At 71.0% G+C, this 56,138-nt stretch carries 56 protein-coding genes (2 of these 56 cut by a window edge); 26 read left to right on the top strand and 30 right to left on the bottom strand.

The genetic code is table 11. The annotated features are described in order from the left end of the window. Both A3CE_RS0127565 and A3CE_RS0127560 read left to right on the top strand, forming a co-directional pair. On the top strand, positions 1-22 hold the 3' end of the coding sequence (locus A3CE_RS0127565; RefSeq protein WP_020643325.1) for a GNAT family N-acetyltransferase. The gene continues 485 nt to the left of window position 1, outside the view; the window shows 22 of its 507 coding nt (coding positions 486-507); its start codon lies off the left edge, out of view; it ends in the stop codon at positions 20-22. 43 nt (positions 23-65) lie between these two features. Then, a complete protein-coding gene (locus A3CE_RS0127560) occupies positions 66-824 on the top strand; it encodes a hypothetical protein (RefSeq protein WP_051183937.1) in 759 nt (252 codons plus the stop codon). Here the strand turns inward: A3CE_RS0127560 and A3CE_RS0127555 are convergent. From A3CE_RS0127555 to A3CE_RS0127515, 9 genes are all read right to left on the bottom strand, one after another. Further along, positions 821-1,597: a hypothetical protein gene (locus tag A3CE_RS0127555; RefSeq protein ID WP_020643323.1), complete on the bottom strand. Its 777-nt coding sequence runs from the start codon at positions 1,595-1,597 to the stop codon at positions 821-823. The genes A3CE_RS0127560 and A3CE_RS0127555 overlap by 4 nt on opposite strands. Positions 1,598-1,623: 26 nt before the next feature. After that, positions 1,624-3,192: a bifunctional phosphoribosylaminoimidazolecarboxamide formyltransferase/IMP cyclohydrolase gene (purH, locus tag A3CE_RS0127550; protein WP_020643322.1), complete on the bottom strand. Its 1,569-nt coding sequence runs from the start codon at positions 3,190-3,192 to the stop codon at positions 1,624-1,626. Next, positions 3,182-3,799, bottom strand: coding sequence for a phosphoribosylglycinamide formyltransferase (gene purN / locus A3CE_RS0127545; protein WP_020643321.1), 618 nt, complete (start codon positions 3,797-3,799; stop codon positions 3,182-3,184). Before purN ends, purH begins: the two co-directional genes overlap by 11 nt. Positions 3,800-3,876: 77 nt before the next feature. Beyond that, the gene (locus A3CE_RS0127540) at positions 3,877-5,343 is read right to left on the bottom strand and encodes a cell division protein PerM (protein WP_020643320.1); all 1,467 of its coding nucleotides are present in this window, start codon (positions 5,341-5,343) and stop codon (positions 3,877-3,879) included. A gap of 146 nt (positions 5,344-5,489) precedes the next feature. Next, positions 5,490-6,266, bottom strand: coding sequence for a DUF5336 domain-containing protein (locus A3CE_RS0127535; protein WP_020643319.1), 777 nt, complete (start codon positions 6,264-6,266; stop codon positions 5,490-5,492). A 203-nt stretch (positions 6,267-6,469) separates the two neighbouring features. Next, entirely contained in the window at positions 6,470-7,360 is an 891-nt protein-coding gene (gene sucD / locus A3CE_RS0127530; protein ID WP_026468917.1) for a succinate--CoA ligase subunit alpha, read from the bottom strand. Between the two features lie 2 nt (positions 7,361-7,362). Continuing rightward, positions 7,363-8,532, bottom strand: a complete 1,170-nt coding sequence (sucC, locus tag A3CE_RS0127525) for an ADP-forming succinate--CoA ligase subunit beta (RefSeq protein ID WP_020643317.1) — start codon at positions 8,530-8,532, stop codon at positions 7,363-7,365. Positions 8,533-8,650: 118 nt separating this feature from the next. Further along, entirely contained in the window at positions 8,651-8,932 is a 282-nt protein-coding gene (locus A3CE_RS0127520) for a hypothetical protein (RefSeq protein WP_245589600.1), read from the bottom strand. Positions 8,933-8,937: 5 nt separating this feature from the next. Next, positions 8,938-10,578 (bottom strand): hypothetical protein, encoded by a 1,641-nt coding sequence (locus A3CE_RS0127515; protein ID WP_245589599.1) that lies wholly within the window; start codon positions 10,576-10,578, stop codon positions 8,938-8,940. A 1,003-nt stretch (positions 10,579-11,581) separates the two neighbouring features. On the opposite strand from A3CE_RS0127515, the gene A3CE_RS0127510 reads away from it, so the two are divergent. Continuing rightward, positions 11,582-12,262 (top strand): M23 family metallopeptidase, encoded by a 681-nt coding sequence (locus A3CE_RS0127510; protein WP_026468916.1) that lies wholly within the window; start codon positions 11,582-11,584, stop codon positions 12,260-12,262. A gap of 1,006 nt (positions 12,263-13,268) precedes the next feature. Here A3CE_RS0127510 and pcrA read toward each other — a convergent pair. Continuing rightward, positions 13,269-15,683, bottom strand: a complete 2,415-nt coding sequence (gene pcrA / locus A3CE_RS0127505) for a DNA helicase PcrA (RefSeq protein WP_020643313.1) — start codon at positions 15,681-15,683, stop codon at positions 13,269-13,271. A gap of 222 nt (positions 15,684-15,905) precedes the next feature. Here pcrA and A3CE_RS0127500 point away from each other — a divergent pair, with 222 nt between their 5' ends. The 7 genes from A3CE_RS0127500 (at position 15,906) to A3CE_RS0127470 (ending at position 22,870) form a co-directional block, all read left to right on the top strand. Further along, positions 15,906-16,331 (top strand): DUF1707 SHOCT-like domain-containing protein, encoded by a 426-nt coding sequence (locus tag A3CE_RS0127500; RefSeq protein ID WP_020643312.1) that lies wholly within the window; start codon positions 15,906-15,908, stop codon positions 16,329-16,331. Positions 16,332-16,491: 160 nt separating this feature from the next. Further along, positions 16,492-16,788 (top strand): chorismate mutase, encoded by a 297-nt coding sequence (locus tag A3CE_RS0127495; RefSeq protein ID WP_020643311.1) that lies wholly within the window; start codon positions 16,492-16,494, stop codon positions 16,786-16,788. Positions 16,789-16,852: 64 nt separating this feature from the next. Then, entirely contained in the window at positions 16,853-17,167 is a 315-nt protein-coding gene (locus tag A3CE_RS0127490) for a hypothetical protein (protein WP_020643310.1), read from the top strand. Positions 17,168-17,504: 337 nt separating this feature from the next. Continuing rightward, on the top strand, positions 17,505-18,734 hold the full coding sequence (locus A3CE_RS0127485; RefSeq protein ID WP_020643309.1) for a hypothetical protein: 1,230 nt from the start codon (positions 17,505-17,507) through the stop codon (positions 18,732-18,734). A 260-nt stretch (positions 18,735-18,994) separates the two neighbouring features. After that, on the top strand, positions 18,995-19,852 hold the full coding sequence (locus tag A3CE_RS0127480; protein WP_020643308.1) for a hypothetical protein: 858 nt from the start codon (positions 18,995-18,997) through the stop codon (positions 19,850-19,852). 215 nt (positions 19,853-20,067) lie between these two features. Further along, positions 20,068-21,687, top strand: coding sequence for a serine/threonine-protein kinase (locus A3CE_RS0127475; RefSeq protein ID WP_020643307.1), 1,620 nt, complete (start codon positions 20,068-20,070; stop codon positions 21,685-21,687). 13 nt (positions 21,688-21,700) lie between these two features. Continuing rightward, complete coding sequence (locus A3CE_RS0127470) at positions 21,701-22,870, top strand: serine/threonine-protein kinase (RefSeq protein WP_020643306.1); 1,170 nt, start codon at positions 21,701-21,703, stop codon at positions 22,868-22,870. Positions 22,871-22,880: 10 nt separating this feature from the next. Here the strand turns inward: A3CE_RS0127470 and A3CE_RS0127465 are convergent, their stop codons facing one another. Further along, positions 22,881-23,783, bottom strand: coding sequence for a LysR family transcriptional regulator (locus A3CE_RS0127465; RefSeq protein WP_020643305.1), 903 nt, complete (start codon positions 23,781-23,783; stop codon positions 22,881-22,883). A gap of 102 nt (positions 23,784-23,885) precedes the next feature. Here A3CE_RS0127465 and A3CE_RS0127460 point away from each other — a divergent pair, with 102 nt between their 5' ends. Beyond that, a complete protein-coding gene (locus A3CE_RS0127460; RefSeq protein WP_020643304.1) occupies positions 23,886-24,797 on the top strand; it encodes a DMT family transporter in 912 nt (303 codons plus the stop codon). Here the strand turns inward: A3CE_RS0127460 and A3CE_RS0127455 are convergent. Together A3CE_RS0127455 and A3CE_RS0127450 are read right to left on the bottom strand one after the other, a co-directional pair. Further along, positions 24,794-25,462 (bottom strand): response regulator, encoded by a 669-nt coding sequence (locus A3CE_RS0127455; protein ID WP_020643303.1) that lies wholly within the window; start codon positions 25,460-25,462, stop codon positions 24,794-24,796. The two genes, A3CE_RS0127460 and A3CE_RS0127455, sit on opposite strands and share 4 nt — an antisense overlap. A gap of 40 nt (positions 25,463-25,502) precedes the next feature. Further along, positions 25,503-26,810: an ATP-binding protein gene (locus A3CE_RS0127450; protein ID WP_020643302.1), complete on the bottom strand. Its 1,308-nt coding sequence runs from the start codon at positions 26,808-26,810 to the stop codon at positions 25,503-25,505. 129 nt (positions 26,811-26,939) lie between these two features. Here A3CE_RS0127450 and A3CE_RS0127445 point away from each other — a divergent pair, with 129 nt between their 5' ends. Together A3CE_RS0127445 and A3CE_RS0127440 are read left to right on the top strand one after the other, a co-directional pair. Further along, positions 26,940-28,235 (top strand): PspC domain-containing protein, encoded by a 1,296-nt coding sequence (locus tag A3CE_RS0127445; RefSeq protein ID WP_026468915.1) that lies wholly within the window; start codon positions 26,940-26,942, stop codon positions 28,233-28,235. After that, positions 28,228-28,464 (top strand): hypothetical protein, encoded by a 237-nt coding sequence (locus tag A3CE_RS0127440; RefSeq protein ID WP_020643300.1) that lies wholly within the window; start codon positions 28,228-28,230, stop codon positions 28,462-28,464. The genes A3CE_RS0127445 and A3CE_RS0127440 overlap by 8 nt, the downstream gene beginning before the upstream one ends. Before the next feature lie 57 nt (positions 28,465-28,521). On the opposite strand, the gene guaA is transcribed toward A3CE_RS0127440, so the two are convergent. Beyond that, the gene (gene guaA / locus A3CE_RS0127435) at positions 28,522-30,078 is read right to left on the bottom strand and encodes a glutamine-hydrolyzing GMP synthase (RefSeq protein WP_020643299.1); all 1,557 of its coding nucleotides are present in this window, start codon (positions 30,076-30,078) and stop codon (positions 28,522-28,524) included. 109 nt (positions 30,079-30,187) lie between these two features. On the opposite strand from guaA, the gene A3CE_RS0127430 reads away from it, so the two are divergent. Continuing rightward, positions 30,188-30,733 carry a DinB family protein gene (locus A3CE_RS0127430; RefSeq protein WP_020643298.1) on the top strand — a complete coding sequence of 182 codons (546 nt, stop codon included), beginning with the start codon at positions 30,188-30,190 and terminating at the stop codon, positions 30,731-30,733. Here A3CE_RS0127430 and A3CE_RS0127425 read toward each other — a convergent pair. Further along, on the bottom strand, positions 30,701-31,306 hold the full coding sequence (locus A3CE_RS0127425) for a rhomboid family intramembrane serine protease (protein WP_026468914.1): 606 nt from the start codon (positions 31,304-31,306) through the stop codon (positions 30,701-30,703). The two genes, A3CE_RS0127430 and A3CE_RS0127425, sit on opposite strands and share 33 nt — an antisense overlap. Before the next feature lie 72 nt (positions 31,307-31,378). On the opposite strand from A3CE_RS0127425, the gene A3CE_RS0127420 reads away from it, so the two are divergent. Further along, on the top strand, positions 31,379-32,413 hold the full coding sequence (locus A3CE_RS0127420) for a zinc-dependent alcohol dehydrogenase family protein (protein WP_020643296.1): 1,035 nt from the start codon (positions 31,379-31,381) through the stop codon (positions 32,411-32,413). Positions 32,414-32,468: 55 nt separating this feature from the next. Beyond that, complete coding sequence (locus A3CE_RS0127415) at positions 32,469-33,914, top strand: aldehyde dehydrogenase family protein (protein ID WP_020643295.1); 1,446 nt, start codon at positions 32,469-32,471, stop codon at positions 33,912-33,914. Between the two features lie 10 nt (positions 33,915-33,924). On the opposite strand, the gene A3CE_RS0127410 is transcribed toward A3CE_RS0127415, so the two are convergent. Together A3CE_RS0127410 and A3CE_RS0127405 are read right to left on the bottom strand one after the other, a co-directional pair. Then, entirely contained in the window at positions 33,925-35,403 is a 1,479-nt protein-coding gene (locus A3CE_RS0127410; RefSeq protein WP_020643294.1) for an FAD-binding oxidoreductase, read from the bottom strand. Between the two features lie 273 nt (positions 35,404-35,676). Further along, on the bottom strand, positions 35,677-37,386 hold the full coding sequence (locus tag A3CE_RS0127405) for a GMC family oxidoreductase (protein WP_020643293.1): 1,710 nt from the start codon (positions 37,384-37,386) through the stop codon (positions 35,677-35,679). A gap of 165 nt (positions 37,387-37,551) precedes the next feature. Between A3CE_RS0127405 and A3CE_RS0127400 the strand changes: the two genes are divergently transcribed. Next, positions 37,552-37,746, top strand: a complete 195-nt coding sequence (locus A3CE_RS0127400; protein ID WP_020643292.1) for a DUF397 domain-containing protein — start codon at positions 37,552-37,554, stop codon at positions 37,744-37,746. Here the strand turns inward: A3CE_RS0127400 and A3CE_RS0127395 are convergent. The 5 genes from A3CE_RS0127395 to guaB form a co-directional block, all read right to left on the bottom strand. Continuing rightward, on the bottom strand, positions 37,730-38,863 hold the full coding sequence (locus A3CE_RS0127395) for a GuaB3 family IMP dehydrogenase-related protein (protein ID WP_020643291.1): 1,134 nt from the start codon (positions 38,861-38,863) through the stop codon (positions 37,730-37,732). The two genes, A3CE_RS0127400 and A3CE_RS0127395, sit on opposite strands and share 17 nt — an antisense overlap. A gap of 76 nt (positions 38,864-38,939) precedes the next feature. Continuing rightward, on the bottom strand, positions 38,940-39,425 hold the full coding sequence (locus A3CE_RS0127390) for a hypothetical protein (protein WP_020643290.1): 486 nt from the start codon (positions 39,423-39,425) through the stop codon (positions 38,940-38,942). Positions 39,426-39,427: 2 nt separating this feature from the next. Further along, on the bottom strand, positions 39,428-39,955 hold the full coding sequence (locus A3CE_RS0127385) for a hypothetical protein (protein WP_020643289.1): 528 nt from the start codon (positions 39,953-39,955) through the stop codon (positions 39,428-39,430). 74 nt (positions 39,956-40,029) lie between these two features. Continuing rightward, positions 40,030-40,482, bottom strand: a complete 453-nt coding sequence (locus A3CE_RS0127380; RefSeq protein WP_026468913.1) for a DUF3574 domain-containing protein — start codon at positions 40,480-40,482, stop codon at positions 40,030-40,032. Between the two features lie 76 nt (positions 40,483-40,558). Beyond that, positions 40,559-42,070, bottom strand: coding sequence for an IMP dehydrogenase (gene guaB / locus A3CE_RS0127375; protein ID WP_020643287.1), 1,512 nt, complete (start codon positions 42,068-42,070; stop codon positions 40,559-40,561). 147 nt (positions 42,071-42,217) lie between these two features. Here guaB and A3CE_RS0127370 point away from each other — a divergent pair, with 147 nt between their 5' ends. After that, the gene (locus A3CE_RS0127370; protein ID WP_003073549.1) at positions 42,218-42,613 is read left to right on the top strand and encodes a DUF5319 domain-containing protein; all 396 of its coding nucleotides are present in this window, start codon (positions 42,218-42,220) and stop codon (positions 42,611-42,613) included. A 103-nt stretch (positions 42,614-42,716) separates the two neighbouring features. Here A3CE_RS0127370 and A3CE_RS0127365 read toward each other — a convergent pair whose 3' ends face one another. The 5 genes from A3CE_RS0127365 to A3CE_RS0127345 form a co-directional block, all read right to left on the bottom strand. Beyond that, positions 42,717-43,658 (bottom strand): anti-sigma-D factor RsdA, encoded by a 942-nt coding sequence (locus A3CE_RS0127365; protein ID WP_020643285.1) that lies wholly within the window; start codon positions 43,656-43,658, stop codon positions 42,717-42,719. Next, the gene (locus A3CE_RS0127360; protein WP_026468912.1) at positions 43,659-44,231 is read right to left on the bottom strand and encodes a sigma-70 family RNA polymerase sigma factor; all 573 of its coding nucleotides are present in this window, start codon (positions 44,229-44,231) and stop codon (positions 43,659-43,661) included. It abuts the gene before it with no gap. Positions 44,232-44,627: 396 nt separating this feature from the next. Next, entirely contained in the window at positions 44,628-45,224 is a 597-nt protein-coding gene (locus A3CE_RS0127355) for a response regulator transcription factor (protein ID WP_003073605.1), read from the bottom strand. Positions 45,225-45,355: 131 nt separating this feature from the next. Continuing rightward, positions 45,356-46,210 (bottom strand): hypothetical protein, encoded by an 855-nt coding sequence (locus A3CE_RS51725; RefSeq protein ID WP_043791092.1) that lies wholly within the window; start codon positions 46,208-46,210, stop codon positions 45,356-45,358. Positions 46,211-46,378: 168 nt separating this feature from the next. Further along, positions 46,379-47,323: a MerR family transcriptional regulator gene (locus A3CE_RS0127345; protein ID WP_026468910.1), complete on the bottom strand. Its 945-nt coding sequence runs from the start codon at positions 47,321-47,323 to the stop codon at positions 46,379-46,381. A gap of 209 nt (positions 47,324-47,532) precedes the next feature. Here A3CE_RS0127345 and A3CE_RS0127340 point away from each other — a divergent pair, with 209 nt between their 5' ends. Then, a complete protein-coding gene (locus A3CE_RS0127340; RefSeq protein ID WP_043792619.1) occupies positions 47,533-47,835 on the top strand; it encodes a WhiB family transcriptional regulator in 303 nt (100 codons plus the stop codon). A 197-nt stretch (positions 47,836-48,032) separates the two neighbouring features. Here A3CE_RS0127340 and groL read toward each other — a convergent pair whose 3' ends face one another. Further along, complete coding sequence (groL, locus tag A3CE_RS0127335; RefSeq protein WP_020643281.1) at positions 48,033-49,646, bottom strand: chaperonin GroEL; 1,614 nt, start codon at positions 49,644-49,646, stop codon at positions 48,033-48,035. Between the two features lie 97 nt (positions 49,647-49,743). After that, a complete protein-coding gene (gene groES / locus A3CE_RS0127330; protein ID WP_007031106.1) occupies positions 49,744-50,037 on the bottom strand; it encodes a co-chaperone GroES in 294 nt (97 codons plus the stop codon). A 1,477-nt stretch (positions 50,038-51,514) separates the two neighbouring features. Here groES and A3CE_RS56745 point away from each other — a divergent pair. Beyond that, positions 51,515-52,045 (top strand): hypothetical protein, encoded by a 531-nt coding sequence (locus A3CE_RS56745; protein ID WP_125591374.1) that lies wholly within the window; start codon positions 51,515-51,517, stop codon positions 52,043-52,045. Between the two features lie 198 nt (positions 52,046-52,243). Then, positions 52,244-52,627: an SCO5389 family protein gene (locus tag A3CE_RS0127325; protein WP_020643280.1), complete on the top strand. Its 384-nt coding sequence runs from the start codon at positions 52,244-52,246 to the stop codon at positions 52,625-52,627. Between the two features lie 61 nt (positions 52,628-52,688). Here the strand turns inward: A3CE_RS0127325 and A3CE_RS0127320 are convergent, their stop codons facing one another. Next, positions 52,689-53,438, bottom strand: a complete 750-nt coding sequence (locus tag A3CE_RS0127320) for a GntR family transcriptional regulator (protein ID WP_020643279.1) — start codon at positions 53,436-53,438, stop codon at positions 52,689-52,691. 134 nt (positions 53,439-53,572) lie between these two features. Between A3CE_RS0127320 and A3CE_RS0127315 the strand changes: the two genes are divergently transcribed. From A3CE_RS0127315 to A3CE_RS0127295, 5 genes are all read left to right on the top strand, one after another. Beyond that, entirely contained in the window at positions 53,573-54,034 is a 462-nt protein-coding gene (locus A3CE_RS0127315) for a hypothetical protein (RefSeq protein ID WP_020643278.1), read from the top strand. 288 nt (positions 54,035-54,322) lie between these two features. Further along, the gene (locus A3CE_RS0127310; protein ID WP_026468908.1) at positions 54,323-54,610 is read left to right on the top strand and encodes a hypothetical protein; all 288 of its coding nucleotides are present in this window, start codon (positions 54,323-54,325) and stop codon (positions 54,608-54,610) included. After that, positions 54,582-55,166, top strand: a complete 585-nt coding sequence (locus tag A3CE_RS59625) for a helix-turn-helix domain-containing protein (RefSeq protein WP_020643276.1) — start codon at positions 54,582-54,584, stop codon at positions 55,164-55,166. Before A3CE_RS0127310 ends, A3CE_RS59625 begins: the two co-directional genes overlap by 29 nt. After that, on the top strand, positions 55,159-55,470 hold the full coding sequence (locus tag A3CE_RS0127300; protein ID WP_084641808.1) for a helix-turn-helix domain-containing protein: 312 nt from the start codon (positions 55,159-55,161) through the stop codon (positions 55,468-55,470). The genes A3CE_RS59625 and A3CE_RS0127300 overlap by 8 nt, the downstream gene beginning before the upstream one ends. 340 nt (positions 55,471-55,810) lie before the next feature. Next, positions 55,811-56,138: the beginning of an FtsK/SpoIIIE domain-containing protein gene (locus A3CE_RS0127295; protein ID WP_026468907.1), read on the top strand. 1,217 nt of this gene lie beyond the right edge of the window; only the first 328 of its 1,545 coding nucleotides appear in the window; its start codon is at positions 55,811-55,813; the stop codon falls past the right edge of the window.

Here is a 56,138-nt window from a genome sequence, read left to right as displayed (position 1 = left end):
GAAATCCGGGCCGCCCGGCTGACGCTGCGGCGTCGGCTAGATTGCCGGTGGACTTGGGGGTGGCGATGACCGAACAGCGGAGCCGGCCGATCCTGTGGATCGCCGGCGCCCTCGTCGCGGCGGGAGCGGTGCTCGCCGTCGTGCTGACCGCCGGCGGTGGCGTGCCCGGCGCCACGGCCGCCGCCCCGGCGCCGACGACCATCGGCGCGGAGTGGCGCTCGTTCCGCGCCGACGTCACCGGGATCCGCCCGGGCCCGGACCTGAACAGCCTGTTCGTGGAGGTCGCCCTGCCCGGCAAGGACCCCGGCTGCGTCCGGGAGCCACGGATCGAGCAGCTCGTCGAGGCGAAGACCGACATCCGCGCCGACGTCGTCTACTCGACCCGGCCCGCCGCGGGCGGCTGCCAGGACAAGGTGCCCGCGGAGCTGCGGCTGAGCACGTCGGACCCGGTCGCGGACCGGACCGTGATCCTCAACGCCGACGCCGCGAACGCCTGGCACAAGCTCGGCGCCGGCTGGGGCCACTGCGACCGCCAGGGCACCTGCGCCCCGCCCGCCGACCACTGCGACCCGGCGTGGATCGGCGCGGCGGTGTCCGCCGTGGGTGCCGAAAGCACGGGCACCACCCGCGTCTGCGACCCCGGCTGGCTGGTCCTCGACCTGCTGATGCGCCAGACCGAACCGCCGTCCCGCTCGGTTTTCCGCTGGAGCGACGGCGGCTGGACGGCGTTCGCGCAGGTCAAGTCGGCCGGGTGCGCCGAGATCCAGGCGGCCGAAAAGAAGTTCCCGGTCGCGCTCTGCAAGGCGCTGCCCGCGCCGGCCTAGCGCGGCAGCTTCTTGACGACCTCGGCGGCGACCGCCTTCACGGCGTCGTCCGACTCCTGCTGCGGGATCGGCGAGTTCGAGAAGAACCCCTTGTCCCAGCCGTTCACTTCGACCGTGACGACGTTCGTCCCCTTGAGCACGTGCAGCTCGGCGCCGCTGAACGCGCTCTTCGTGACCAGGTGCACCAGCGCCGCCTTGTCGCCGAGGCCGCGCACCTCGGTCGGCGCCACCTCGGGCCTCGTCGGCATGAAGTTGTCCTTCGCCTGTTGCAGCGCGTCTTCTCCGGAGTACTCGACGATCCGGACGCTCATGGTGGCGTCGCGGACGTTCTCGTCGGGTCCCGGCTTGAACCCGCAGCCGATCTGCTTCAGCCCGGGCAGCGGCGACGACGTGCCGACGGGGCTGGTGCCGGCGTAGCTCGGGAAGCCGGCCTTCTCCAGCACCTGCGCCGGGACCTGGCACTCGGCGGGCACCGGCGACGACGACGGCTGCGCGCCGGTGCTCGCGAAGTAGTCGCCCGCGATGATCGCCAGCGGGATACCCGCGCCCACCAGCACGACGACAGCACCGACGATGCCGAGGATCAGCCCGGTGCGCTTCTTCTTCGGCGGCCCCACCGGCCCGCCGTAGCCGGGCGGAGGGTAGCCCTGCTGGGGATAGCCCGGCGGCGGGTACCCCGGCTGCCGCGGGTAGCCCTGAGGCGGGTACCCGGGCTGCTGGGGATGGCCCGGGTACCCCTGCCGACCTTGGCCGTACTGCGGCGGTTGCTGCATCGAGCCCTCCCTCTCGAAGCGCGGGGTCAGTGCGCGAAGTGGCGTGTCCCCGTCAGGTACATGGTGATCCCCGCCTTCTCCGCGGCCGCGATGACCTCGGCGTCGCGGACCGATCCGCCCGGCTGCACGATCGCGCGGACACCCGCCTCGACCAGCACCTCCAGGCCGTCCGGGAACGGGAAGAACGCGTCCGACGCACCGACCGAGCCCTTGGCCCGGTCGCCGGCCCGCGCCACCGCGAGCCGCGACGAGTCGACCCGGTTGACCTGGCCCATGCCGACGCCGACGGTCGCGCCGTCGGCGGCCAGCAGGATGGCGTTCGACTTGACCGCGCGCAGCGAGCGCCACGCGAACTCGAGGTCGCGCAGGGTCTGCTCGTCGGCCGCCGCGCCGGTGGCCAGCGTCCACGAAGCCGGGTCGTCCCCGGCGGCGTCGATCGCGTCGGCCGTCTGCAGCAGGACACCGCCGGAGATCGGGCGGAATTCGACCGGGAATGCCGGGGCCGCCGGCAGCTTCAGCAGCCGGATGTTTTTCTTGCGCTGCAGGATCTCCAGGGCTTCGGCGTCGAAGTCCGGCGCCAGCACGACCTCGGTGAAGACCTCGGCGATCTGCTCGGCCGCCTCGCGGCTGACCGGCCGGTTCGTCGCGATGACGCCGCCGTAGGCCGAAACCGGGTCGCACGCGTGCGCCTTGCGGTGCGCCTCGGCGATGTCCGCGCCGATCGCGATGCCGCACGGGTTGGCGTGCTTGATGATCGCGACGGCGGGCTCGGCGAAGTCGTACGCGGCGCGGCGCGCTGCGTCGGTGTCGACGTAGTTGTTGTACGACATGGCCTTGCCGTGCAACTGCTCGGCGTGCGCCAGGCCGGGCCGGTCGCTCTTGTACAGCGCGGCCTTCTGGTGCGGGTTCTCGCCGTAACGCAGGACGTCGGCGCGTTCCCAGGTGGCGCCGAGGAAGTCCGGGAAGCCGGCGTCGACAGTGTTCTCGTCGGGGGCGTACGCACTGGCGAACCACGAAGCGACGGCCGTGTCGTACGCCGCCGTGTGCGCGTACGCCTGGGCAGCGAGGCGCTTGCGGTCTTCGAACTCGAAGCCGCCGTCGGCGACGCGCTCGAGCACCCAGCCGTAGCGGGCCGGGTCGACGACGACCGCCACGCTGCCGTGGTTCTTCGCCGCCGCGCGGACCATGGCCGGGCCGCCGATGTCGATGTTCTCGACGCAGTCCTCGGGGCTCGCGCCGGAGGCGACGGTCTGCGCGAACGGGTACAGGTTGACCACCAGCAGGTCGAACGCCGCGATGTCCAGGTTGCGCAGCTGCTCGACGTGGTCGGGGTTGCCCTGGTCGGCCAGCAGGCCGGCGTGCACGTGCGGGTGGAGCGTCTTCACGCGGCCGTCCAGCGACTCCGGGAACCCGGTGACCTGCTCGACCGGCGTGACCGGGACACCCGCGTCGGCGATGACCTTCGCCGTGCCGCCGGTGGAGACGATCTCGACGCCGGCCGCGTGCAGGCCGGTCGCGAGGTCCAGGAGGCCCGCCTTGTCCGAGACGCCGATCAGCGCCCGGCGGACCGGGCGCCGTCCCAGGTCAGTGCTCACGAAATGTCACCTTTCGTCCGTCCACGGCGCAGCCACCGCGGCCGAGTCGCTCGATCGTTTCCACCAGCAGCCTGCGTTCGACGGCCTTGATCCGTTCGTGCAGGACGTTTTCGTCGTCGTCGCTCTCCACGACGACCGCCTCCTGGGCGATGATCGGCCCGGTGTCGACCCCGGCGTCCGCGAAGTGCACGGTCGAGCCGGTGACCTTGACCCCGGCCTCCAGCGCGTCGCGGACCGCGTGCATCCCGGGGAAGGACGGGAGCAGCGCCGGGTGCGTGTTGATCACCGTGAAGCGGCCGAGGAACTCACCCCCGAGGATCTTCATGAACCCGGCGGAGACGACCAGGTCGGGGCGGTACGCCGCGACGGCCTCGGTCAGCGCCTTGTCCCACGCGGCGCGGTCGGGGTGATCGGCGACGCGGACGGTGAACGACGGGATGCTCAGGCGCTCGGCGCGGGTGAGGGCCTCGATGCCGGTGCGGTCGGCGCCGACGGCGACGACCTTGGCCGGGAAGCCGGACCGCCCGGTGGCGTCCAGCAGCGCCTGCAGGAGGGTGCCGGAGCCCGACGCGAGCACGACGAGCTTCACCGGAGTGGGCAGGTCCAACCGTTGAGACAGAGCGGGCTCCTTGCCGCGGGCGGTGCGCAGCCGGGCGCACGGCGCTTCACCAGGTCGCGTCAACCCTAACGGTCGGCCTCGTCCGGCTCGACGTCGCCGCAGGTCTCGGTGCCTCCGGTCACAGCCTCGTCGACGGCGGGGGCGTCTTCGGCCGGTTCTTCGAGGCCGAGTTCGGCGTCGGCCTCGGCTTCGAACTCGGCGTCCTCGTCGGTCTCTTCTTCGGTGACTTCGGCTTCTTCGTCCTCTTCGGACGCTTCGAGTTCCTCGACTGCTTCGGCCGCTTCATCGGCGTCGACGTCTTCGGCATCCTCGAAGGCCTGGTTGTCTTCGAGCGCTTCCGGCGGCGGCGCGGGCGGCTCGTGCTCGCCGGCGAAGAAGGCGGTAAAGGAGCCCGGGATGACGATCCAGCAGAAGGCGACGACCGAAGCGACGCCGACCGGGACGCTCACCGGGTCGAACGGGCCGTCGCCGAGCCGTCCGCCGGACAGCGTGCCCAGCACGACGCAGCCGAGCGCGACGACCGCGCCGGCCACCGCCACCGCGCGGATGCGCTGGGCCGGATCGGCGTCGGCCTTGCGCAGCGACCAGCCGACCAGCACCCCGGCCGCCGTGGGCAGCACCAGCAGCGCGGGCCACCACGCGGCGTGGTGGTCGGGCAGGCCGCCGAGCACCGGGACGCCGGGCACGGCGGCGCCGCGGTAGCCGAACATGCCGACGTTCAGCGAGCCGATCGAGAACCCCGGCCCGGTGACGAAGGACAGCGCAGCCGTCACGGCGTTCGGCAGGTACAGGACGGAAAGCACGAAGAGCCCGAAGCTGGTGCCGAAGGCGGGCTCGTAGATGTCGGACACCGTCGCCCACGAAACGGCGGTCGCGACGGTGAACACGGCCGCGCCGCAGGCCAGCAGCACCGCGAGCCCCAGCGCACCGGCCCGCAGCCCGCGCACGGCCAGCGGGTCGAGGCGTTCGGCGACGACGTCCGGCAGCCCGCATGACCAGGTGATGCCCGCGAAGGAGGCCACTGCGGCGAGCAGCCCGGGCACGGCGAACGCGGCCGGCGGGTTCGCCGTCACCGCCGAGCCCTGCGCCGCCAGGGCGACGACCAGCCCGAACACCGCGTGCGCGCCGGCGACCGCGACGAGGACGGGCAGCGCTTCGCGGAACGACCGGCAGCCGAGGCGCTGGACGGCGCCGGACGCCGTCCGCGCGGCCAAGGCGAACGCGCCGAGCGTCGGCAGCAGCGGCAGCACACCGAGCGGATGGCCGCCTAGGCCGACACGCACCTGAAGGGCGGCGAGCCAGCCGGGCCCGGCGGCCAGCAGCACCCCGGTGGCGGAGAAGGCAGTGCGTTCGGCGGTCAGGGTGACCAGGGCCAGCACCGTCGCGACGGCGGCGTAGCCGGTGACCAGCGGGCCCAGCGCGGCGGCGAACAGCACCCGCAGCCGGGCCGCCCGGGAGAGCCCGGTGCCGGGGCTGCCCACGACGTCACCCGGTGGGCGGGGGTCGTCGGTGAGCAGTTCCATGATCCGCACCCTGACATCCGGGCTGGTCCATCCGGGTGAGGCTCGCCGCCGCGCGGAGACGTGGGGAAGCTAACCCACCCGGTCGGGTAACCCGCGAACGCAAAACACCCGCCGTGCCACGGAGGGTCACAGCGGGTGTTTCGGGAGCGGCTGAGTCAGCTCTTGCCGAAGCCACCGGGCGGGGTGCCCGGGTTGTCCGACGGCGGCTGCTGGAAGAACTGGCCCTGCTGCGGGGCGTACGTCGTGGCCTGCTGCCCCGGCGGCGGAGTGGTCGACGGCGGGTTCGGCGAACCGTACTGGCCCGGCTGCGAGAACGGCGCCGCCTGCTGCTCACCGGCCGGGCCGTGGCCCTGCTGGCCGAACTGCTGACCGGGCTGGCCGTACTGCTGCTGTTGCTGCTGACCGGGCTGTCCGTACTGGCCGCCGTAGGACGGCGCGGCGGGCTTCGGCGCCGGCGGCTTGATGACGTCGTGCTCGATCAGCAGCGCGCCGACCGCGGCGATCATCTGCAGGATCCCCAGGATCAGGATGACGGTGACGATGCCGGGCGAAGTCTGCATCCCGACCAGCGAGTCCAGGACCTCGAGCGCGCCGAGGACGCTGAACAGGGCCGCGAACGGCAGCGTCTTCGGGCCCTTCGGCAGGGCGTGCATCGCGGCGAGCAGGCCACCGCCCAGCAGGAACGTCCCGCCGAGGCCGACGTCGCCGTTGTCGGAGAAGCCGAGGAAGTACTGCACGACGGCGAAGACGGCGACGACCAGGGCGAGCAGCAGCGGCAGGTTCTGCGGCAGGCCCGCGGGACCGCCACCGGACGGCGCCTGGTGCGAGTGCGGCTGCTGCTGCTGCGCCGGGAAGCCACTGGACGGCGGTCCGGGGGGCTGCTGGCCGCCACCCTGCTGGGGGTAGCCAGGCCCGCCGCTGGGGAAGGTCATCGATGCACTCCTGTCGGTTCGACCGGCACTTCGGACGCGCGGCGCCCAAGGAAGACGAGGCGGCTTGTGTGCGCAGAACGCTAGCGCACTCGCAAGCCGCCAGCCCACCAGACGCGTGAATACCTCGGCAGGTTTCGTGCCGAAACGCGGCAGAGCCGGGCACCGTGAAGGTGCCCGGCTCTACCTGCAATTACTGTTCGTGCTCAGCCGAGGCTGTTGTACAGCTCACGCGCGAGGACGGCGGTCTCGCTCGGGGTCTTGCCGACCTTGACGCCGGCGGCCTCGAGGGCCTCCTTCTTCGCGGCGGCCGTGCCGGAGGAGCCCGACACGATGGCGCCCGCGTGGCCCATGGTCTTGCCCTCGGGCGCGGTGAAGCCCGCGACGTAACCGACGACCGGCTTCGTCACGTTCTCCTTGATGTAGGCCGCGGCGCGCTCTTCGGCGTCGCCACCGATCTCGCCGATCATCACGATGACCTTGGTCTCGGGGTCCGCCTCGAACGCCTCGAGGGCGTCGATGTGCGTGGTGCCGATGATCGGGTCACCGCCGATGCCGACCGCGGTGGAGAAGCCGATGTCCCGCAGCTCGTACATCATCTGGTAGGTCAGCGTGCCGGACTTCGACACGAGGCCGATCTGGCCCGGGCCGGAGATGTCGGCCGGGATGATGCCGGCGTTCGACTTGCCCGGGCTGATCACGCCGGGGCAGTTCGGCCCGATGATCCGGGTCGTGTTGCCCTTGGCGACGGCGTGGGCCCAGAAGTAGGCCGAGTCGTGCACCGGGATGCCCTCGGTGATCACCACGGCGAGCGGGATCTCGGCGTCGATCGCCTCGAGGACCGCGTCCTTGGCGAACTTCGGCGGCACGAAGATGACCGACACGTCGGCGCCGGTCTCCTTGATCGCCTCTTCGACGGTGCCGAAGACCTTGAGGTCCTTGCCATCGATGGTGACGGTCTGGCCGGCCTTGCGGGCGTTGACGCCACCCACGATGTTCGTGCCGGACTTCAGCATCTTGGTCGCGTGCTTCATGCCCTCGGAGCCGGTGAGCCCCTGCACGATGACCTTGCTGTTCTCGTTCAGGAAGATCGACATCTTCACGCACCTGCCGCGGCGAGCTCGGCAGCCTTGTCGGCCGCGTTGTCCATTGTGTCCACCACGGTGACCAGCGGGTGGTTCGCGTCGGCCAGGATCTGGCGACCCTCGACGACGTTGTTGCCGTCCAGGCGGACGACCAGCGGCTTGGCGGCCTCGTCGCCCAGGATCTTCAGGGCCTCGACGATGCCGTTCGCCACCGCGTCGCAGGCGGTGATGCCGCCGAAGACGTTGACGAAGACGCTCTTCACGTCGGTGTCGTTGAGGATGACGTCCAGCCCGGCCGCCATGACCTCGGCCGACGCGCCGCCGCCGATGTCGAGGAAGTTGGCGGGCTTGACGCCGCCGTGCTTCTCGCCCGCGTACGCCACGACGTCCAAAGTGGACATCACGAGACCCGCGCCGTTGCCGATGATGCCGACCTGGCCGTCGAGCTTGACGTAGTTGAGGTTCTTGGCCTTGGCCTTCGCCTCGAGCGGGTTCTCCGCGTCCTTGTCCACCAGGGCTTCGTGGCCCGGCTGGCGGAAGTCCGCGTTCTCGTCGAGGGTGACCTTGCCGTCGAGGGCGATGATCTTGTCCTGCGGGTCGCGGACCAGCGGGTTGACCTCGACCAGCGTGGCGTCCTCGGAGACGAAGGTCTCCCAGAGCTTCACGACGACGTCGGCGGCCTCGTCGATGATGTCGGCCGGGAAGTTGCCGGCCTTCAGGATCTCGAGCGCCTTCGCCTTGTCCACACCGGCGATCGCGTCGACGGGGATCTTCGCGAGCGCGTCGGGCCGCTCGACCGCGAGCTGCTCGATCTCCATGCCGCCCTCGGAGGACGCCATCGCCAGGAACGTGCGGTTCGCGCGGTCCAGCAGGAAGGAGAAGTAGTACTCGGACGCGATGTCCGAGGCTTCGGCCACGAGCACGCGACGCGTGATGTGGCCCTTGATGTCGAGACCGAGGATGGCTTCCGCCTTCTCCTTCGCCTCGTCCGGCGTCTGGGCCAGCTTGACGCCGCCCGCCTTGCCGCGGCCGCCGACCTTCACCTGCGCCTTGACGACGACCTGGGTGCCGATCTGCTCCGCGGCGGTCTTGGCTTCTTCGGGGGTGCTAGCCACCGAGCCCGGCAGAACCGGTACTCCGTGGGCGGCGAAGAGATCCCTCGCCTGGTACTCGTAGAGGTCCACTACTCCAGTCTCCTGACGACACGCCACTGCAGGTGGTCCGCGACCGGACCGCGCTGTCGGACCAGTCGAGGTTAGCGACCTGCGCAGACGCAGGGGACTCCGCACCTGGTGAAGTCGGTCACCGTACGCGGTCAGACGGTGCGTCACCGGTGTGAGACCGCCCACCGGAAGCCCACTCCGCGGCTTCTTCCGGGTCGGTGAAGACACGGAGACCGGGCAGGTCCGGCGGCTCGTCACCGAGGACTACGACCGCGTCCGGGTCCTCTTGTTCGGCGGTGCGAAGGATCTGTTCAACGGTGCCGAGGGGTCCGGCGTGGATGACTTCGAGGCCTTCGTCACGCAGGAAGCGCCCGAGCGCGACGGCGGCCGGGTCGAGGCGGGTGAACTCGACGACGAGCACGCGGATCACGGTGCTTCGCGCCCGCCCGCGGCGGACATGCCCGCCGCGACGAGCAGCGCCGCCACGGCCGCGAGGGCGACCCAGAAGCCCGTCGACGGGCTCGCGTCGCCGAGCGCGCCGCCGACGAGCGGCAGCTCCGCGGCGTGCAGCGCGACGAGCAGGGCAGCACCGGACAGCAGCGCCGCCGCCGGCTTCGGCCGGGAACGCAGCGCCAGCAGCGCGGCGCCGAGGACGACCGCGGCGGCGGTCAGCAGTCCCCACGAAGGGGTGTCGAAGTTCGACCAGAGCCCGGGCGCGACGTAGCCGGGAACGCCGAAGACGGGCAGCCCGAACGCGGCGACCGCCAGCACCCCGCCGGCCACGACGGGGGTGAGCACGTTCTTGCCCGGCCCGGCCTCTTCCCCGGTGTCCTCCCGTTCGACGACGCCGGTCCCGGCGGCGGCGAGCGCGGTGAGAGCGGCGAGCACGAGCGCGGCGAACGTCCAGGCCGCGCCGGCGCCGAGGTCGTAGGTGAAGGCCGGGGTGGCGCCGGTTCCCCCGAACCCGGCGAGGTTGCCGGCCTGGGTGGCGGTCAGCGCCGTGGTGAGGACGGCCGTGCCGGCCAGGACGATCCCGGCCCAGGCGAGCCCGAGCAGCGGCCGCGCCGCCGGCGCGGTTTTCGGGACCAGCGTGCCGACGGCGAGCACGGCGAGCACGAGCGCGGCGGTGAGCAGGAACCACCGGGCTGGGCTCGCGGCGGCGGCACTGACCGGCGTGGTGGCGCCCGGGTTCAGTGCGGTGACGGCGACCTGCGACGTGACGCTGCCGATGACGGCGGCGATCGCGGTGGCCAGGCCCAGCAGCCCGGTGGTGAGCCGCCACCAGAAGAGGCCGGGCAGCTTCGCGGCGCCGGCGAGGTCCGCTTCGGGCTTCTCGGTCTTCTCGGCGAGCGGCGTGAAGGCGAGGCCGCCGATGACGGCGGTCGCCCCGAGCACCAGGACGGGTCCCCAGGTGACGTGCAGGTCGGAGCGGTAGAGACCGGCCAGCACGGGCGGCACGGCGACCCCGAAGGCCCCGGCGGTCAGCCCGGCGAGTGCCCCGCGGGCGGTGCTTTCGGACGGAGCGGCGAGAGCGAGCGCGGCGGCCAGCGGCAACGCGGCGGCGAGCAGGAGGTACCCGCCGAGGGCGGGCCAGGGCCCTTCGAAGGCGGCGCGGGCCAGGAGGAAGCCGTTGTCGGAGTCGACGGGAGCGGTCAGCAGCCCGACCCCGGCGACGACGGCGAGCAGCGGCGCGAGCAGCCGCCAGCGACGGCGTTCGGGTTCTTCGTGGCTCCGGTGCGCCCGCCAGGCGAGCACCCCGGCGGCGCAGGTGAGGACGTGCCCGGCGACGAGCAGCCAGAACCCGGCGCCGACGGCCGAGCCGCCGAGGAACCGGTCGGGCAGGTACAGCTCGGGCCGGATGGTGAGCGGGCCGTTGACGGCGAACTGGAGGTCGAGCACGAGCCGCCCGGGCGCCAGGGCGGCGAGGCCGAGGACGATCCCCCCGCCGAGCCGCGGGTGTTTCGTGACGGCGGCCCAGCCGGCGGCCACGGCCGGAGCGAGCGCGAGAACGGCCAGCCACGGCCAGCCGGCGAACCCGGGCGCGGCGGCGGGCGAGACGGGAACCATCCCGGCGACGGCGAGAGCGACGGCGCCGAGGGCGACGAGTCCGAGGGCCGCGCTCAGGAGAGGCGAGAGGCTTGCGTCGTCGGTGTCCTCGGCGGCCCAGGCCGAGTTCGGCGCCGGTTGACGGGTTGCGGGGGAAACGGCGGATCGCGGCGTGGGACCGGCAGGTTTGCCGGACCTCCGGGCGGTGCCGGTGGACTCGCCTTTCGCGGTTCCGCTGCTGCCCGGCCGCGGCGACCCGACCGAATCCCGCGCGCCCTCCACTGCCTCGCCAGGCCTCCGGCCGGCGCCGGTGGAGTCGGTGGGCGGCGCAACCGAATCCCTCGTGTCCCCGGTGGCGTCGACGGGCGCGGATCCCGCCGGCTCGGTCGCGTCCGGGTCCGACCGCTTGCCGGTGGGGCCTTCGGCCGCGGAATCGTGCGGGGTGCTGCCGGTGGGGGGTTCTGAACGTGGGGGCATATTGCCCGCGACGCTAGCAAGTCCGGGCGAGCAAGAGCCGTCGCCGGGGGCGCGAGTCGTCGAACGGGCCTCAACACCCGTCCGCAAACCGTTATTCCGGGCCGTGATGCCCCTCGGAGGCCCTTCAGACGCCTTCAACCACCTCTCTCGCCTGTAAGGCAAGTCACATCGAACGCCGTAAACCCCCTCTAACTTTGGGTGATTTCCACAGGTGAGAGATTCGTGAACTCCACCCGAACGGCCGTCGCGGGAGGCACGTCTTGCCGACAGCGGTACCCCTTCGTTACTGTCCCGGGGTCCCCATTACAGTCAGGTCACGAAGTAGGACACCGAGCGAACCACCCCCGAGGTTCGTTCACCGGGTTCCCCCGCCCGTAGTCCTCGATCTGATTCCCCGACGATGGAAGGCCCTGTCTTGGCTTCACACCGCTCCCCCGGCGGCCAAGCTCCTTCCCCGGCATTGAAGGACGCACTGGAAGGTGCGGTCGTTCGTGTCCGGGGTGCGCACCGCATCGCCCCGCCCTCTTCGGCCCTTCGAGGCCGTGTCGTGGTTGCCGCCGTCGCGGCTGGTGCGTTCGCCGCTGCTGCTGCGGGCTCGACTCTCAAGACAGTCACCGATTCCGACACCGCCGTGACTCCCCTGGCCAACAGCCAGGACGCCAGCGCTTCGCTGACCGCGGGAGGTGCGGGCTCCGGGGGTGCCCCGGAACTCCTGCCGACCGGCCACACCGTCGACGCCTCCGCCGAAGCCGCGAAGCTGGCCGACAGCGCCTCCATCACGCAAGCCCGTGAGCAGCGCGAAGCCGACGCAGCCAAGAGGGCCGCCGAAGAAGCCAATCGCCCCAAGACCTGCCTGCCCGCGCACGGCACCTTCACCTCGGGCTTCGGTGCCCGGTGGGGCACGAGCCACCTCGGCATCGACATCGCCAACTCGATCGGCACCCCGATCTACGCCGCCTCCGACGGCACCGTGATCGAGGCCGGCCCGGCCAGCGGTTTCGGCCTCTGGGTCCGGATCCAGCTCGACGACGGCACGATCCAGGTCTACGGCCACATGAACAGCTTCTCCGTCAAGGAGGGCCAGAAGGTCAAGTGCGGCCAGCAGATCGCCGAGATCGGCAACCGCGGCGCGAGCACCGGCCCGCACCTGCACTTCGAGGTGTGGCAGGGCGGCACCAAGAAGATCGACCCCCGGCCCTGGCTGGCCGCGCGCGGCATCGTCGTCTGATCCGCTCGCTCCCCGCGCGGGAGCAAGCCCCACCCGCGGAAACCCGGCCGTAGAGCGACCATCCGCTCCGGCCGGGACAGCGCGGGCAACGGCAGCCGCCGGCGAAGAGCGCTGAAGGCACGCGCTCCGCTGAGCCGCTCGTGCGTGGGAACCGGTCACGAGATCAAGGTTCGCCACGGCGAGCCCACCGCAAACCCCCGGATCGGGTACGTCTCCGCTCTCCGGCGAAGGCGACTGAGCTGACTGAGACGACCGAGGCGACCGGACGACATCGAGCGGTCCGGGCAAGATCGCTTCCCCGCGAGCGCCGGCCGCGCGGAAGCTCTTCGGGTCCCACCCGAGCCCGAGACCGAACGCGTCCGTCACCAGAAGCGCCCCAGGCCGGGCCGAAACCCGCCGGACGACCGGGAACCACTTCCGAGCCGGGAAAACCGCCCACAGGCGCCTCAGCGCCCGGAACCGCCTACCGCTGCCCGCCCGGCAGGCGCCGGATGAAGTACGCCACCGCGACCTGCCACACCGGGCACAGCCCCGCGGGCCTGCGCACCGGCAGCCAACCCCAGGGCACAGGTCCCCCTGCGCCCCCCGCGGAGCGGACACGCGCGGCATTCCGAGCCCTGGTCGTCCAGCGGCGTCCCCGGCCGCAGGAATCACAGCGCCTACAGGAACAGCGCCAACAGGTGACGCATTGCCCGTCCGTACCGAGCTCGTGCTGCCTGAGCAGCGCGCGCCAGGCGGCGGCCAGCCGGCACGCCTCCGCTCCCGCACGCGAAGGAATTCCTGAAGCCCCCGAAGGCTCCCGACCCCGATCCGGAACCGTCGACTCCAGGACTCCTCGCAGGTATTTCTGTACCCCTTCGGCCAGGAGCCCAAACAGCACCGCGTCCACACCGCACTACCCCCTCGTCGAACTCGTGTTCGATTACGGGATCAGTTGTAGCGGGTGGGTACGACGATTCCGGCGGCGATCGCGAGGATCGCCGCCGGATTCACCCGTCCGAGTGGGCTAGAGCTTCACCATCGGGACGCTGCCGATGAGCATCAGGCGGACCTTGCCGGCCGCGCCGAAGTCGATCGTCGCCGTGGCGCGCGGGCCGACGCCGTCGCAGGAGATCACCGTGCCCAGGCCGTACTTGTCGTGGCTGACCCGGTCGCCGACGTCCAGCTTCAGCGCCACCGTGTCCTTCCAGCCCTTGCCGAACGACGGCGTGCCGGAAGAAGCCGGTGCAGAAGACCGGCGGCCGCCCCAGGTGGTCGCCGCCCGCGGTGTCCCCCGCGAGCCGGCACCGAACGAGCCGAAACCGCCGCTGGAGGGCTCCAGCCGCCGCCAGTCGACGAGGTCCGGCGGCAGTTCGTCGAGGAACCGGGAAGCCGGGTTCATCGACGGCTGGCCCCACGCCGAGCGCGTGATCGCCCGCGAGACGTACAGGCGCTTCCGGGCCCGCGTGATCGCGACGTACGCCAGCCGCCGTTCCTCGGCCAGCTCCGTCGGGTCGCCGAGTGCCCGCATGTGCGGGAAGACGCCGTCCTCCCAGCCGGTGCAGAACACCACCGGGTACTCCAGGCCCTTCGCGGTGTGCACGGTCATCAGCGTGACCACACCCGCGCCGCCGTCGCCTTCGTCGCCGCCGTCGGGCGAAGGCACCGAGTCGGCGTCCGCCACCAGCGACACACGCTCGAGGAAAGCCGGCAGCGAGCCCGGCGCCGGGACGCCGTCCTCCACGACCAGCTCGGCGTTCTCGTCCGCGACGACCGCGGCGGTGATCTCGGTGAACTCCCGCGCCACCGTGACGAGCTCGTCCAGGTTCTCCACGCGCGTGTGGTCCTGCGGGTCTTCGGACTCCTCGAGCTCGGCGCGGTAGCCGGTCTTGTCCAGCACCGCTTCGAGGACGTCGTGCACCTCGGCGCCCTCGGACACCAGGGCACCCAGCTCGTCGAGCAGCGCCACGAACCCGCCGATCGCCTTGACCGAGCGCGGGTTCAGCAGCGGCACCTTGCCCTCGACGGCGTCCCGCAGCGCCTGCGCGAACGAAATCCGCTCGCGCTCGGCGTGTGTCGCCACGACGGCTTCCGCGCGGTCGCCGATGCCGCGCTTCGGCACGTTCAGCACGCGCCGCAGGCTGACCGTGTCCTCCGGGTTCGCCAGCACGCGCAGGTACGCGATCATGTCGCGGACTTCGCGGCGCTCGTAGAACCGCACGCCGCCGACGACCTTGTACGGCAGGCCGAGCCGGATGAAGATCTCTTCGAAGACCCTGGACTGGTTGTTGGTGCGGTAGAAGACGGCGACGTCGGAGTAGTCGGCTTCGCCCTTCTCGGCCAGCGCGTCGATCTCGCCGGCGACGAACGCGGCTTCGTCGTGGTCGTTGTCCGCGACGTAGCCGACGATCTTCTCGCCCTCGCCCGAGTCGGTCCACAGCCGCTTCGCGCGGCGGTTCGGGTTCCGCTCGATGACGGCGTTGGCCGCGGACAGGATCGTCTGCGTGGAGCGGTAGTTCTGCTCCAGCAGGATGGTGTGCGCGTTCGGGAAGTCCCGCTCGAACTCCTCGATGTTGCGGATCGTCGCGCCGCGGAAGGCGTAGATCGACTGGTCCGCGTCACCCACGACGACCAGCTCGGCCGGCTCGACGCCCGCTTCGTTCGGCACGGTCCCGGCCAGCTCGCGGACCAGCGTGTACTGCGCGTGGTTCGTGTCCTGGTACTCGTCGACCAGCACGTGGCGGAACCGCCGCCGGTAGTACTCGGCGACGTCCGGGAACGCCTGCAGCAGCGAGACCGTGCGCATGATCAGGTCGTCGAAGTCGAAGGCGTTGGCCTGGTTGAGCCGCCGCTGGTACTCCACGTAAACCTCGGCGACGCGGCGCTCGAGGTCGTTGCCCGCGTTCGCCGCCGCCGTCTCCGGGTCGGTGAGCTCGTTCTTCAGGTTCGAGATGTGCACGGCGAGCGTGCGGGCGGCGTAGCGCTTCGGGTCGATGTCGAGATCCCGCGCCACCAACGTGATCAGCCGCTTGGTGTCGTCGGAGTCGTAGATGGAGAAGCTCGACGACATGTCCAGCGTCTTGGCCTCGCGGCGCAGGATCCGCACGCACATCGAGTGGAACGTCGACACCCACATCGCGTTGGCGCGGCGCCCGACGAGCGCGGCGACGCGCTCGCGCATCTCGGCGGCGGCCTTGTTGGTGAACGTGATCGCCATGATTTCGCCGGGGTGCACCCGGCGGTGGCCGAGCAGGTAGGCGATCCGGCGGGTCAGCACCCGGGTCTTGCCCGATCCCGCGCCCGCCACCACCAGCAGCGGGCCACCGGCGTGGGTGACGGCTTCGCGCTGGGCGGGGTTCAGGTCGTCGAGCAGCTCGGCCTGCCCGCCGGCGGCGGGCTTGCGCACAGGGGTCGCGGCGGGGAGATCGAAGAGGGTGTCCATCGTGCGTCCACGCTACCCCGGGCGGGCCGGGGCCCGGCACAGTCGTCGGTGTGGGGATGCCGGGTGTCGCCGCGACGTCGTGAACGACTCGTTCCTGACGTCGGACGTCATGAACGAGTCGTTCACGGCGTCGGACGCGGTGGGCTACCGCAGCGGGCGTAGCGGAAGGTGTCGCCTGGCAACCGACGCGCGGCGGGGCGGGCGCGCGGAGCATCGGCGGACATGGAAACCACCCACACCGCCCGTGTCCGGGCCGCCGACGCCGACCGCGAGCGCGTCGCCACCGTTGTCCAGACCGCCGGTTCCGAAGGCCGGCTCACCCTCGACGAGGTCGAAGAGCGCCTCACCCGCGTCTACGCCGCCCGGTTCACCGACGACCTGACGGAGCTCACCGCCGACCTGCCGCGGCCCGCGCCGCCGCGGCCCGGTTTCCCGCTCACCCGGGATGCCCTGCGGCGGCACCCCGCGCTGCGCGTCCACCTCGCCGTGGTGGTCGCGGTCGCGGTGCTGGTGATCGTCCGCTGGGCGGTGCTGGGCGCGGGATTCTTCTGGCCGGCGTTCCCGTTGTTCTGGCTCGCGGTGAGCGTCCTGGTGCACGCCAGGGCCCGCTCGTTCCGGGAGCGCGCCGGCGCCGCTGTGCCATACTGATCGTGTGCGGCACCACGCGGGACGATTTTTCACGGGATCCGGACTCCGGCTCCCGTGATCGCGTAGTGCCCGAACAGCCATCACGTCAGCCCCGGAGTCCACGGACCCGGGGCTTTCGCCGTCCCTGGGGCCGGGTCCGCGATTCGAGGAAGAGGTCTCGATGAACGCGAAAACGACCAACGCCGACGGCCAGCCCGCCGAGGAAACCCCCGCCGGTGACGACATCGCGTCGCTCCGGCAGGAGATCGACTGGCTGGACAAGGAGATCCTCCGGCTCGTGAAACGCAGGGTCGCGGTGTCCAAGACGATCGGCGCCGCGCGGATGGCCGCCGGCGGCACGCGCATCGTCTACAACCGCGAGATGGACGTGCTCGCGCGCTACCGCGAACTCGGCCCGGAAGGCCGTCAGCTGGCCATGGCGCTGCTGAACCTCGGACGCGGGCGGCTCGGCCGGTAACAGTCGCGGGAATTCGGGGACTTCCCCGAGGCACCGGCGGCCCGGCTGCGGGCAGACTGGGGACATGGACTGGCTCGTGAACCTCATCGCCGTCATCGTCGCGCTCGCGAGCGTGCTGGCCGCGCTGGGCCATGTGGGGTATCTGGCGCTGCTGAACAACGCCGCGGGTAAGCGTGCCGGGGGTGCTCCGGTCGCGCAGTACGTCCGCAGCCGGTGGGCCGTTGCCGGCGGTACCACCGCGGCTTCGCTGTTCGCGTGGTTGCTCACGTCCGGGGGTACGGGCCTCGACATCGTGGCGATCATCGTCGCGGCCGGTAGCGGCGCGGTGGCGACGAAGGCGCTGCAGTCCACGCGCGACCGTTACCGTTCGGGCGGCTGAAGGCGCTGAACTGCGCCGACTTCGCTGCGTGAAACTTCGCAGCGTAACCTTCGCCCGTTCGGTCGCGCCCGACCGAGTGAAACCGCTGCAACTTGCAGGTTTGGGGGCGACTTTCGCCGCCGGATGCTTTTACTGTTGACGCCGTGAGGACCCTTGCGTCTGGGTCGGGTGATGCCCGGCGGAGGACGCGCGGGGGCACCGGCCCCGCGCGCCCACTGTCGCGTGCGCGTGCATTTGCGCAGGATTCCGAACAGGATTCCGCGCGTGAGGGTGCTCCGATCGGGTCGTTCCCGGGCCGAACGGCGTCAGGACCCCGGGGCCGGATGGTCGAGCCCGCATGAGCAATGGCACGGAGTTCCCCGGACGCGCCGCGGCGCCCGCGCATCCCGGCCGGCACCGGCGCGGCGGCGCGGAGAGCTGGACGCCCCCGCTGCCGCAGCACCGCCCCGTGCGGCACCACGCGGCCGGCTCGCCGCCGGCCGACCCGCCGATGTCGGGCTCGCTCCCGCTCCCCCAGCCGTCGCTGCCGCAGCCCCGTGACCGGCGGCCCGCGCCGCCGCTGTTCCCGGCCGTGCACGGCAGCCTCCCGCTCGACGGCTTCGAGGCCGGCGGCTGCAAAGACCGCTTCAAAAACAGCTTCGAAGACGACGGCGCCGAGGCGCCGCTCACCGAGTCCCGCGCCGACCAGGCCGCCCGCCGCACCCGCGTCTCGCTGGCCACCCCGGCCCCGCGCCGCACGGACCTCGATGACGACGACGTCCGCATCTACCCGGCCCCGCCGATCGACGGGCTGGGCGGCTTCACCATCGGCTCGGTGCCCGCGTCGGTGACCCCGCCGAAGACCTGGCGGAAGGCGGCCTGGTTCGCCACCGGCGCGTCCGGGGCCGTGGTCGTCGGACTGCTGTGCGCCGGGTCGTTCCTGGTCGGCAAGCCGCCGATGGATCAGGCCGTGCAGGGCGCGTGGCCCGGCTACCAGGGCGCGCCGGCGCTCGTCGACCCGACCGGCGAGCACCGTCCCCCCTCGGAGGGCGGGTCCGCGGCGGGGCCGGAAACCGCGTCCCGGCCGGCGAACGCCGCCGGGAAGACCAGCGGCGGCGGTGGGGCCGGCCCGGTCGACGGCGTGGTGCCCCCGCCCGCCGGCAGCGACGACGGCACCACCGGGCCGGTGGCGCCGACCGACGCGGTTGCGCCCAGCGCCGCCCCGGCGAAGCCACCGGTCACGCCCGCCCAGCGCGAAACCCCGGTCAAACCGCCGTGGTGGTACTCCTTCCCGCCGGACGCCCAGACCATGGGGGACAACTCGGAGAGGTTCTTCAACACCGTCACGACCGACCCCGGCGCGGCTTCGTCGGTGACCACCGGCGAGCTCCACGACCAAGGACCGCGGGCGCTCGCCCAGCGGTACGCCGGCATCGCGTACTTCGAGGTCAAGAAGGTCAGCATCGACCAGCAGCGCGGCGTCACGGTGAACACCGTCGAGGTGACCCACACCGACGGGACCAAGACGACCGAGGTCCGCACGCTGACCTTCGGAGACGGCGACAAGATCACCGCTGACGGCCGGTAGTCAAACCCGCACGTGCGGTTTGCCCGTTCTGATGCACGTGCGATGCGCCGAGCGGTTATGCCTGGTCCGGGTGGGTGACATAAGCTGCCGCTCGTCGTGTCGCGACGGCATTCCGGCGACAGAGCCTGGTGGTCGCCGTCCGCACAGGGTTACCTGACGACAGCGGATCCGGAACCGGCCACGAACCGGCCAACCGGACCAACGGGCATCCGGCCGAACGGCCGAGTGGCCGTCCCCGGCACCCCAGAGCGAGGACTTTCGTGCTTGATCGGCAGCGCACACGGCGGGAATCACCCCACGCCGTCCGCGTCGAGGACGTCATCCCGGCCGAGATTCTCGACGGCGTCGACGACGCCGACCGCGACTATCTCGAGCAGGTCTTCCGCGACCCGCAGAAGTTCCTGCCGCCGCGGCCCGAGCCGGTCCGCGAGCCGGCGCAGGCCGAGGACGGCGGTGAGCCGGAGAGCCGGGTCGCCCGCCGCGCCAAGCTGGCCGGGCTCGTCACCGCCGGTGCGCTCGTCGCAGGCGCGGTGATCGCCGCGCCGATGCTGACCAGCTCGCACCGCGCCGCGTCCGGCGGCCAGTCGACGCCCGCCGGCTTCACCGGAGCCGCCGAGCTCGGCGGCCTCGCCGTGCCGCAGCACCAGGCCGGTGGCGGCTCGCCGGAGCAGAACGAGCCCGCGACGCCGGGAGCGCACGCCCAAAGCACCACGCCGGCCACCGCGCCCGCCCAGGGCCGTTCACCGGCCCACCGGACGCCGGGCCAGGCCGAGCCGGTGCCGGACAAGGCGGCCGACGCGCGCAGCGCGAGCCAGAAGATCCAGGCGGTCAAGAACTTCTACGCCACCGTCGCCCGGGATTCGGCGGGCGCACTGGCGCTGCTGAGCCCGGCGCTGGCCGACGGCGCGGCCGGCGAGCTGGTCCGCACCTGGAGCGCGATGGACGCCATCGACGTCCAAGAGGCCGACACGCAGATCAACCCGGACGGCTCGATCCTCGCGGTCGCCACTCTGCACCGGCCGGACGGCGCGATGGTGCGCGTCACCCAGCTGTTCCGGGTCGCCGACACCGGCAACCTGATCACCGAAGCCGAGCTCGTCTCGGCCCAGTACATGTAGCCCTCGGCGATCACCCCTTCACCCGTGGTTCAAGTGCCTGTACCGGATTCGTGTGCGCAGAGTGAGCGCCTAGCCTTGTCACGGGCCGGTCTCGGAAAAGCCGGCCCGCAGCCCACGACACGTGCATACGCTCCATCGAAGCGGCGTGCGCGTGGCCGCGTCACCAGGCACCGATCCTCACGCCCTGGTGAAGTCGGAGCCCAAAGGGAGGTCGCGTGAGCGACGAGGGTCGTCTGGTCGCCGGTCGATATCGCATCGTCGGCCGGATCGGCACGGGCGCGATGGGGGCCGTCTGGCAGGCGCAGGACGAGGTCCTGGGCCGCACCGTGGCCATCAAGCAGCTCCTGCTCCAGCCGCACCTGGACGAGCACGACAAAGAGGACGCCCGGCAGCGGACGATGCGCGAAGGCCGGATCGCGGCCCGGCTGCACCACCCGAACGCGATCTCGGTCTTCGACGTCGTCACCGACGACAACGGCCAGCCCTGCCTGATCATGGAGTACCTCAACTCCACCAGCCTGGCCACCGTGCTGCAGGAACGCCGCACGCTGCCGCCGACCGAGGTGGCGCGCATCGGCGCCCAGGTCGCCGCGGCGCTGCGCGAGGCGCACGCGGTCGGCATCGTGCACCGCGACATCAAGCCGGGCAACATCCTCCTCGGCGGCAACGGCGTCGTGAAGATCACCGACTTCGGCATCTCCCGTGCCAAGGACGACGTCACGGTCACCAAGACCGGGATGATCGCCGGCACGCCCGCCTACCTGGCCCCCGAGGTCGCGATCGGCGGCGAGCCCGGGCCGGAGTCCGACATCTTCTCCCTCGGCTCGACGCTGTACGCGGCCTGCGAGGGCCAGCCGCCGTTCGGGTTGTCCGAGAACACGCTCAGCCTGCTGCACGCGGTCGCGGCCGGGCAGATCAACCCGCCGCGCCAGTCCGGACCGCTGGCCAGCGTGCTGGCCGTGCTGCTGCACCCGGACGTCGAGCACCGGCCGACCGCCGAGGAGTGCGAAGAGCTGCTCGCCGCCGTCGCGCGCGGTGAGACGCCGCTCGGCGGCCCGGCGGAGGAGACCATGCTGGCGCCGTCCGCCGGTGTCCTCGGCGCGGCCGCCGTCGCCGACCCGAACGCGACCCAGATGTTCGACGAGGTCCCCGCCGGTCACTCGGGCACGCTGCTCGGCGACGCGGCGCCGACCCAGGCCGTGCCGTACTACGACGAGGACGACTACCCGGAAGCCACCGGCTACCCGGAGGACGACTACGACAGGTACGACCGCTACCCGGCGGACAACCAGCACGGGGGCGTGCCGCCCGGGCTGGCCGCGACCCGCGCCGTCCCGGTGCCGCCGCACGAGCAGGGCCCGTACGCGGACGACCAGTACGACGACTACGACGATTACGACGACGAGCCGGCCCCGCCGCCCCCGCCCCGGCAGCGCCCGCAGACCAGCCCCGCCGACGATGACGACGAGAAGCCCGGCGCGTGGAAGCGCCCGGCGATCCTCGGCGGCATCGTGGTCGTGGGCCTGGTCGCGCTCGTCGTCTGGCTGCTGAGCCCGAACAACCCGGCGGCACCGGCGGCGACGGTGCCGAGCACCAAGCCGTCACCGGCGGCGACGTCGGAAACGCTCCCGTCGACGACGGATCTGCCCACCTCCACGGTGGATCTGCCGTCGACGAAGCCGACCACGTCGAAGCGCACGACCACGCCGCGGAGCACCGAAGACACACCGACGCCGACCAAGCCCAGCACGAAGGCCACGACGTCGACTTCCGAAACGCCGCCGTCGCCCACCACCACTCCGCCTACCGCAACACCGACAACCACCACGCCGTGACCCGAGGTACGTCTTGAGTTCTGAAGGCACCATCGTCGGCGGCCGGTTCCGGCTGGACCAGCCGATCGGCCGCGGCCGCGCGGGCATCGTGTGGCTGGCGTTCGACACGCGGCTGTTCCGCACCGTCGCGATGAAGCGGATGTACCTGCCGGTCGGGGCCGGGGAGCGCGCCGAGCAGGCGCGCGCGGCCGCCATGCAGGAGGGCAAGGACGCGGCGCGGATCGAGCACCCGAGCGCGATCAAGGTGTTCGACGTGCTGCCGGACGGCCAGGACGTCTGGCTGGTGATGGAGTACATCCCGTCGCGCAGCATGGCGACCTTCCTCGCCGAGCACGGCAGGCTCACCCCTGACCAGGCGGCGCTGCTGGGCATCCAGCTCGGGAACGCCCTCGCCGCGATCCACGCGGCCGGGTTCGTCCACCGCACCCTCGAGCCGGGCACGGTGCTCCTGGCCGACGACGGCGGCGTGAAGCTCACCGACATCGGCATCAGCGGCGGCGGCCCGAGCCCGGCGTACGTGGCGCCAGAGGTCGCGCGCGGGCTGCCGGGCACGCCGGCCGCCGACGTCTTCTCCCTCGGCGCGACGCTCTACACCTCGGTGGAGGGCGTGCCGCCGTTCGGGGACGACGGCCAGTCGTCCGAACGGCCGCCGCAGAACGCGGGCGTCCTCACCGAAGCGCTGCGCAAGATGCTGCGCTCGGATCCGACGACCCGGCCGACGATGGCGGACACCGTCCGCTCGCTGAAGGCGATCACCGAGGGCCGTGAAACGGCGTTCATTCCGCCGACCGCGCCCGGGATGCCGCCGCCCCCACCCCCGCCGGCGCCGCCGTTCAACCCGGGGCTGGCGGCCGCGGGGCCGCCGGTGCCGCAGCCGCTTCCGCCGATGCCGCCGTCGGCTCCGCAGTTCCAGCAGCAGATCCCGGTCGCCCCGCCCGCACCCGGTTACTCCTCGGCCGAGGAGACCCAGCGGATGCAGCCGGTTCCGCCGCCGCAGGCAATTCCGCCGCACCAAGCAACTCCGCCGCACCAGGCAACGCAGTACGCGCCGGCGCCGGCCGCCCCGGCCCGGCCGGCCGAGGCGTGGAACCTGCCGGTGTCGAAGAAGGCGCTGATCACCGTGGCCGCGATCCTCGCGGCGGTGCTGGTCGGCATCCTTGTTTCGGAACTGTTCTTCGTCTAGGCCACTTCGTCTAGGCCACTTTGACGCTCGCCGCGCGCATCGCCGCCAGCAGCGTGCGGACGGCCGGGTGGCTCGCGGACCGCGAGGCGACCGCGGCGTGGATCGCGCGGACCGGCTCCGGGTTGCGGATCCGCCGGACGACCACTCCGGGGTGCTGGGCGCCGAGCCCGAGCTCCGGGATGAGGCCGACGCCGATGCCGGCGGCGACGAACCCCTGTGCCGTCTGGTAGTCCTCGGACTCCACGACGATGTTCGGCGTGAACCCGGCGGACGCGCAGGCGCTGTCCAGGATGTCGCGGCAGATCCCGGGCATGCCGTCCACGCCGACCCACGGCTCTTCGGCGAACTCCGTCAGGTCCAGCACGCGCTTGCGGGCCAGCGGGTGGGTCTTCGGCAGCACGGCCCGGTACGGGTCGTCGAGCAGGTGCACCAGCTCGACGCCCTTGGCGGGCGGGGTCCGGCGGGGGTAGACGGTGATCGCGACGTCGGCGTGGCCCGCCTCGACGGCCGCCATCGGGTCGTCGGGTTCGACGAGCTTGAGGTCGAGGTGCACACCGGGGTGCTCGCGGCGGACGGCGGCGATGGCGGGCGGGACCAGGGACGCGCCCGCGGTCGCGAAGTAGCGGATGGAGACGCGGCCGATGCGGCCCTCCTTGAGCTCGGTCAGCGCCGCCTCGGCCCGGGCGAGCTCGGTGCTCAGCGTCTCGGCGTGCTCGGACAGCAGCGAGCCCGCCGGGGTCGCCCGGACGCCGCGCCCGACGCGTTCGAGCAGTTCGGTGCCGGCCTCGCGTTCCAGCGCCGACAGCTGCTGGCTGATCGCGGAGGGCGTGTAGCCCAGGTTGCGGGCCGCGGCGGTGATCGACCCGCTGGTGATCACGGCGCGGAGGACCTGCATGCGGCGGACGTCGAGCATGCTCCGATCGTACAGCTGCGCTTAAGTATTCCTGCAGCTAATTTCGCTTGTCCTTACGTCACGCCCGGGTGAAGCTGGCGCTGATCGGCGAAGGAGGACTGGGTGGGCGAGACGAAGACCCTGCTGAGGATCGGTGCGCTGGCGCTGATGTGGGGCTCGAGCTTCTTCTGGATCAAGCTGGGACTGGGGATGTTCTCGCCGGTGCAGCTGGTGCTGGCGCGGCTCGTGCTCGGCGCGGCCATGTTGCTCGTGCTGTGCCGCCTGCACCGGGCACGGCTGCCGCGCGGACGGCGGATGTGGGGACACCTGGCCGTCGCGGCGTTCTTCCACAACGCGCTGCCGTTCCTGTTGTTCGCCATCGGCGAGACGACCGTCGACTCGGGGATCACCGGCGTGCTCAACTCGACGACGCCGCTGTGGGTGCTCCTGGCCGCGCCGCTGATGGGGACGTCGCCGCGGATGACCGGGACGCGGTTGGCCGGGCTGCTGGCCGGGCTCGGCGGCATCCTGCTGATCTTCGCGCCGTGGCAGGCGTCGGGCCTGCTCAGCTGGGGCGCGCTGGCCTGCCTGGCCGCGGCGGCGAGCTACGGCTTCGCGTTCGTCTACGAGGGCAAGTACCTGTCGGACCCTTCGTTGTCGCCATACGCGACTTCGGCCGGGCAGATGCTGCTGGCCAGCGGGTTTCTCGTGCTGGCGCTGCCCGCGGGCGGGTTCACTCCGGTGCACGTTTCCGCCGGGCCGGTGCTCGCGGTGCTGGTGCTCGGCATCGGGTCGACGGGGATCGCGTTCGCGCTGAACTACCAGCTGCTGGCGAGCGAAGGCGCGGTCGCCGCGTCCGTCGTCGGCTACCTGCTGCCGGTGGTGTCGGTGCTGCTGGGCACGGTGTTCCTGGGCGAGCAGCTCACCCTGCGGGTGATCGCGGGCATGGTGGTCGTCCTGGGCGGCGTCGCGCTGACCCGGCTCCAGAAGCCGGTCGCAGCGCCGGTGCCGCTCCTGGCGGAGGAGCGCGTCTAGACCAAGCGGCGGTCGGAGGCCCAGCGGGAGAGCTCGTAGCGGTTCGACAGCTGGGTCTTCCGCAGGACGCTCGAGACGTGCGTCTCGACCGTCTTCACCGAGATGAACAGCTCCGACGCGATCTCCTTGTACGCGTAGCCGCGGGCCAGCAGCCGCAGGACGTCGCGCTCGCGCGGGGTCAGCAGGTCCAGCTCGGGGTCGTTGATCGGCGCCGAGCCCGGGCGGTCGGCGAACGCGTCCAGCACGAACCCGGCCAGCCGCGGCGAGAACACCGCGTCGCCGTCCGCGACCCGGACCACCGCGCGGACCAGCTCCTTCGACGAGATCGTCTTCGTGACGTACCCGCGGGCGCCGGCGCGGATGACCGCGATGACGTCCTCGGCCGCGTCGGAGACCGACAGGGCCAGGAAGACGGTGTCCGGCAGCTCCGGGCGGACCCGGCGCAGCACCTCGGCGCCGCCGCCGTCGGGCATGTGCACGTCGAGCAGCACGACCTGCGGCTTCGTCCGGGCGATCCCGGCGACGGCCTCGGCGACCGAACCGGCCTCGCCGACCACGCGGACCTCGTCGGTGATCGAATCGAGCTCGGTGCGCACCCCCGCGCGGAACAGCGCGTGGTCGTCGACGAGGAACACCTTGACCGGTTCCCGCTGGCTGTCAGTCACGACTCTCCCTCGCTAGCCCTGAGCTTCGAGCATAGCCGCCTCACGCGGCGCCCTTGCCCGCTTTCACCGGCATGGCGAGCTGTACTTCGGTGCCTTCCCCCGGCGCGGTCCGCACCTTGCACGTGCCGCCGTGCCGGGTCATCCGGCCGCGGACCGAGTCGGCGAGCCCGTGGCGGTCGTCCGGGACGACGTCGGGGTCGAAGCCCTTGCCGCGGTCGCGCACGAACACCGTGACCGACGTCGGCTCGACCTCGGCGTAAACGCTGACTTCGTCGACACCGGCGTGCTTCGCGGCGTTGACGATCGCCTCCCGGGCGGCCTGGACGAGCGCCACCAGCGACTCGTCCAGCTCGGCGTCGCCGACGACGACCTGGCCGACGGAGATCGCGAAGGTGTCCTCGACCTCGCCGCACGCCGTGGCGAGTGCCTCGGACAGCTGCCCGGTCGCTTCCTCGACCTTCTCGGCCGGCTTGCCGTAGCCGTTCGGGCCGTAGAGCCAGCCGCGCAGCTCGCGTTCCTGGCTGCGGGCCAGCCGCGCGACCTCACGCGGCTGCTCGCTCTGCTTCTGGATGAGCGCGAGGGTCTGCAGCACGGAGTCGTGCAGGTGGGCGGCGATCTCGGCGCGTTCGTCGGTGCGGATGCGGGCCTTGCGCTCGTCGGAGAGGTCGCGGACCAGCCGCAGCCAGAACGGCACGGTCAGCACGGCGACGCCGATGAGCGTGGCGATGACGGCGATGAGCGCGAACTGGACCTGGTCGAGGCTGCCGCTGCGGAGCACGACGACCCCGATGCCGGTGATCACCAGCGCGACGCCGGCGACGATCCGGATCGCGGCCGACCAGCCGCCCCCGCCGAGGAAGGCACCGGCGAAGCCGTCCTTCGCGCCGGACCGCCAGCGGCGGCGCTGCGACTCGTCGGCCTCCCGCCAGACGACCGCGAGACCGATCATGGCGACGGCGAGCGGCACCGCGACCCAGCCGCTGATGAACCCGGTGAGCGTCCCGCTGGCGACGGCGAGGCCGACACCGAGCGCGACCAGGCCGAAGGCCTGCTGCCGTTCCTTCGGTGTCGGGGCGTCGGCGGCCTCTTCGGACTGCTGCTGGACGAAGACCCAGAGGAGGCCGTAGGCGAGCAGGCCGGCGCCGTTGAGCGCGGCCAGCAGCGCAAAGGCCGTCCGCACCCAGACGACCGGTATGCCGAGGTGATCGGCGAGGCCACCGGCAACACCGGCGATCGCCCGCCCGGACCGCCGCCGGAACATCTTCGGCGGCGACTCGGCCGTCGTGGCCGGGATCGCCTGCTCGGCGGTGACGTGGTCGAGGGACTCCTGCACGCCGTCCATGGTCACACGCGCGGGCACGCGGTTCCATCGGGGAAACCCCTGAACCAGTCGCTGCTCCGGCCCAGGCCCCTGTCCGGGAAACCTCAGGGACCATCCCGGATGTCGCGCCGCGGCTGGTGCCGCATGCTTTTCCTCATGAGTGGTGCGAGCGAGACACGGGCTCCGAAGCAGAGTCCGTTGAACGGCTTCGAGGAGACCGTCAAGGACTTCTGGGCCAGCCGGCCGCGGCGGCCGCACGCCGGGCGGAAGCTGGCCGGCGTCGCCGCGGCGATCGGGTACCGGTACGGGATCGATCCCGTCGTCGTGCGGATCGCGCTGGTGGTGACCACGATCTTCGGCGGCTTCGGGGTGCCGTTCTACTTACTGGGGTGGCTGTTCCTGCCGGGTGAGAGCGACGAAGTGTCCGGCTTCGAAGGCCTGATCGGGCGCGGCCGGTCGTCGGTGTCGCCCGCGTTCGCCGTCGTGCTGCTGGTGCTCACCGTCATCAGCGTCGGGGGCTCGTTCACCGGCTCCTGGTTCGACGGCGGCGGTCTCATCAGCTTCGCGCTCATCGCCGCCGCGCTCTACCTGCTGCACCGCAGCCGCGGCCACGAGAACCGCCCCGCGCCGGTCACCGCGCGGACGTCGTACCAGGACTTCACCGGAAACTTCACCGGAAACGGAGCCTTCACCATGACCGACACCGCCGAGGCGCCGTCGACGGCACGGGGCTGGGATCCCCTCGCCGCCGACCCGGCCGGCTGGGACCTGCCCGACGCGCCGCCCGTCCAGGAGCCGCGGCCCACGCCGCCGCCTCCCCCGTCGTACCGGGCGCCGCGACGGCGGTCGAAGGTGGGCTCGGCGATGTTCGCGATCGCCGTGGTGACCGCCGGCGCCGGCGTGCTGGCGAACCTCAACGGCGCCGGCTGGTTCTCCGCGCAGCACATCATCGGCCTGGTCCTCGGCGTGGTCGGGATCGGCCTGGTCACCGGCGCGTTCGCCGGCGGCGGGCGCGGCCTGATCGGGCTCGCGGTGCCGCTGTCGATCGCCGGGATGGTGCTGACCACGGCGCCGTTCCAGGACCTCGACTTCCGCGGCGGCGTCGGCGATCTCCGGCCGACCCTGCACACGGTGGCCGACGTGAAGCCGCTCTACCAGCACGCGGCGGGCGACATCGACCTCGACCTGAGCAAGCTGCCCCCCGGGGCGCCCTACTCGACGACCGTGAGCAACGGCGCGGGCAACACCACGATCACCGTGCCGGAGACGGCGGACGTCACCTTCGACTGCCGCACCGGCGCCGGCGACACGTCGTGCTTCACCCAGTCCGCGAACGGCGTCAGCCAGGAAGCGCTGACCGGGACGGACACCGGCACCGACGGCGTCGGCGGCCAGAAGATCACCCTGCACGTGTCGAACAGGGTGGGCAACGTGGAGGTGCAGCGTGGCTGACCAGAACCCTTACGCCTACGACAACCCGGCGGAAACCCAGCCCGCCAAGCACGGCGTGGACGTCTTCACCCTGATCGTCGGGGTGGCGACGCTGCTGGTGTCGGCCTACGTCCTCTCGGACGGCGCGAGCTGGCTGCCGCAGTTCGACTTCCGCTGGGTCGTCGCCGGCGGCGCGGTGTTCGTGGGGCTGCTGCTCCTCGGCGCGTCGTTCGGCAAGCGCCGCCGCTGAAAAGCCCTCGAGGCCCCGGATCCCACGCCGGGGCCTCGAGCCCTGTTCACGGGAGGATCACTCCCACTCGATGGTGCCCGGCGGCTTGGACGTGACGTCCAGGACCACCCGGTTGACCTCCGGCACCTCGTTGGTGATGCGGGTCGAGATCCGCTCCAGGACGTCGTAGGGCAGGCGCGTCCAGTCCGCGGTCATCGCGTCCTCCGACGACACCGGCCGTAGCACCACCGGGTGCCCGTAGGTCCGGCCGTCGCCCTGGACGCCGACGCTGCGGACGTCGGCCAGCAGCACCACCGGGCACTGCCAGATGCTGCGGTCCAGCCCGGCCGCCGTCAGCTCCTCGCGGGCGATCAGGTCGGCCGCGCGCAAGGTGTCGAGGCGCTCCTGGTCGACCGCGCCGATGATGCGGATGCCGAGGCCGGGGCCGGGGAACGGCTGGCGCTGCACGATCGTCTCGGGCAGGCCCAGCTCGAGGCCGACGCGCCGGACCTCGTCCTTGAACAGCAGCCGCAGCGGCTCGACCAGCTCGAACTGCAGGTCGTCCGGCAGGCCGCCGACGTTGTGGTGGCTCTTGATGTTGGCCGTGCCCTCGCCGCCGCCGGACTCGACAACGTCCGGGTACAGCGTGCCCTGGACGAGGAACTTGTAGTCACCCTGGGCTTTCAGGTCCCGCTCGGCCTGCTCGAAGACGCGGATGAACTCGCGGCCGATGATCTTGCGCTTCTGCTCCGGGTCGGTGACGCCGGCCAGCGCGTCGAGGAAGCGTTCCCGCGCGTCGATGGTGATGAGGTTGACCCCGGTCGCGGAGACGAAGTCCTGCTCGACCTGGGTGCGCTCGCCCGCGCGCAGCAGGCCGTGGTCGACGAACACGCAGGTCAGCCGGTCGCCGATGGCGCGCTGGACCAGCGCCGCCGCCACGGCGGAGTCGACGCCGCCGGACAGGCCGCAGATAGCGCGGCCGTCGCCGATCTGGTCGCTGATCCGCTTGATCTGCTCCTCGACGATCGACGACGTCGTCCACTGCGGCTCGATACCGGCGATGTCGCGCAGGAACCGGCGCAGCACCTCCTGGCCGTGCGGCGAGTGCGCGACCTCCGGGTGGTACTGGACGCCGGCGAAACGGCGCTCGACGTCTTCGAAGCCGGCGACCACGGCGCCATCCGACGACGCGGTGACGACCGAGCCTTCCGGCGCCTTGGTGACGCTGTCGTTGTGGCTCATCCAGGCGGGCTGGTGCGCGGGCAGGCCGGCGTGCAGGACACCGCCGTCACCGGTGACGCGGACCTCGGTGCGGCCGAACTCGCGGACGCCGGTGGGTTCGACGACGCCGCCGAGCGCGCTGGCCAGCAGCTGGTGGCCGTAGCAGATGCCGAACATCGGCACGCCGGCTTCGGTGAGCTTCGGGTCCATACCCGGCGCGCCTTCGGCGTACACGCTCGAAGGGCCGCCGGAGAGGATGATCGCCGCGGGGTTCTTCGCGAGGATCTCTTCGGTGGACGCGCTGTGCGGAACGACCTCCGAGTAGATCTGTGCCTCGCGGACGCGCCGGGCGATCAGCTGCGCGTACTGCGCCCCGAAGTCCACGACGAGAACCGGACCGGTGGGACTGGGCACCTGGCGACCTCCTGGCAACAGTGGGTTTCGGCACCCATCGTCCCAGGTGGGCCGGGTCACCCGGGATTCAGGGCCGGTGCTGTCCTCGATCCGCCCTACGGTGCGCGGTATGGCTGTGAACTGGACGAAGGAACTGACCGACCAGCTCGACTTCCACTGGAAGGTGCACACGCGCCCGAAGCTCGAGGGGCTGACCGACGACGAGTACCTGTGGGAGCCGGTCGCGGGCTGCTGGACCGTGCGTCCGCGGAAGTCGGACGACGAACCCGGGACGGGCCCGTTCACCATCGACTTCGCCTTCCCGGAGCCGGCACCGCCACCGGTGACGACGATCGCCTGGCGGCTCGGCCACATCCTGGTCGGGGTGCTGGGCGCGCGGATCGGGTCCCACTTCGGCGGCGAGCCGATCGGCTACGACACCTACCCTTACCCCGGGACGGCCGCCGAAGCGCTGTCGGAACTCGACAAGCTGTACGCGCAGTGGGTCGCGGGCGTCCAAGGCCTCGACGAGGAAGCCCTGGCGCGGCCGTGCGGACCGGCGGAGGGGCCGTACGCGGAGTACCCGATGGCCACGCTGGTGCTGCACATCCACCGCGAGATGATCCACCACTGCGCCGAGGTCCTACTGCTGCGCGACCTTTACCGGAGCCGGTAGCAGCAGGAAGCCCAGCGCCAGGCCGAGCAGCGCGGGCAGGCCGTGGTTGTCGTGCACCACAGTGTCGATCACGGCCAGCACCGGCACCGCGAACGCCATGATCCGGAACTGCACCGGCGGCACGACTCCGTAGCGGCGCGAGGCCACCATGACCACGGCGGCCAGCGCGCCGATCAGGCCCACGACGCACATCGAGTTGCCCGCGCCGACCGGGTTCAGCCAGACGTAGCTCATGAACTGGCCGAACAGTCCGCAGCCGAAGTAGAGCAGCAGCCACTTCGCGCGGCCGAAGACGCGCTCGGCGAGCGTGCCGAACACCGCCAGCCAGAGCAGGTTGGATACCAGGCCGAACACCCACCCGTCCTGGAAGAACATGCCCGTGACCAGGCGGTACCACTCGCCCGCGTCGATGCGGGCCGCGTCGCGGACGACCGCGTCGTACAGTGGCCGGTGCGCCAGCTGCGCGATCCCGCACGCCAGCGTCACGGCGAACACCGCGGCCGTCAGCACGGGGCGGCGTGGTCCCGTGGCGAGTGCCCCGAACGGGTTGCGGGCTGCGATCGGCCTGGTCATGACGGAGAATCTAGGCGCGACACCGCCGCCGTACCCCGACGTTTGTCACGAACCTCCACGGGAAGGCATTGCATGCGAGCGACAGTCATCTACGGCGCCGGCGACGTCCGGGTGGAAACCGTCCCCGATCCGAAGCTGGTCGAGCCGACCGACGTCGTCCTGCGAGTGGTGCGGTCCTGCATCTGCGGGAGCGACCTCTGGCCGTACGCCGACATGAAGCCGAGCGAACGCGGGCGCCGCATCGGACACGAGTTCCTCGGCGTCGTCGAGGAAACCGGCGCCGAGGTCACCAGCGTCAAGAAGGGCGACCTCGCGGTCGCGCCGTTCGTCTGGTCCGACAACACCTGCGAGTTCTGCCGCGAAGGGCTCCAGACGTCTTGCCTGCACGGCGGTGGCTGGGGTGCGAAGGGCGTCGACGGTGGCCAGGGCGAGGCCGTGCGGGTGCCGCAGGCCGACGGCACGCTCGTCAAGCTGCCGCACACCGAAGACGATGACCTGCTCGCGTCGATGCTGACGCTTTCGGACGTGTTCTCCACCGGCCACCACGCCGCGGTGAAGGCGCGGGTGAGCCAGGGCCAGAACGTCACCGTGATCGGCGACGGCGCGGTCGGCCTCTCCGCCGTCCTCGCCGCGAAGCGCCTCGGCGCCGACCGGATCGTCCTGATGGGACGCCACCGGGCGCGCACCGACCTCGGCCGTGAGTTCGGGGCGACCGACGTCGTCGCCGAGCGCGGCGACGAAGGCATCGAGAGGGTGCGCGAGCTGACGAACGGCCGCGGCACGCACGCCGTTCTGGAGTGCGTCGGCACGAAGGGCGCGTTCGAGATGGGGATCGGGGTCGTGCGCGCGGGTGGGGCCGTCAGCCGGGTCGGCCTGCCGCAGTACGAGGACGGGCCGATCGGCGTGGGCGTGTTCCGGCGCAACATCACCGTCACCGGCGGCGTCGCCCCGGCCCGGCACTACATCCCGGAGCTGCTGCCGGACGTCCTCGACGGCAAGTACCAGCCCGGCAAGGTCTTCGACCGGACCATCGACGTCGAAGGCGTGCCCGACGGCTACCGCGCGATGGCGGACCGCGAAGCGCTGAAAGTGCTCATCAAGCCGTGACCCGTCCGGGTGGGGGTCCGCCGGCCGCACCCCCACCCGGATTACGTTGGTGCACATGGACATGATCACCCCCGAGCCGCGGCCCGCCTGGATCGCCGGCCGCCCCGAGCCGGGCGCCACCACCCTCGTCGTGCACCACCCGTACGACGGCAGCGAGGTCGCCACGGTCGCCGTGCCCGGGCCGGAGCAGGTCGAACGCGCGGTCGCCGCCGCGGCGGCCGTCGCCAGGGAGTTCCGGCGCACTCCCGCGCACGTCCGCGCGGGGGCGCTCGACCACGTCTCCCGCGGGCTCGCCGCGCGCGCCGAGGAGATCGCCGAGGTGATCACCGCCGAGAACGGCAAACCGCTCAAATGGGCCGAAGCCGAGGTGAAGCGCGCGGTGTCGGTGTTCCGCATCGCCGCCGAAGAAGCCCGCCGCTTCACCGGCGACGTCCAGCGCCTCGACACCGACCCCGCGGGTGAGGCGCGGCTGGCGCTGACCCGCCGCGTCCCGCGCGGGCCGGTGCTCGGCATCGCGCCGTTCAACTTCCCGCTCAACCTGGTCGCGCACAAGGTCGCGCCGTCGCTGGCGATCGGCGCGCCGATCATCGTCAAGCCCGCGCCGCGGACGCCGTTGTCGGCCTTGGTCCTCGGCGAGCTCCTGGCCGAGACGGACCTGCCGGAAGGCGCGTTCTCCGTGCTGCCGCTGGGAAACGAAGAGACGCGGGCGCTCGTCGCCGACCCGCGGCTGCCCGTCGTGTCGTTCACCGGCTCCGGCCCGGTCGGCTGGTCGCTCAAGGACGCCGCGCCGCGCAAGCACGTCGTGCTCGAGCTCGGTGGCAACGCGGCGGCCGTCGTGCTGCGCGACTGGCCCGACCCCGAAGGCGCCGCGCACCGGATCGCCACCTTCGGCAACTACCAGGCCGGCCAGTCGTGCATCGCGGTGCAGCGGGTGATCGTGGACGCCGCCGTGGCCGAGGAGTTCGTGCCCGCGCTGCTGGAAGCCGTCGAGGCGCAGCGGACCGGCGACCCGTACGACCGCAACACCGACGTCGGCCCGGTGGTCGACGAAGCCGCCGCCGAACGGATCGTCGCGTGGGTCGACGAGGCTGTCGTCGCGGGCGCGAAGGTGCTCACCGGCGGCACGCGCGAGGGCGCGACCGTCGCCCCGACCCTGCTGACCGACGTCCCGGCGGACACCAAGGCCTGGAACGAGGAGATCTTCGGCCCGGTCCTCGCGGTGTCCGTTGTGGACGGTGTCGACGAAGCGTTCCGCTCGGTCAACGAATCCGCGTACGGGCTGCAGGCCGGCGTCTTCACCACCGACGTCCAGCTGGCCTTCCACGCGTCGGCGGAACTCGAGGTGGGCGGCGTGATCATCGGCGACGTGCCGTCCTACCGCGCCGACCAGATGCCCTACGGCGGCGTCAAGGGCTCCGGCGTCGGCCGCGAAGGCGTCCTGGCCGCGATGCACGACCTGACGGAGGAACGCGTCACGGTCTTCACCGGCATCGACCTCTGACCGATGACCGCTAACTGATGACGCCCTGCCCGAACCGGAAGACGTTGAAGGGGTCGTACTTCTTGGCGACGTCCTGCAGCCGCTTCGAGTTGTCGCCGTAGTAGGCGGCCTTCCAGTCGGGCAGGGCCGGGTCGATGTAGTTGACGTACCCGCCGCCCGCGCCGGCCGCGGCGAGGCCCGCGACGACCTCGGCGACCGACCCGACCGCCTTGTCGCGGTCCTTCGCCGTCGCGTCGGCGTAGACCTGCACGCTCGCCAGCGCGTCGCGGTGCCAGAACGCCGTCGCGTCCTTCGCCGGTTCGGCGACCTTGCCGCCGAGACTGTCGATCAGCAGGTCGGTGCCGGTGCGGCCGTCGGCGAGCGCGACGACCTTCTCGGCGTCGACCGGGGTCGTGATGATCCGCGACGACCCCACGAACGCCTGCCGGTCCGAACCGCCCTCGAAGAACTTCATCGCGCCGAGGTAGTCCAGGCTGCGCACGGTGCGCTGCGCCGGCCGCGCACCCGAGTTCGTGATCAGGTTGTTGAGCAGCGTGTTCAGCCCGGCGGCCCCGCCGACGTAGCACCCGCTGACGCGGCACTGCACCGGCGAACCGCCCGAGAGCACCAGGTTCGCCCAGAGCTCCCGCGGCATCGCGGCGATCCACTGCTGCCACGCGGTGAGCACGCCGGCCGCGGCCCCGGCCGGGAAGCGCAGCGTGAACACCGTCAGGTCCGGCGCCGGATCGGTGTCGAAGGTGAACTCGGTCACAATGCCGAAGTTGCCGCCGCCCCCGCCGCGCAGGGCCCAGTACAGGTCCGGCTCGGAGTCCGCGGACGCGGTGAGCTTCCGGCCGTCGGCCGTGACGACCTGTGCGGACCTCAGGTGGTCGCAGGTCAGGCCGTAGTTGCGGGCGAGCACGCCGATGCCGCCGCCGAGGGTCAGCCCGGCGATCCCGACCGTCGGGCAGGACCCGGCGGGCAGCGCGCGCCCGGCCCGCCCCAGCGCGGCGTAGACGTCCTTCAGCTTCGCGCCGGCGCCGATCACGGCCTTGCCGCCCGCGACCTCGATCTTGTTCAACGCCGCGAGGTCGATCACCAGGCCGCCTTGCGGCACCGAGTAGCCGGCGTAGCTGTGGCCGCCGCTGCGCGCGGCGAGGGTCACGCGCCCGGCGGCGGCCCGGAGGCAGGCCTGGACGTCCTGGACGTTGGACGCCGTCGCGACGGCGACCGGGTTGTTGTTGTCGAAGGCCGGGTTGAACGCGAGCTTGGCGATGTCGTAGCCGTCGGTGCCCGGGCGCAGCAGGTCACCGGTCAGCTGGCTGCGCAGATCGTCCCAGTTCGGCGGCCCGGTGGGCAGCCGGCTGGTGGGCGCGCCGGACGCCGGCGGCGCGGTCGGGCCGGTCGACGCGACCGGCGCCGGGGAGCCGTCCGGCGCGCACGCGGCGGCGACGGCACCGGCCGCCGAAACACCCGCGAGCCGCAGGAACGTCCGCCTGTCCACGTCCACATGGTGGTGGACGTGCGGCTCTCCGGCGGGTTGCTCGGCCACGGCTCAGCCCTGCCTGCTCATGCTGTCCACATCGGACTCCTCGCGCCGGGGAACGCCCAGTGTAGAGCGGGCGCGAGGCGGACACCGGGCGGAGCCGACCGCCGCCGTCGAGGTCGAGGTCGGCGAGGTGGATGGCCAGCTCGGACAGCCGCATCCGCGCCACGACGGCCCCGGTGACCTGATCCCGTCGAGCAGCGCATGCGCCTTCTCGGATGCCGTCACGGCCCGAGTCTAGGACCGCCGCAGAGCGGCGGGGGCCTCCGCGGGAACGGCCGGGTTCTTCGGCGTCACCGGCTCCAGGCGGGCGTAGGGCGCGTCCTGCGGTGGCCGCGGGTCCGCCTCCCCCTTGTTGGGCCAGAAGGAGAACGCGCGCTCGGCCTGGGCCGCGATGGTCAGCGACGGGTTCACGCCGAGGTTCGCGGTGATCGCCGCGCCGTCCACGACGGACAGCCCGGGGTAGCCGAACACGCGGTGGTACGGGTCGATGACGCCTTCGCCGTCCGTGGCGCCGATCGGGACGCCGCCGATGAAGTGCGCGGTCAGCGGGATGTCGAAGATCTCGCCCCAGGTGCCGCCGGCGATGCCGCCGATGTGCTCGGCGGCGCGGACGTTCGCCTCGTGCCCGGCCGGGATGAAACTCGGGTTCGGCTCGCCGTGGCCCTGCTTCGACGTGTACTTGCGCCGGCCGAAGAGGCCGCGCCGCGTGTACGTGGTGATCGAGTTGTCGAGGCTCTGCATCACCAGCAGGATCACCGTGCGCTCGCTCCAGCGGTAGCCGTTGAGCATCCGCGCCGAGGAGATCGGGTGCTTCAGCAGGAACCGCGCGAGCTGCCGCCGGCGCGGCACCGGCGAGGAGCCGTCGGTGGCGATGGTCTGCAGCAGGCTCATGGCGTTGCTGCCCTTGCCGTAGCGGACCGGCTCGATGTGGGTGTGCTCGTCCGGGTGGATCGACGAGGTGATCGCGACGCCGCGGCTGAAGTTGCGGCTTTCGTCGACCTCGGTGCGGGCGGCGCCGATGATGGCCTCGGAGTTGGTGCGCGTCAGCTCGCCGAGCCGTCGCGACAGCTTCGGCAGCCGTCCGGTGTCCTTCATCCGGTGCAGCAGGTTCTGGGTGCCCCAGGTCCCGGCGGCGAAGACGACCTTCTCGGCGGTGACGGTGGTCCGGAACTTCCTGGACGTCGTCCCGGTCTTCTTCAGGCTGACCTCGTAGCCGCCGTCGATCGGCGTCACCGCGGTCACCGTGGTGAGCGGGATGACCTGCGCGCCGTCCTGCTCGGCGAGGTAGAGGTAGTTCTTGACCAGCGTGTTCTTCGCGCCGACGCGGCAGCCGGTCATGCAGGAGCCGCATTCGGTGCAGCCGGTGCGCTCGGGGCCGGCGCCGCCGAAGTACGGGTCCTTCGCGCGCTCGCCCGGCTTGCCGAAGTAGACGCCGACGGGCGTCGGGTGGAACGAATCGGCGACGCCCATGTCCTTCGCGACGTCGCGCATCACGACGTCGGACGGGGTCACGGTCGGGTTCGTGACGACGCCGAGCATGCGGCTCGCCTGGTCGTAGTGCGGGCCGAGCTCGGCCTCCCAGTCGGTGATGTGCGCCCACTGCCGGTCGGCGTAGAACGGCTTGAGCGGCCGGTACAGCGTGTTCGCGTAGACGAGCGAACCGCCGCCGACACCGGCGCCCGCCAGCACCATGACGTCGTTGAGCATGTGGATGCGCTGGATCCCGTAGCAGCCGACCTGCGGCGCCCAGAGGTAGCGCTTGAGGTCCCACGACGTCTTCGCGAACTCGTCGTCGGCGAACCGGCGGCCCGCCTCGACCACGGCTACCCGGTAGCCCTTCTCGGTGAGCCGCAGCGCCGCGACGCTGCCGCCGAACCCCGACCCCACCACGACGACGTCGTAGTCGGGGCCACCCGCACTGGTGGTGGTGTTACTGGCAGTCACACGTGGGAGCGTAACTCCGGCTTCGCGTTCTGACCAGAGGTAAGTTACCGGCCAGTCACTCTTCCGGACGCTTCACCGGCGGTGATCGTGGGTAGCAAACTGGAAGCTCGATGTTCACGTCGGCGAGACCCGTCGGGCGGGACACGATCTCCGGGAGGGACCACGATGGGCCCCGAGCAGCTCACCGGTTGGCGCAAGTCGAGCCACAGCCACTTCGAAGAGAACGCGTGCGTCGAGATCGGCGCCGGACCCGGCGTCGTCGGGGTACGGGACACCAAGCATCAGGTGCCCCGCCCGGCCCTCGTCTACTCCGCCGGTGCTTTTTCGGCGTTCCTCGCGCACCTCACCGGCGAACGGTGAGCCCGACCCGCTGGAACTCCTTGAGGTCCGAGTAGCCCGTCTTCGCCATGGCCCGGCGCAGCGCCCCGAAGAGGTTCACGACGCCTTCCGCGTCGGACGACGGCCCGAACAGCAGGGTCTTCAGGTCGACGGCGTAGTCCGGGCCTGCCGCCACGCGCGAGCGCGGCAGTGACGGGTGCGCGGCCGCCGCCGTCCAGTACAGGCCCTGCCCGGGCGCGTCGGACGCGGCGGCCAGCGGGGAACCGAGCATGACGGCGTCCGCGCCGCACGCGATGGCCTTCGCGATGTCGCCCGACGTCGTCATGCCGCCGTCCGCGAGCACGTGGACGTACCGGCCGCCGGTCTCGTCGAGGTAGTCACGGCGGGCGGCCGCGGCGTCGATGATCGCCGTGGCCATCGGGACACCGATGCCGAGGACGCGGTCGGTGCTCGTCACGCCCGGCGTGTAGCCGTGGCCGACGATGACGCCCGCGGCGCCGGTGCGCATCAGGTGCATCGCGGTGCGGTAGTCGCTGACGCCGCCGGCGATCACCGGCACGTCGAGGCGGCCGATGAACTCCTTGAGGTTCAGCGGCTCGGCGTCGCGCTGCACGTGCTCGGCGGAGATGATCGTGCCCTGCACGACGAGGATCTCGACGCCGGCCGAGATCAGGTCCGGGGTCAGCTCGGCGGCGTGCTGCGGGCTGACGCGCGCGGCCACCGTGACACCGGACTCGCGGACCGTCTTGATGGCCTCGGCCAGCAGGTCGAGCCGGACCGGCGCGGCGTGCAGCTCCTGCAGCACCCGGCCGACCGCGGTCGGGTCCTCCACGTCCTCGGCCGCGCGGACCAGCTGGAAGATGGCGTCCTCGACGTTGGCGTGCCGCGCCCAGAGGCCCTCGGCGTTCAGCACGCCGAGCCCGCCCAGCTCGCCGACGGCGACCGCGGTGCCGGGCGAGACGATCGCGTCGGTCGGGTGCGTGACGAGCGGCAGGTCGAAGCGGTAGGCGTCGATCTGCCATGAAGTGGACACCACCGAGGACGACCGGGTCCGCCGCGACGGCACGATCTCGACGTCATCGAGGTCGTACGCCCGCCGCGCGGTGCGGCCCATCCCGATCTCGACCAGGTCCCGCACGTGAAGCCTCCTCCGACGACGACAATCTGCCGTGCCCCATTGTCGCTAGTCCGCGTGGGTGACCCGCGCACGGGGGTTAGAACAGCAGCAACACGGGCAAGGCGCCCGCCAGGAACCCGGCCGTCGCGCTCAGCGCGGCCAGGACGGGCCGTCCCGACTCGACGGCCATCATCAGCGCGAAGAGCAGCGGCGTGACCGCGAGCAGCACCCCGAAGATGCCGGCCGCGACGGCGGAGTTCCCGGTCGAGATCCGGCGGCCGCCGGCCTCGACGGCCTGCACCGACCTCCCGACCTCGGAGATTTCCAGGCGAACCGGCAACCCCGGCTCCAGGTCGAGGCCGGCGTCGGCCGAGCTGACCTCGAAGTGCTCGCCGGACGCCGTGCGGAGGACGAGGTCGTACAGGTGGCCTCTCGAGCTGTCCACGTGCTGACCCCGCGTCTCCACGGTGGCTTCTTCCCGCCCGGCCGGTCCGTCCGCCTCGAGGACGCCGAGCATCCCGAGGGCCAGCACGACCCCGCCGAAGGCCGCGCTCACCACGGCTGCGACCAGTCCGGCGGCCATCGCTACACCCTCACGAACACGGCGACCGGCGCCAGGACCGCGCCCAGCGCCAGTGCCAGCCAAGTCGCGACCGGCGGGTAGACGTTGAGCCGGACCGCGCCGTAGTACACCGCGCCCAGGGCGAGCAGGGCCGCGGTGATGAGCAGGACCGGCCGGATCACGCCCTGGCGCAGGTCGACGACGCCGCCGCCGGCCCGCAGGTACGCGATGCTGCCGTCCGCCGTCGACACGTCGAGTGTCACCGGCTGGCCGGGTGGCAGGTCCAGGCCGGGGTCCACCGCGGTGACGCGATAGTGCCGGTCGCCGGCGTCGACCGCGATGGTGTGGCTGACCGCCTCCTCGTCCCCGCCGACCGGGAGCGCGCCCTGCTCGTGGGAGGTCACGTGCCCTTCGACGCGGTAGGTCGGCGCGTCCCGGCCGGCCAGCACCTGGCACATCAGGCAGACCACGCCACCGAGGGCCAGCGAGAGCAGGGCGACGGCCGCGAAGAACACCTTGCGCAGCACGCGTGTGAACCGGCCGACCGTCATGCCGTTCAGTGCACACCACGACTGCCACGCAAGGCGATAGGCCGATTACCGTAAGCACGCTAGGTCACGAAAACTCAGAAGGAGACCTTCTCCACGGAGTCCGAACGCAGTACCGACTCCTGCTGGAACTGTTTTCTGTAGTCGGCGCGGAGCTCTTCGATCTCCCGTTCGGCGTCACGGTTCCCGAACGGGTAGAGCAGCACGATCACATGCGTGTGCTCCCGCACGATCGCGCCGGTGCCGCCGCGCCACTGGCCACTGCCGTCCAGCCGGGTGAAGCCGTCGGGGAAGGCGGGAGTGATCTCCCGTTCGGAGAAGGCGGCGAACTCCTTGTCGGTCACCTCGGTGCCGTCCGGCTTGCCGGTGCCGAAGAAGAGTTCGGTGCGCTTCCAGATCTCCCCCGGTGACGTCTGGGCCGCGGTCACCGTGCCCGGGGACGCCGAGGCGGACGAAGCTGCCACACCGCCGCCGAGTCCCAGTACTGCCGCCGCGGCCACCGTCGCCACCATCCGTCGCGAAACCGCCATCCCGCCTACCTCCTCGATCGCTGGAAACCCAGTCTTTCGATCAAGGAGGACCGGCGGAATGTCCGATGGGGCAGACTCAGCGAGTCGTGTAGTTGGGTGCCTCGACCGTCATGGTGATGTCGTGCGGGTGGCTCTCCTTGAGCCCGGCCGCGGTGATCCGGACCAGCTGGGCCTCCTGCATCTGCGCGATCGTCTCCGCGCCCGCGTACCCCATGCCGGCGCGCAGGCCGCCGACCAGCTGGTGCACGACGTTGGCGAGGGGACCGCGGAACGGGATCCGGCCCTCGATGCCCTCGGGGACCAGCTTGTCCTCGTTGAGCACGTCGTCCTGGGCGTAGCGGTCCTTCGAGTAGGACTTGCCCTGGCCGCGGGACTGCATCGCGCCCAGCGAGCCCATGCCGCGGTAGACCTTGAACTGCTTGCCGTTGACCAGGATCAGGTCGCCCGGGGACTCGGCCGTGCCCGCGAGCAGGCTGCCCAGCATCACCGTGGACGCGCCGGCCGCGATGGCCTTCGCGATGTCGCCGGAGTACTGGATGCCGCCGTCGCCGATCACCGGGATGCCCGCCGGGCGTGCCGCCAGGTCGGCCTCGTAGATGGCCGAGATCTGCGGGACGCCGACGCCGGCCACGATCCGGGTCGTGCAGATCGAACCTGGGCCGACGCCGACCTTGATGCCGTCCGCGCCCGCGTCGACCAGCGCCTGCGCGCCCGCCCGCGTCGCGACGTTGCCGCCGACGATGTCGACCGAGTCGCCCAGCTCCTTCTTCAGCAGCGAGACCGTGTCGACCACCGCGCGGGAGTGCCCGTGCGCGGTGTCGACCATCAGCACGTCGACGCCCGCGTCGGCCAGCGCCATCGCGCGCTGGTGCCCGTCCGGGCCGACGCCGACCGCGGCGCCGACGATGAGCCGGCCGTCCGGGTCCTTCGTCGCCTTCGGGTACTGCTCGGTCTTCACGAAGTCCTTGACCGTGATCAGCCCGCGCAGCTTGCCCGCGCCGTCGACGATCGGCAGCTTCTCGATCTTGTGCCGGCGCAGCAGGCCGAGCGCCGCGTCCGCCGACACCCCGACCTGCGCGGTGATCAGCGGCGGCTTCGTCATGACCTCGGACACCGGGCGGCTGTGGTCCACCTCGAACCGCATGTCGCGGTTGGTGATGATGCCCACCAGCGTCCCGGCCGCGTCGGTCACCGGCACGCCGGAGATGCGGAACTTCGCGCACAGCGCGTCGACCTCGGCCAGCGTCGCGTCCGGCGCGCAGGTGACCGGGTCGGTGACCATGCCGGCCTCGGACCGCTTGACGACCTCGACCGCCGCGGCCTGCTCGTCGATCGGCAGGTTGCGCTGGAGCACGCCGATGCCGCCCTGGCGGGCCATGGCGATCGCCATCCGAGCCTCGGTGACGGTGTCCATCGCCGCGGACACCAGCGGGACGCCGAGGGTGATGTTCCGGGTCAGCCGGGAGCTCGTGTCGACGGCACTGGGAACTACGTCCGATTCGGCCGGCAGCAGCAGCACGTCGTCGAAAGTCAGGCCGAGCATCGCGAACTTGGCCGGAACGGGGGCGGTGGTGCCGTCGCTGGTCATGCGGGTGAAGGGCCTTCCTGGCGCGGGATGTGCGGGGTCGCTGCAGTCGATTCAAGATCAGTGGCGACCCGGAGCCTTCCCCTCATGATATCCACCGCGCGCTGCCCGCCCCGGGCGGTGGGCGAGCCGCCGGGGCCGACCGGTACCGTGCAGGCCGTGGCGCACGATGTCCTGCCTCCAGACCCGTTCGCGGACGACCCGGACGACCCCGCCCGCGCGTTCGGAGACCCCGAGGATCGGCTGGACGAGCCGATCAGCGACTCCGAACGCACCGAACTGCTGGCCGATCTCTCGGATCTGGCCGTCTACCAGGCCCTGCTCGAACCCCGCGGAGTCCGCGGGATCGTCGTCGACTGTGGCGAGTGCGACGAACCGCACTACCACGACTGGCACCTCCTGCGGGCCAGCCTCGAGCAGCTGCTGGCCGACGGCCGGATGCGGCCGCACGAGCCGGCCTACGACCCGAACCCCGGCGACTACGTGAGCTGGGACTACTGCCGCGGCTTCGCCGACGGCGTGACGGCCAACGAAAGCGCCTACTGACCGCACCGACCCCATACCCGTGAAAAAGCCCTGGTGAGATTGCTCACCAGGGCTTTTTCACGGGCTGAGGACTACTGCACCGACTGACTACGGCATCGACTGACTACGGCGTCTGGGTGACGCCCTGCTGCTGCCCGCCGGCGGACTCGCTGCGCGGCGTTCCCGGTTCGTTCCCGCTGGCGGCCGTGGTGGTCGGCGGCGGCGGGTCGGTCGTGGGCGGCGGCGGTGGTGGCGGTGTCGTGCTCGGCGGCGTCGGGGTCGGCGTCACCGTGCCGGGGATGCTCGTGGTGCCGCTGCCGCTGCCGGGGATGGACGTCGCCGAGCCGGCCGGCGGCGCCTGCGACGTCGGGGCGCCGGACGAAGCCGACGGCAGGGAGGTCTGGATCGGGCCCTGGACCGGGGCTCCGGGATTCTGCAGCTGGGCGGCGAGCTGCCGGTGCTGCTCCATCAGCTGGTCGCGGTTCTCCTCGTCGGTGACCTGCGACAGCGCGGCCTGGGCGTCCCGGAGGGCCGCGCGAGCGGCGTCGAGGTTGCCGCCGGCGATGGCCAGGTTGGCCTTCTCGAGGTCGAGCTTGGCCGTCGCGGCCGCCTCGACCGAGCGGGTGTGATCGGAGTAGAGGACCTTGGCGAGGCCCCACAGGGTGTCGCCGGGTTCGGCGGAGCGCGCGGCCAGCCCGGTCCCGGTGAACGCGATCGCCAGCACGGCGGCGGCGACGGCGACCGGGACGAGCAGCCTGCGGCGGCGTCCGCCCGAGGCGTGCCGCTTCGCGAGAGCGGCGGTGCTGACGGTGCGCACAGCGGTGTCGACGTCGACGAGCTCGGCCAGTGGCTCACTGTCGATGTCTCTTCGCCACGCCACCAGCAACGCGTTGAGCTCCTGGTCGCCGAGACCGTCGGCGAGCGCCGGGTCGGACCCGCCGAGCGCGTCGAGCAGCGCGTCGTCGGCTTGTACAGCCGACAGGTCGGCGGCGAACTCCGCCTCCGACGCCGTCAGGCCACTGCCGAAAACGTCATCCGGTTCGAAACCTCTCTCGTGACCGGTCACTCAGATCACCTCCTCCGCGGCCAGGACCTTTCTCAGCCGCGCGAGGGCGCGGTGCTGGGCGACGCGGACGGCGCCGGGGGTGGAGCCGACCGCGTCCGCGGTCTCCTCCGCCGACAGGCCGACGACCACGCGGAGCACCACGATCTCCCGCTGCTTGTCCGGCAGCACCTGCAACAACTGGGACATCCGCTCGTTCAGTTCACCTTGCAGCGCCCGCTGCTCGGGGCCGACCCCGCCTTCGACCTCGTCGGGGATTTCGGCCACCGGCTCGGCCCGGTTGCGCGCCGCCGCGCGATGCGCGTCGGCCACCTTGTGCTGGGCGATCCCGTAGACGAACGCCAAAAATGGGCGGCCTTGGTCACGGTACGAAGGCAATGCCGTTAGCACCGCGAGACACACCTCCTGCGCAACGTCGTCTGCCGAAGCGAACGATCGCTCCTGCCTGCCAACCCGGGCGCGGCAATACCGCACTACCAGTGGACGGATAGCAGCCAGCAGCCGCTCCACTGCCTGGGGATCTCCCTCGACAGCAGCGGCGACCGGTTCATCCAGTCCATCCCCCACATTGGCCATCGCAGACAACAGTCCCAGTGTTACGTGTAGGCGTGCAAAGAGTCCGGCTCGAGGTTGCCCTCCACCGCGCACCGGTGACCGCTACCGTACCTGCGGGCCGGTCCGGACCGACGCGCGCGGTGTGCCCGGGCGCGCCGCGGCCGCCGGAGCCGCGGAAATACGGATTTTCCTGCAGACCCGCGGCCGACGTCACCGATTCAACGAGCGAGCGGGGACCACGGGTACGAGATCCGTCGGAGAGACGGGTGGCGAGGCGGAAGACCGCCACGGAGGCTGCCACATCGGGCGCCGGAGTGTGATGGGGACCACGCAGGTACGGGCCAGGGCGGTGCGCCCTGGCCCGTCGTCACCTGTGTTCCGGCCGTGTCAGGATCGAGGAGAGTGCCGCGCGAGGAGTCAGCTGACCAGGCCGCGGCGGAAGCCGTGAGCCACGGCCTGCGCGCGGTCGCGCACGCCGAGCTTGCGGAACAGCCGCCGCGCGTGGGTCTTGACCGTGTCCTCGGACAGGTAGAGCTCGCGGCCGATCTGGCCGTTGCTCTTGCCCTGGCTCATCCCGCGGAGCACCTGAAGCTCGCGCTCGGTCAGCTGGACGCCCGGGTCGGACGGCTGACGGGGCGCGGGCACCGAGGTGCTCGCGAGGGTGTGGGCCAGCGCGGCGACCAGCTCCGGCCGGGACGCGTCCCAGCGGAGGTAGCCGCGGGCACCGCCGGCGATCGCGGCGGCGATGCTGCCCGCGTCGTCCGGGGCGCCGAAGACGATGACGTTCGCCTGGGGGTTGGCCGAGACGAGCCGCCGGGTGGCTTCGACACCCGTCGGGACCGCGCGCTGCGTCCCGACCAGCACGACGTCGACGGGCTGACGGGAGTACCGGGCCAGCAGCTCGTCACCGTGCGCTACGCAGTCGATGCGACTGACCCCAGGGACCGCGGACATCACTCGGGTGAGCCCTTCACGGACACTGCGTCGGTCGTCGCAGATCAAGACCGTCGTCACGGGGTTTCCTTCCTGCAGCCGGGTGACATTCCTCTTCCCCTATCGGACGCTTTAGCCCGAACCTTGACACGATCCGGTGGCTTTTTTTGAAGTTTCTTAGCCCGGATGCCGGAACACCCCATTCCGACGGCTCAACCACCCGGGGCGGGCACCCATGGCGATTCCCCCGCGATCCTCCTCCCGCAAGGATCTGCGCTCCGTAACACTGCGTGCAACACCTCTGTCGTTCTGAATCGATACTCCTCGGCGTGTCCTGGGCGCAGGTCGGCCGCGACGAGGGTCGCCGGCCACAAAAGTGAAAGCAGTTCGCATTCCTCGGCGGTCGCCATTGCATTTCCGACAAGGTCGTCCGAAATCTCCCGGTGATCGGGACGGCCGGCCGCTCGCAGGGCCACGGCCAGCACAATCCCGGATTTCACGGCGTGCCGCCGCGCACCGCGCTCTCGCGCGGTTTCGAATGCGCGCTCGGCGTGCGGCACGGCGGCGGCACCCTGACCTGCGGAGAGCTCGATTTCGGCGCCGACCCAGCCGCCGCGGACCCGCGCCCGCCAGCCGGCGTCCTGCTCGGCGGCCCGGCCGGCCAGCCTTCGCGCGGCGGCGAGCCGGCCGAGGGCGAGGTTGTCGGCGGCCAGCCCGAGGAGGGCGTCGGCACGCGCGCCCGCCGCGTCGAGGCCGTCCGGATCGGGATAGCTCTCGAGGGCGGCGGCTTTGGCGAAGGCCTCGCCGTCGAGGGAGCGGGCCCGCCGGTGCCCGCCCAGCTGCCGCCGGTGCGACGCGAGCGCGCTGGCGGCAAGGGAGGCCACCAGGGGCTCGCCGCCGCCGCGGAGGGCGTCCAGGAGGGCCGCAGCGGCCGCGTACCGGCCCTGCGCCCCGAGCACGACGGCGGCGAGCAGCCGTTCCCGCGGGCTGCCGTCGCCGCGCAGGGCGGCGGGATCGGGCAGCGGATCGCTCCCGAACGCGGCGGCCCTCAGGGCGGGTTCGTGCACCCGTCCTTTCTAGCGGCTGGGACCGACAAAAACATGATCGAGACCGGTGTGCTCCGCCACGCGCGCGAGCTGGACGGGCCCCACCCGCCCCTGGGCCTCCGGTGTCCTGAATGACTCATTCCGGACCTCCGACGTCCTGAATGAGTCATTCAGGACGTTCGGCGGCGGCTACCGGCGGCCGCCGACCAGGACGTGCTCGATGCGGTCCGCCGCGCTCGGCAGGTCCGTCAGCAGCTCCACCTTGTCCGGCAGCCCCGCCGGGTCCCAGCCCGGCCCGCACGCGAACAGCCGGCTGCGCTGCCGTCCCCGCGAGACCCGCGCGAACAGCCGCGTGTCCGCCACCCCGCGCCGGTGCGCCCACAGCACCACCGCGGCCGGCGCGCTGCGGCGGACCGCGACCGCCAGTACCTCCGCCGGCAGCGGCACGCCGAACAGCTGCGCGCCGACCCGCCGTCCGGCCAGGGACGCGGCCAGCGCGTACATCGGCATCGTGTCGCGCTCCTCCGGGACGCAGCCGAGCAGCACCGGGCGGGTGTTGCGGGGCTCGTCGAGCACCGGGGTCGCCCGCACCAGCGCCGCGAACACGCACTCCGCCAGCAGGTACTCGACCTCGGCGCCCGCGCTCGCGCCGCGCCAGCGGGCCCCGAGTGCCGACAGCACCGGCTCGATCACGCCCGTCCACGCGGGGAGCACGCCGAGTTCGGCGATCGTGTCCGCCAGCATGCGCTGCACCGCGCCGACGTCCATCGCCAGCGCGGCGGTGCTCAACCGGCGGGCCAGGCGTGAGCGGACCTCGTGACCGTCGTCGACCGCGCCGGCTTCGCGCGGTTCCGCCCGCTCCTCCGGCTGAGGTGGTCCGGAGCGTGGCATCTGCTCGAGGGCGTAGCGCGCGGCCTCCGCCGTCGACGCGCCGCTCAGCAACGCGCGCTGCATCAGTTCGAGCCTGCCGATGTCCGAGCTGCCGTAGCGGCGGTGACGGCCGTCGGTGTGCCGGCTGGGGCCGAGCCCGTAGCGGCGGTCCCAAGTTCGGAGGGTGGACGGTGCGACCCCGAGCCGGCGGGCGACCGAGGCCACCGGCAGGGTGGGTTCTTCGGTACCCGACCCAGCTCCCACGAGCCTCAATATCCAGGCACCCAGCGCAGTCGGCAACCGGAGGCGAAACCCCTGCTCACACATCCGGGGGATGCCTAACGGCTGAATCGACCCGAATCACTTGAACAACTATTGGCGCGCTTCTAACGTTACGCCCGTTGCACCGAATGGAGTATCGGCACCACAGCAGAGCAGCTAGCGGCATCGACCGATTGACGGAGGCGGTCAGGATGGCAGACACGCGCAGGCTCCCAGGACCCAACGCCGACATGTGGGACTGGCAGCTCGAAGGGTCGTGCCGGGGGATGGACAGCGCGTCCTTCTTTCACCCGGACGGCGAGCGCGGCCCGGCGCGGGCGCGGCGAGAGGCCAGGGCGAAGGCGGTCTGCCTGAGCTGCCCGGTCTTGGAGATGTGCCGCAGCCACGCGCTGGCGGTGCACGAGCCCTACGGCATTTGGGGTGGGCTCTCGGAGTCCGAGCGGGAGCACCTCATCAAGTCCGACAAACGCGCGCTCAGCATGTCCGGCGGCTGAGCGCCCCACAGACATCGGAGGGCGGCACCGGGTGGGGTGCCGCCCTTCGTGCCGTCCGGGGTCGGTTCCGCCGAAGTTCGTGAAGGCCACCTTGAGGAAGTTGAAGTTCCTGAAGGTGGCCTTCACGAAGTTCGGGGCGGGCGAAAAGAACCGGGCGGCACCCCCGCAGGAGTACCGCCCGGTTCGCTTGCGTTACGTCAGTGCGAGTGGCCGTGGCCCGCCGCGGCGGGCTCCTCCTCGGCCGGCTTCTCGACGACCGACGACTCCGTCGTCAGCACGAGACGCGCGATCGAGGCGGCGTTCGCCACCGCGGACCGGGTCACCTTGACCGGGTCGACGATGCCGGCGGCCAGCAGGTCGGTCAGCTCGCCGGTGGCGGCGTTGAAGCCCTGCCCCCAGCTCTGCTCCCGCACCTTGTTGACGATGACCGCGCCCTCGTGGCCCGCGTTGGTCGCGATCCAGAACAGCGGGGCGGACAGCGCGTCACGCACGATCTTGACGCCGGTCGCCTCGTCGCCCTCGAGGCCGAGGAAGCCCTCGAGCTCCTTGACCGCGTGGACCAGAGCCGAACCGCCGCCGGGCAGGATGCCCTCCTCGACGGCCGCCTTGGTCGCGGCCACGGCGTCCTCGATGCGGTGCTTGCGCTCGTTCAGCTCGGTCTCGGTGGCCGCGCCGACCTTGATCACCGCGACACCGCCGCCCAGCTTCGCGAGCCGTTCCTGCAGCTTCTCGCGGTCCCAGTCGGAGTCGGTGCTCTCGATCTCCTTGCGGATCTGCGCGATCCGCGCCTGGGTGGCGTCCTTGGTGCCGGCACCGTCGACGATGGTGGTGTCGTCCTTGGTGACGACGATCCGCCGCGCACTGCCGAGCGAGCCGAGGTTCGCGTCGGCCAGCTTCATGCCGATCTCCGTGGAGATCACCTCGGCACCGGTGACGACCGCGAGGTCGTCCAGGAACGCCTTGCGACGGTCACCGAAGAACGGCGCCTTGACGGCGACCGCGGTGATCGTCTTGCGCAGCGAGTTCACCACGAGGGTGGACAGCGCTTCGCCGTCGACGTCCTCGGCGATGATCAGCAGCGGCTTCTTGGCCTCGACGACCTTCTCGAGCACCGGCAGCAGGTCCGCCAGCGACGAAATCTTCTCGCGGACGAGCAGGATGTAGGCGTCCTCGAGGATCGCCTTCTGCTCCTCCGGGTTGGTCGCGAAGTGCGCCGAGAGGAAGCCCTTGTCGAACTGGACGCCCTCGGTGATCACCAGCTCGGTCGCCAGGGTCGACGACTCCTCGATGGTGATGACGCCGTCTTCGCCGACCTTCTCGACGGCTTCGCCGAGCAGGGCGCCGATGTTCGCGTCACGCGAGGTCACGGTGCCGACCTGGGCGATGTTCTCGCGGCCCTTGACCGGGGTGGCCTTGGCCTTGAGGACCTCGATGACCTTCTCCGCGGCGGCCTCGATGCCGCGGCCGATCGAGGACGGGTTGGCGCCGGCCGCGACGTTGCGCAGGCCGACCTTCACCAGCGACTGCGCCAGCACGGTCGCGGTCGTGGTGCCGTCACCGGCGACGTCGTTGGTCTTGGTGGCGACGCTCTTGGCGAGCTGCGCGCCGAGGTTCTCGAACGGGTCGTCGAGCTCGATCTCACGGGCGACGGTCACGCCGTCGAGGGTGATGGTCGGCCCGCCGAACTTCTTGTCGAGCACGACGTGGCGACCCCGCGGGCCGAGGGTGACCTTGACCGCGTCGGCGAGCTTGTTCACCCCGCGCTCGAGTGCGCGACGAGCGTCCTCGTCGAATTTGATCTGCTTGGGCATAGCGGTTTCCGCTTACCTTCCGGTGGGTCTGGAACGCAAGAACGCCCCGTCCCCCGGCTTGTGCGGGGCCCGGGGCGTCATGCGCTGCGAGCGGACGTCAGTTGATGACGGCCAGCACGTCGCGGGCGGACAGGATGAGGTAGTCCTCACCGTTGTACTTGACCTCGGTGCCGCCGTACTTGGAGTAGATGACGACGTCGCCGACGCTCACGTCCAGCGGGACGCGGTTGCCCTTGTCGTCGATCCGGCCCGGGCCCACGGCCAGAACCTTGCCCTCCTGGGGCTTCTCCTTGGCGGTGTCGGGGATGACGAGGCCGGAAGCGGTCGTCTCCTCGGCCTCGCTCGTCTGGACAACGATCTTGTCCTCGAGCGGCTTGATGTTCACGCTCACCGGGTTGACCTCCACGGTCGTCGAAAGCGTTGGCAGGATGTGGTTACGGCTCTACCACCCCCGCCGTCGCGGGTGCCGGGGCTGTCGGGCCGTGCGATTAGCACTCTAGCCACGTGAGTGCCAGCTTCGCAAGGAGGGTGGTCCTGACGTGGGACAGAACCGCCGGATGGTGCCTGACCGGCCTCTTTGTTCCGTGATGGTTCCGCGAGGCCCTCGATCCGGCTGAGCTGGACACCCCCAGTATGCCCGCGCCTGTGCACGCGCGTGTTGCCTTCCCACTCCCCCGCGCCTGCCAGTCCATCAGCTCGAAGCGGGACCACAGGGCGACCTGGTTGGGACTGAGTCGTCGACTCGGCTGCTTCATGGTCGACACCTCTCCGGGTTCGCATCCGTGACGCGGAGGCTGTCCGCCCCCGTCTTCCTCGCCCGTGCCGCAGTTAGCACCGGGTCGCCGGTGTCAAGGGTGGGCGCTTGCGTCCATCGCGCAGCGACGCCGGAGGCGCCCTTGATGGCGGCGGGCCGGTGTTAAACGATCGCCTGCGAGGGAGCGGCCTCCGTCGACTCGCCACCGCTCGGACCAAACTCCCCCTTCGTCATCCGGCCACTACGCCCGAACCGGTTACCGATCTTGCGGGAACTCTGCGGTGCGGCCGTAGAGTGCAGGACGCGGCACCCGACGGCATCCGCGTTGGGCAGGGCCAAACTCCGCGCGTGATGCACCGGGTGTCGCGTTCTTGCTCAGGATCGGCGCCGTCGGCGGCGCTGCACGCAAGGTGACCTCCGGCGGCCCGCCCGGCGGCCGGCGGCCGGAGCGGAGCGGCAGGCCGTCCGTGCCGCACTCGGGCGGGGCCGCCGTGCGGCCCCGAGGTGCGCCGCCGACGGCGGCGCCTTGATCCCATAGAGCTAAGTTCGGCAACAACACGTGACGACGAGGGAGGCTGATGGCTACATGATTGATAGACAGCTAGCCGAGAGCCCCAGCCCTGGAGACTCAACAGAGGCTGTGATGCTGCCTCCAGAACAGATACCTATCCCAACCTTGAAACAGACTGCCAAGTCGGCTAATCGCTGGCTGCGGGTGGCCAGTTGGCTCTTGCTGGCAGCAGGACTATCTCTAACGATCGTCATTGCAATCATAGGGTCAAAGGGCTCTCCATTGGACCTACTCCCCGTGTTGTCTTTAACGGTCTGCAGTGGGCTCTTTCAGGTCCTGAGCGTCGCAGTGGGGGGCCACGCCGGAAGACTTGACAGAAACCACGTTCGAAGCATGGTCAGGAGTGCTATCAACATCCGAGCAACCGCGTCCACAATTCGGATAATTGCGGATGATGGAATCTCGGCATCTCCAAAGAACTCAGCTGCACGCTTTATGTTCGGTCAACTTAGCGTTCAGGCGAGCAACATTGAAAACGACCTGGTGGACGCAGTCGAATCGTGGCGAGACGTTGCACCAGAGGTATTTGAGGACGGTAAGTAGATGAGCGACAAGGAAAACGAGCCCGACTCTACTGTAGAGGTAACAGGTGAGGACTGGGTCAAGGTTTCGGAAACCGCGATCGTGAGGTCCGAAAAAATTCGCGGGAAAGTAGCACAGATATTAAACTCCAGGCAACTTGTTATCAATCGAGGTTCGGACGCCGGCGTTGACGTTGGCATGAGGTTTGCAATCCTCAACTCTCAGGGTGGACAGATTCCAGACCCAGACACAGGCGAGGTGCTTGGTTTCGTCGATATACCCAAGGTCTTCGTAAAGGTTGTCAGCGTAATGGAAAAGCTGTCGGTTGCAAGCACTTTCCGAACATTCACAACGTCCGGCGGGGCTTTGTGGGCCGGAAAGGCGCTGTCCGCCGGCCAACTGTTTGCCGAGCCCGTCAAATCCACTGAGACACTGCGCACCGAGGAGGCTACTTACAAACAAGAACTGAAGCCTGAGGACTCCTACGTGCATATCGGTGACCCTGTAGTGGAAGTGCAAGGTGACGAGTTCAGTGGATGGGGTCTTGAATAGGATCAATTCTATCTGAAATTAGGTCTGCAAGTTGCTCGGGCGACTCGGCGAGAGCTGGTCATGCAAGATTGCTAATGATTCGGCGACGCCGACGACTACGCGGAGTGCTGAATTATCACACCTTCGGGCGTCGCGGTCAGGTCCACTGCAAGCGTTAGATAGACGGCGGCAGTGTCGAACCTGAGAGGAAGTGCCGCGATGTCGTTGACGGTCCCGGAAGAATTGGTCAGGAAGGCGCAGGCGGGCGCGATGACCGATGACGAATTCCTGGCCTGCGTTCAGAACTCGCTTCCCTACGCCTGGTCGGTGGTCGAGCGACTGGTCAAGCAGTACGAGAGCGGGGCGACGGTCGCCGAGGACGGCTCCGTGCCGCCGGATGACCAGGCATGGGGTGAACTGCTGCGCTTCGCTGCCAGCGACTCGATGCGCGGGGCCGTCGAGCGGAAGTACGGCGTCCGGCTGGCCTTCCAGAACTGCTGCAAGACGGGCCTGTTCGCCCCGTCGGCGGTCAAGGAGTACGAGGAGTTCGTCTCGCCCCGCGCGCAGATCCTCAACCAGAAGCCCGAACTGATCAACTGCTAGGCATACGACAAGCGCCCGTCGCGAACCAACGCGGCGGGCGCTTTTTCGTATTTCCATGCTCCTATTGCAATGGGTCTACGCGGAGCACGTATTCAAGCTCGAACCTATGTGCATCCAGCAATATGTCTGCGGTTTCCACGGGCGTCTCGTTCGAGTACGTGGTCCGCACGATGATCACGACCGGCGTCCCCTTGCGCAGGTTCAGAGCCTCGGTCTCCGAAGGGCGGGGCATCCGCGAACGAAGTCTCTCGACGACCCGCGTCGGCCGCATGTCGATAGCCGTGAAGCGGTCCACCAGGCCGGCCGTCATCATGACGCCTTCCTCGGGACGCTCGATCACCGTGCCCTTGGTGATCTCCAGTGGCTCGTATGAGTGCGTGAGCATCATCGGCTCATCGTTGGCGTACGACGTGTAGTCCGTGCGCATGACGTCGGCGCCGACGGGGATTTCCAGGCGGTGAGCAATGTCGGCGCTCGCGCGGTCCGGGTACGTGTTGTGGCCGTACCGCGGGATGCGTTCGGCGGCTAGCGCCTCCTCGGCGAACGGGGCGCCGGGGTTGGTGCGATAGTGCTGCTCCGACCTGCGGATGAGCGGCTGATACCGGCGGACGAAAGCGCCGAGTCGCTGGACACGATCAATCAGCCCTTCGCTCTCCAGCAGGTCCAGCGCTTCGCGGGCGACGATGCGCGACACGTCGAACTGCTCACTCAGCGCCTCCTGCGATGGCAGGCGATCGCCTGGGGCGAGATCGCCGCTGACGATCCGCTCGCGCAGCACATCTGCCACGCGTTCGTACATGTGCTCGGGCACGGTCGCTCTCCTGCCTGTTCGGGCTTGATCACCTTAGTTGACTTGGCATGCCAAGTCTTGGTATACCTAGAGAGACCTTGGCATACCAAGGCGGCGGCGACAAGGCCGCGAACGGCTGAGAAAGGGCCTCTGACATGGCGATCATGAAGGGACACCGGTTCCCGATCGAGTTCGACAACGCGTTCCCGCAGGGCTTGGTACTGGTCGGCGAGGTGGCACCGGACAACGAATACCAGTCCCGGGAGGACAGGGCAGCCGGTCGCCCGGTCCGACAGCGTGTCGACGAAGTCACCGGCAAGCGGCAGTGGAAGGCCACCGTCACCGACCCGGACGAGACGAAGGCGAAGCGGGCTTCGTTCGAGATCACGCTTCTGGCTGACGTTCAGCCGGTCCCGGCCACTTCGGAAGCGTTGCCGGGGATGCGACCGGTTGAGCTGGAGGGGCTGACGGCGGAGCCGAAGGTGGCCGGGCAGGGCGAGTTCAAGTACCAGTCCTACGTCTTCCGCGCCTCCGGCTTCAAGGCGGCCGGAAGCGGTTCCGGGTCGAAGTCCGCGCGCTCGGCGACGTCGGGTGATGCTGCGGCCAAGGCGGCGTGAGCGGCGTGAACGCGTCCGGGCCGGTTCGTGATGCTGCGGCGTTCAGTGAACTGGTCCGGGCGTGGGAGCGGGCGTACCGCGACTACATGGCGGCGTGGGAGCACGGGAAGCGGGTGTTGTCGCCGGGCAGTTCGATGAACACGGCGAATGCGGCGGAGCGGGTGTCGCGGGCGTGGCATGAGCTGGCTCGGTCGCGGGGGTTGCCGTGGTGGTGCGTGGCGGCTTTGGAGTCGGCGGCCGAGGGGTTCGCCGAGTTGGCGCGGGATTGGGCGAGTGAGGCTGACGGTGATGGGGCTTCGGGTCGACGGGTTCGGCGTGACGTGGATGGTCGAGTCCCGGGATTCGGTGACGGTGGAGGAGACCGGGCCGCGTCCGGCCAGTCCGCCGGTGCTGGTGGTGACCGGAGCGACGTCGGTGGTGTCGCTGGTGGTGCCGGGGGAGCCGGACGAGTGGCCGGCGTGCGTGGCGTTCCTGCACCGGCTCCGCGACGGGGTCGACGAACTGGCGACGCTGCTGGCGGCCCGCGCGGCGGCTCCGGCCGAACGTGATGGGGGTCGGGCGGGTGACTCCGGTTGACGGTCGGTGGCCTCGGACGCTGAGCGAGGCGCACGACGATTCGTTCGCGCGGATGCCGGACAAGGGTGCGCCGGTGTCGGAGTGGGTGGCGTTCCGGCGGGCGAACGCGCGGATGTACCAGGCAGTCGCCGATATCGACCGGGGCCACCACCACGAGGCGCTGTACTGGTTCGACCGTGAGCGCCGGGAAGTGGAGGAGCTGACCAAAAAGCCGGAGTGGAAATCGGACTACGGAAAGGAGGGGGTCGACCCGGTGGACCCGCGAATTGTCCCGGCTCCACGTTCGCGTGAGACGCAGGTTCCGTCGTTGCCGGAGGTCGACTTCGGTCGCTATATCCGCGCTGCCCGGGAACGGAATTCGCTGAGCTTGACCGCACTGGCGGCTCGTTCGAAGATCAGCAAATCGTCGCTGCAAGCGATCGAAGTGGGGACCCGCCGGGCGCGTTCCTTGGAAGTGATCGCGGCTTTGGCTGACGCGCTGGGCGAGGACCGCGTGGTGTTGGCGCTGTTGGCACTAAAGGACCACGCGGGCGGTTCGAGTGGCTCCGATGACTGACAGAAACCGGGTTCAGTGGACGTCGCGGACGGCCCGGCCGATGCCGGATACCCGGCTTGTGGGCGGCTGGATTCGCTGGGTCCGTGTCGTCAACGGCATGTCGGGCAACGACTTGGCGCAGCGATCGGGCGTATCGCTTGATCATCTCTACTTGCTGGAGCGCTCGGAACGAGTGTTGACGTCGATCGGGATGGCGGTCCGCATCGCTGACGCGCTGGGCGTGCCTCCGGCCGCCGTGGTGGTCCGCGCCGTACTGAACTACCGCCCCGCTGCGGCACCCGTCCTTGCTGACCAGGAGGTGTGATTCGCGGGATCACCTGCTGACAAATTAACCGAATGTCGACAATTTCGCATGCGTGGACGCGTGGCGGATAAACGCGTCTTTTTATGCCCAGATTTCCCCTTTAGAGCGCAGAACCGGTTCGTGGCTACCAACCTTTTCGCCGGTTCTGCGCCTGTCCACTGGAGAAGTGAACAATGCAGACGATAAATGATGACAACCGACGCCAGTCAACCGGGGTCACCCGGATGCGCTGCGCGGAATGCAAGAAGTTCGCTCGGTTGCTGCCGGGTGAGACCAAGTGTGCCCCGTGCTTGGGCGCGTTGCCGCTGGATCTCTCGGCGGTGCTGGGTGGTGGTCGGCGATGACCTCTCCCGGAATGCTCGTGATCGCCCTGGCTGGCCTCGGTCTCGGCGTGTGGGTGCTGGCCAAGATCGGACGCGCGTTGGCGTCGATGGCTGAGGCACTGGCCGCGATGGTGGTCGTGTTCGTGGCCTTGTGGTGGGTGTGCAAGGTCGTGTTCTGGCTGTTCTCCCAGGTCGTCATCCACTGGCGGACCTCGTTGACGGTGATCGCGGTCTACCTGTGGTGCGTGTGGGTCGGCTGGGTTTGGCTCGTGGTCAACCTCGGCGGCCTGGCGCTGATCCTGGGTGTGTGGCGGCTGCTGGACGTGACCTCGTTCGATCAGTGGT

Source organism: Amycolatopsis balhimycina FH 1894 (assembly GCF_000384295.1).
GTDB lineage: Bacteria > Actinomycetota > Actinomycetes > Mycobacteriales > Pseudonocardiaceae > Amycolatopsis > Amycolatopsis balhimycina.
This window is presented reverse-complemented; position numbering and strand designations above follow the sequence as displayed.

What these genes read in the sequence shown, in the direction of transcription:
- A3CE_RS0127555 (WP_020643323.1), bottom strand. Translation starts at nt 1,597, where the DNA reads ATGCAGCAACCGCCGCAGTACGGCCAAGGTCGGCAGGGGTACCCGGGC.
- A3CE_RS0127325 (WP_020643280.1), top strand. Translation starts at nt 52,244, where the DNA reads ATGTCGTTGACGGTCCCGGAAGAATTGGTCAGGAAGGCGCAGGCGGGC.
- A3CE_RS0127490 (WP_020643310.1), top strand. Translation starts at nt 16,853, where the DNA reads ATGGACTGGCTCGTGAACCTCATCGCCGTCATCGTCGCGCTCGCGAGC.
- pcrA (WP_020643313.1), bottom strand. Translation starts at nt 15,683, where the DNA reads ATGGACACCCTCTTCGATCTCCCCGCCGCGACCCCTGTGCGCAAGCCC.
- A3CE_RS0127515 (WP_245589599.1), bottom strand. Translation starts at nt 10,578, where the DNA reads ATGGTTCCCGTCTCGCCCGCCGCCGCGCCCGGGTTCGCCGGCTGGCCG.
- guaB (WP_020643287.1), bottom strand. Translation starts at nt 42,070, where the DNA reads ATGACCAGCGACGGCACCACCGCCCCCGTTCCGGCCAAGTTCGCGATG.
- A3CE_RS0127560 (WP_051183937.1), top strand. Translation starts at nt 66, where the DNA reads ATGACCGAACAGCGGAGCCGGCCGATCCTGTGGATCGCCGGCGCCCTC.
- A3CE_RS0127445 (WP_026468915.1), top strand. Translation starts at nt 26,940, where the DNA reads ATGAGTGGTGCGAGCGAGACACGGGCTCCGAAGCAGAGTCCGTTGAAC.
- A3CE_RS0127300 (WP_084641808.1), top strand. Translation starts at nt 55,159, where the DNA reads ATGACTGACAGAAACCGGGTTCAGTGGACGTCGCGGACGGCCCGGCCG.
- A3CE_RS0127485 (WP_020643309.1), top strand. Translation starts at nt 17,505, where the DNA reads ATGAGCAATGGCACGGAGTTCCCCGGACGCGCCGCGGCGCCCGCGCAT.
- A3CE_RS0127400 (WP_020643292.1), top strand. Translation starts at nt 37,552, where the DNA reads ATGGGCCCCGAGCAGCTCACCGGTTGGCGCAAGTCGAGCCACAGCCAC.
- A3CE_RS0127380 (WP_026468913.1), bottom strand. Translation starts at nt 40,482, where the DNA reads ATGGCGGTTTCGCGACGGATGGTGGCGACGGTGGCCGCGGCGGCAGTA.
- groL (WP_020643281.1), bottom strand. Translation starts at nt 49,646, where the DNA reads ATGCCCAAGCAGATCAAATTCGACGAGGACGCTCGTCGCGCACTCGAG.
- A3CE_RS0127340 (WP_043792619.1), top strand. Translation starts at nt 47,533, where the DNA reads ATGGCAGACACGCGCAGGCTCCCAGGACCCAACGCCGACATGTGGGAC.
- A3CE_RS0127420 (WP_020643296.1), top strand. Translation starts at nt 31,379, where the DNA reads ATGCGAGCGACAGTCATCTACGGCGCCGGCGACGTCCGGGTGGAAACC.
- A3CE_RS0127500 (WP_020643312.1), top strand. Translation starts at nt 15,906, where the DNA reads ATGGAAACCACCCACACCGCCCGTGTCCGGGCCGCCGACGCCGACCGC.
- A3CE_RS0127535 (WP_020643319.1), bottom strand. Translation starts at nt 6,266, where the DNA reads ATGACCTTCCCCAGCGGCGGGCCTGGCTACCCCCAGCAGGGTGGCGGC.
- A3CE_RS0127310 (WP_026468908.1), top strand. Translation starts at nt 54,323, where the DNA reads ATGGGGCTTCGGGTCGACGGGTTCGGCGTGACGTGGATGGTCGAGTCC.
- A3CE_RS0127430 (WP_020643298.1), top strand. Translation starts at nt 30,188, where the DNA reads ATGGCTGTGAACTGGACGAAGGAACTGACCGACCAGCTCGACTTCCAC.
- A3CE_RS56745 (WP_125591374.1), top strand. Translation starts at nt 51,515, where the DNA reads ATGAGCGACAAGGAAAACGAGCCCGACTCTACTGTAGAGGTAACAGGT.
- A3CE_RS0127425 (WP_026468914.1), bottom strand. Translation starts at nt 31,306, where the DNA reads ATGACCAGGCCGATCGCAGCCCGCAACCCGTTCGGGGCACTCGCCACG.
- sucD (WP_026468917.1), bottom strand. Translation starts at nt 7,360, where the DNA reads ATGTCGATCTTCCTGAACGAGAACAGCAAGGTCATCGTGCAGGGGCTC.
- A3CE_RS0127415 (WP_020643295.1), top strand. Translation starts at nt 32,469, where the DNA reads ATGGACATGATCACCCCCGAGCCGCGGCCCGCCTGGATCGCCGGCCGC.
- A3CE_RS0127315 (WP_020643278.1), top strand. Translation starts at nt 53,573, where the DNA reads ATGGCGATCATGAAGGGACACCGGTTCCCGATCGAGTTCGACAACGCG.
- A3CE_RS0127390 (WP_020643290.1), bottom strand. Translation starts at nt 39,425, where the DNA reads ATGGCCGCCGGACTGGTCGCAGCCGTGGTGAGCGCGGCCTTCGGCGGG.
- A3CE_RS59625 (WP_020643276.1), top strand. Translation starts at nt 54,582, where the DNA reads ATGGGGGTCGGGCGGGTGACTCCGGTTGACGGTCGGTGGCCTCGGACG.
- A3CE_RS0127495 (WP_020643311.1), top strand. Translation starts at nt 16,492, where the DNA reads ATGAACGCGAAAACGACCAACGCCGACGGCCAGCCCGCCGAGGAAACC.
- A3CE_RS0127360 (WP_026468912.1), bottom strand. Translation starts at nt 44,231, where the DNA reads ATGGCCAATGTGGGGGATGGACTGGATGAACCGGTCGCCGCTGCTGTC.
- A3CE_RS0127465 (WP_020643305.1), bottom strand. Translation starts at nt 23,783, where the DNA reads ATGCTCGACGTCCGCCGCATGCAGGTCCTCCGCGCCGTGATCACCAGC.
- A3CE_RS0127385 (WP_020643289.1), bottom strand. Translation starts at nt 39,955, where the DNA reads ATGACGGTCGGCCGGTTCACACGCGTGCTGCGCAAGGTGTTCTTCGCG.